The sequence below is a fragment of the Acetobacter sp. DsW_063 genome, from assembly GCF_002153745.1.
Classification (GTDB): domain Bacteria; phylum Pseudomonadota; class Alphaproteobacteria; order Acetobacterales; family Acetobacteraceae; genus Acetobacter.
In genome coordinates, this window is record NZ_JOPL01000014.1 from 1 (window position 1) to 57,671 (window position 57,671).

Consider the following 57,671-nt stretch of genomic DNA (forward strand, 5'->3'; position numbering starts at 1 on the left):
CTGCATTGCAGCAACGGCAGATCATCTCAAGACCTAACAGGCCCTAGCCTGACCAGCCGACCAACTACGGTCCGCAGGTCGTACATGAAGCCCTGCCATCCAGCGCGGCGCGCGGTCTCCGACAGCGGCTTTCGCGGTTGGAAGAGTTCGGGCGGCTGCAGGTCTGCTGACAGATAGTGGATTGAATATCGCTTCAGGTCGGCAGTCGCCAAAACGAGATAGAGCGGGAAGTAGATTGCCGCATCCATCCGATCCTTTTGCGGCCCCCACGCTGCTCCCAATATCATGCGCGGGAGCGTTTCTGCATCTGCCGATGTCATGGCCTTCACTTGCGCTAAGAAGCCACAGAAATCGCAAATCAGGTCCGCGCACTTGAAGTTCGGCGGAAGGCGTTTGAGTGTTTTCGGCCGCTTGCAGCGCGGACAGTCGCATTTCTTCGCGACGATCATCTCGCCGAACGCGCCAAGGTCTTGTTTGGCGGTTGCCACGATCAGTTCTTGAAATATTCGCGGACGAAATCGAGCCCTTTTCGGGTGATCTTGAATCCGCCGGGGACGTCTTGCGCATATCCCTGATAGATGAAATTGATTTTGACAGCCTTGTGCGACTTTAGGTTGCGCACAATCTGGGAGAACTTCGAGTCCTTCCGGCTCGCATTTGCCGTCGAATGGTCGTCGGAAAGCTTCACGTAGCTTGGTAGGGCCTCAATCAGATCGCTGGTGGAAATCTCGCCATTCGTCCGGACGGACATGATGAGTAACGCGTATTTCCAAAGGTCACCGCCAATGAACGTTTCGTCAGCCTCGCCATCCAGCGGGCGATTGAAGGACTTTGTTTGCGCGGCATAGCGCAACCGGTGCAGCATGAACCACGCGGTTTTCTGCGTGACCCCAATATCCTTGGCGAGCTGCGTGCTGGCGATGCCCTTCTTGTGGCTGGTGATAAGCCAAACGGCGAGCATCCATTCGCGCAAACCGATCTTGCTATCCTCAAAGATCGTGCCGACCTTAATCGAAAACCGCTTACGGCAGTCGCCGCACTTGTGGGTGCGGCGATCTGAAAAGTGATAAACCTTAGTGGAACCGCACTGAGGGCAGAACGCGCCATGCTTCCAGCGGATCACTGTGAAATGGTCGATGGCGGCCTGCTCATCGGGGATGGCCTTCATCATCTGGATGAGGCTGTTGAAGTGCTGCTTTGTGGGGGCACTGCGCTCCATTCGCCCTAGATGGCGGGGAAATCAGATTGGGTCAAGGAAGTATATAACCACCATAATTTATCCACAAACACATACAGAAAATTCAGACCGTGACACGCCTGCGCAAAACACCTCCGATTCCTCCGGACGAAAAAGCCCAAAGCGAACGGCAACGCCGTCCCAGCGTTTGCACCCTGACGGCTGTCATGCCCGGCGGAGACGCTCATGATGCCGCGGCGGGTTTCGCTTCGAGTCTCTCAGGATCGGCGGCTGCAGCAACTCGCTTTCCCGATGTTCGACAACAAAGGACTGAGCCATGACAGCCAGTAAGCCACTTCCATTCGCGAGAAGTTTCGCCCGCCCCGTCAGCGCGACGCATCCAGATTGCGCACGCGTGGGGGACGTGCCGCAGGATCGCACGATTCATCTGACCATCGTGCTCAAGCCTGCGACGCCGATCGACCCCACCGCCGCGCCGTTGAGTCGTGAGGAGTTTGCGACCCGACACGGAGCCAGCGCCGACGCCATCTCGCGCGTCGAAGCGTATGCCCGCGCGCACGGCATGACAGTCGATCTGGCGGACGCGGCCCAGCATGTTGTGCGGGTGTCTGGCACGGTGAAGCAGGCCTGCGCCGCTTTTCGGCCCGAGAAACTGGGACTGTACCGCTTCGCCGGGCGCGCCGAGCCCGCGATGGCGCGAGAAGGGTCTTTGACCCTCCCTCCGGAGCTAAGCGACGACGTGGTCGCCGTCATGGGCTTCGATGAACGCCCGGTCGCACGCGCGCATTTTCGGCGTCTGCTTGCATCGGGGGGCAACGCTACAACTCAGGGAGCCTCGGTGGTCAGCGCAGCGGCGCGATCCACATCGTCCTGGTCTCCCGTGGACGTTGCCAAGCATTATGGATTTCCGACAGACGTCACCGGCAGGGGGCAGACGATCGGCCTCATCGAACTGGGCGGCGGATATCAAGCCTCGCAGATGGCGGCCTATTTCAAAACTCTGGGCGTCAGTCGCACCGGAACGTTGACAGCAGTCAGCGTAGACCGCGCTTCCAACGCACCCGAAAATGACCCCAGCGGCGCGGACGGAGAAGTTCAGCTCGACATAGAAGTCGCGGGATCCGTCGCGCCCGGCGCCAACATCGCCGTCTATTTTGGCCCCAACCAGGGCAGCGGTTTCTTCGACGCACTGAACACCGCCGTGCATGACAAGGCCAACGCGCCAGGCGTCATTTCCATAAGTTGGGGCGGCCCGGAGAGCGGCTGGGAAGCTCAGGATATGGACGCGATGGACCAGACCATGCAGGCGGCAGGCGCCATGGGCGTGACTGTAACAGTCGCATCGGGCGACAACGGCGCGTCGGACGGCACGGACCAGACCTATATGGTCGATTTTCCGGCGTCCAGTCCGCACGCTCTGGGCTGTGGCGGCACTCGCCTGCCACGTTCGGGCGGCGAGGTCGTCTGGAACGACGGCGCGTCAGGCGGCGCGACCGGCGGCGGTTACTCGACGCATTTCACAAAACCCGACTGGCAGAGCGGCAATGACGAGTCCTATCGCGGCGTGCCGGATGTCGCGGGAAACGCCGACCCGGAGACGGGTTATCAGGTAACGGTGGACGGAACCTCGACAGTCATCGGCGGCACCAGCGCTGTAGCGCCCCTCTGGGCCGCGCTGATCGCCCTGGCCAACGAGAAAAATGGCCACCCCGCCGGTTTTGTGAACGCCCGACTTTACGCAACGCCCACAGCGTTCAATGACATCGTCTCCGGCGACAACAACGGCTATTCTGCGGCAAAAGGGTGGGACCCGGTCACTGGCCTTGGCAGCCCCAAGGGAGCGGCGATCATCGCAGCCGTGGCGCCAGCGACAACATAACGGTCCGCGCAGATGGCGTTCACACGTGTCATCACCAGTGGAGAGCGTTCGACGGCCATTCTCTACCGTCTTCGGCAATCGTGGCGCATAAAATCCGAACGACGCGCCCGTCTTGCTATGCCACGATGAAAAAAAGCCCGCAGTTTTGCGGGCCATGATCACCCCTCAAGGCGCCTAACAGGTCGCGTCCAACACACACAGACGCTCCGATGCGCCAAAGGCGCAAGATACCGCGTAAGCAGCATCTTGCGCCCTTGGCGTTTTTCAGAAGCAAAGCCCCTCGCTACGTCTGGTAAGGACGGCGAACGACATTTGCGCCTTGGCCAGACGCACCCGCTCCTCACCGGGAGCCGGGCCGCCTGCCAACGCTAGCCTTACTCCTGATCGGGGGCCGGTGCGGAGTTGAGCTGAATGTAACGCTCGATCCCGATCTGCTTGATCAGGTCGAACTGACGATCCAGATAGTCCTCGTGCTCTTCTTCGTTATCGAGAATCTTCAGCAACAGGTCACGAGAAACGTAATCACGGACGCTCTCGCAATATGCGATTCCATCGCGAAGATCGGCGAGCGCCTTCTCTTCGAGCTTCAGATCGCATTCGAGGATTTCCTTGACGTCCTGACCGATCAGGATCGTGTTCAGGCGCTGTACGTTCGGGAGGCCGCCGAGGTAGAGGATGCGCTCGATCAGCCAATCGGCGTGACGCATTTCTTCGATGGATTCCTCGTATTCCTTCTTGCCAAGAAGCGTGACGCCCCAGTGACGCAGGGTCCGGGCATGGAGGAAGTACTGGTTGATCGCTGTCAGTTCGTTGGTGAGCTGCAGGTTGAGGTATTCGACAACCTTCGGGTCTTTGATGGCCATAACGCGCTTCTTCCTGGTCCGTTCGAGTAAATCTGCGGGTCTATGTATCGCATGATATGATGACGCGCAATGAAAAAATCATGTTATATCAACGTGATAATGGATATAATAATCAGTTGCAAGCCAATTCGGACGCAATCGCAACATTGTCAGATCAGAATTGGCCGCCATGAACGCCTCGCCGCCGATCACGGCGCCTGCATAGGTTTTTCCTTTCTCGCTTGAAGATTATTCAACGAGATGAAGAGAGGCCGCATCCCTTGTGGCAACGGCGCGCCGTGCATATCGTTCGCGCCTCAGAACAATGAGGGCGGCTTGTCGTCGCCATACGGTTGAGAGTGAGACGCCACATGCCCCATCGCCCCCGCGCCCCGAGGCCCTTGACCCGCCGCGCCGGAGCCCTGCTCGGTCAGACGGCGCTCACCCTGTGTTTGCTTGTCTCCGCCGCGTTGACTGCCCGCGCGGAAACCGGCGCGGGCGCGTCCACCGGCGACGCCATAACGCATGCGGACGAGCATCCGGGCGAATGGCTGGGGCACGGACGAACGTGGTCTGAACAGCGTTACAGCCCACTCGATGCGATCAACGTCCACAATGTCGGCAGCTTGCATCTGGCGTGGCATCTCGATCTCGACACCAACCGGGGGCAGGAAGGGTCGCCGATCATCGAGGGCGGCGTGATGTACGAGACAACGGCCTGGAGCATGGTCAAGGCAGTCGACGCGGCGACGGGCAAACTGCTGTGGTCATACGATCCCAAGGTCGTACGCACGTTCGCCGACAAGGGATGTTGCGACGTGGTGAACCGCGGCCCCGCGCTCTGGAACGACAAGATTTATGTGGCGACGTACGACAACCGTCTTATCGCGCTGGACAAGCATGACGGACATGTCGTGTGGAGCGTCGATACGATCCCGCACGACGCCGACCTCGGCTCGCAACGCTCCTACACCATCACCGGCGCGCCGCTTGCCGCTAAAGGGCAGATCGTCATCGGCAATGGCGGAGCGGAACTGGGCGCGCGCGGATTTATCTCCGCCTTCAACGCCGAGACCGGCAAGCTGTCATGGCGTTTCTACACCGTGCCGAACGCACATAACGCACCGGACCACGCGGCCTCTGACGATGTATTGCGCAAGGTGGCGTATCCTACCTGGAGCAAGGGCGGCGCGTGGCTCACGCAGGGCGGCGGTGGCACCGCGTGGGACTCAATCGTCTATGACCCTGTCACGAATTTAATCTATATCGGCACCGGAAACGGCTCCCCATGGAGCTACCTCCTGCGATCGGAAGGCAAGGGCGACAACCTGTTTCTCTCCAGCATCATCGCCGTCAAACCCGATACAGGCGAATATGTGTGGCATTTTCAGGAAACGCCCAAAGATCAGTGGGACTATACCTCCGTCCAGCATATCATGACGCTGGACTTGCCGATCAACGGCGCCATGCGGCATGTGATCGCGCACGCGCCCAAAAACGGATTTTTCTATATTCTTGACGCCAAGACCGGCGAATTTCTGTCCGGAAAGAACTTTGTCTACGTCAACTGGGCAAAGGGGCTGGATCCCAAGACCGGGCGGCCTCTTTTTACCCCCGACGCGCTTTATTCCACGAAAGGGAACCTCTGGTACGGCTTCCCCGGCACAATGGGCGCACACGGCGTGCCGGAGATGGCGTACAGCCCGAGGACCGGATACGTCTATATCCCGGTTCAGCAGGCTCCAGATTTCTATCAGACAGCCCACACAATGGAAGTTCATCCGGACGCGTGGAATCTGGGCGAGGAAACCGACGCAAGCGACGCACGGGATTCTTATCAGTCGCTAGCGAAAATCACCAAAGATTTGCGCGGCTGGCTGGTGGCTTGGGACCCCGTGCGTCAGCGCGCGGCCTGGCGCACGCCAGAGGGAACCGATCCGATCAACGGCGGCCTTCTCGCGACGGCAGGCGATGTCGTGTTTCAGGGTTTGGCGAATGGGCAATTTCACGCCTTCGACGCCCGCAGCGGAAAGGATCTGTTTTCCTTCGACGCGCAAAGCGGCATTCTCGCCCCCCCTGTCAGCTACCTTGCAAATGGCAAGCAATATGTCGCCGTGGAGGTAGGCTGGGGCGGCGGTTACGGACTTTACCCAAGCGGTCTTGAGCGACGGAAGCTTGGCTCCGCCAATCACTCCCGCATCCTTGCGTTTACTCTGGACGGCACGGACAGCCTGCCGCCTGCACAGATTGTGCCTTTGCCGCCCCTATCCCCGCCCCACGACTATGACAGGAAGAGCGCACTCGCAGGCAGTCGACAGTTCGCGTTGTATTGCCAGTGGTGTCACGGAAATCTCGCCCAGTCGAACGGCGTTCTGCCGGATCTGCGCTACTCGTCAGCGATCGCCGACAAAAGCGCATTCGAATCCATCGTCGGCAAGGGCGCGCTCGAGGCCTTCGGCATGGACCGTTTCGACAAATCGCTGTCGCCCGAGGAAATCGAGACGATCCGCCAGTATCTGATCTGGCGTGCGCACCAGACGCTGGAAGAACAGGCCGCCAAGAGCCAGAAACCTGCTCACTAACGCATACCATGCGGACGCCAGCATAAATCAGCCGAGATGGTGGGGGAGACCAGCAGCCTCACGGCGGCGCCGCTGGCTCAAACGGACTCTCCGGTTTGTCCGGAGCAGGCCCCCCTGACGGCTTTATGCGGTACCAGATTGCATAAAGCGCAGGCAGGAACATCAGGATCAGTCCGGTGCCTGCTGCGGTACCGCCGATCAGAGTATAAGCCAACGATCCCCAGAATACGGATTCCGTCAACGGGATGAAGGCGAGCACGGCGGCCAATGCCGTCAGAATGACAGGACGCGCGCGCTGCACAGTCGCCTCGACCACCGAGTGGAATGGATCGAGCCCCGCCGCTTGATTCACCTTGATCTGCCCGAGCAGGATCAACGTATTGCGCATCAGGATTCCCGACAGACCGATCAGCCCGAGGATCGCGTTAAAACCGAAGGGCTGATGAAAGATCAGCAGAGTCGGCACTGTCCCGATCAAGCCCAGCGGCGCCGTGAGAAACACCATGAGCATACCTGAGATCGAGCGTGTCTCGAACACCAGAACAATCAGGGTCAGCAAAATCATAACCGGGAAAATCGGCGCCAGCGCTGCTTTCGCCTTTCCGGATTCCTCCGCATTGCCGCCGACCTCGATGCGATAACCGGGCGGCAACACCGCCCGCACCGGGGCCAGCGCCTGATTAATCGCCGCAGCGACCTGCGGTGGTTGCATGCCCTCGTCGATGTCGCTTTGCACCGTGATCGTCGGAACCCGATCCCGTCGCCGCAGGACTGGATCTTCCGCGTCGATCTCCACATGCCCAATCTGGCTGAGCGGAATCAGCTGGCCTGTCCGGTTACTGATGCTCATATCGCCCAGTCGCGCAGGATCAAGACGATCGCGCCCCGCGCTGCGAACCACAAGATCCACCGCCCGGATATCCTCACGCACCTGCGTCACAGGAGCGCCCAGCAACAGAAACTGGATTTGCTCCGACGCCTCCTGCGGCGACAGACCGATCAGTTGCAGGCGCGCCTGATCCAGCACGAAATGCACGGTCTGCGCACGTTCGCCCCAGTCGGTGTTCACCTGTCGCGTGTCAGGGTTGTGTCGCATGACGTCGCTCACCTGCGCAGCGATGCTACGCACTCGATCGGCGTCCGGCCCCATAACCCGGAACATGATCGGAAAATGCGTGTACGGACCGAAGACAAACTGCGTCACACGAATTCGCGCATCGGGAGCGATGCCCTGCGCCACCGCCTGTCTCATACGATCGCGCAGGTGATCGCGGGCCTCAGCGTTCGGCGTCAGGACCACAATTTTCGCGAAGGCCGGGTCTGGCAACTCCGGGTTATAGGCCAGGAAAAAACGGGGAGCACCCGCTCCGACATAGCTGGTGACGATCTTCGCTTCCGGCTGTTTTTTCAGCCACGCCTCCACACGAGCGGTAACCCGTGTGGTCGTCTCGATGCTTGTTCCCTCCGACATCTGCACCTCAGCCAGCAATTCTGGACGGTCCGAACTGGGAAAGAATTGTTGACGAACAGCGCCCATACCCAAGACAGACAGCACGAACAACGACAAAACGGTTCCAGCCACCAGAAACTTGCGACGGACGACCCACACCATAAGACGACGGAAGCGCTGATAATTCGGCGTGGCGTAGATATGTTCGTAAGCGCCGTCGATTTTTTTGATATCCGGCAACAGCTTCACGCCAAGATAAGGCGTGAACACCACGGCCACGAACCAGGAAGTCAGCAGCGCGTAACCGACGATCCAGAAAATATTCCCTGCATATTCTCCCGCGGTCGACCGGGCGAAGCCAACAGGCGTAAAACCGATGATCGTCACCAGAGTGCCCGCCAGCATCGGCGCCGCCGTATGACTCCATGCATAGGCGGCAGCTTTCGTTCGTTCGTAACCCTCCTCCAGCTTCACCACCATCATTTCAATCGCGATGATCGCGTCGTCGACAAGAAGCCCGAGTGAAATGATCAGCGCCCCTAGCGTAATTCGATCGAGAGCCCGACCTGTCACCAGCATGATCACCATGACGATCGACAGCGTCAGCGGCACAGCCGCCGCAACGACAATACCGACGCGCCACCCGAGACTGAGCAGACTCACGACCATCACCACAGCCAGCGCGACGAAGAATTTCAGCATGAACTCGCCGACTGCGGCGTGAATAATTCCGGCCTGATCGACAATCTTCGTCAAGGTGACTCCAGACGGCAGCCCTGCGCCAAGGGCCACTTCCGCGGCGGCCAGAGATTCGCCCAGCTTCAGCCCGTTCCAATGGTCTTGCATGACGACGTTCAGGATCAGCGTCTGCTCCCCGTTATGCCGGACAAGATAGGTTGGCGGGTCCTCATATCCACGCTCAACTGTCGCGATATCGGACATCTTGAATGTCCTGCCTTCTGCGGTAATCGGGATGTCTCGGATTTTCTGCAAATCGTCCAGCGCCCCGTCCAGACGCACGAAGACCTGCGGACCACGCGTATCGATCGAACCCGCAGGCGTCACAGCATTCTGGCGACGCAGCGCGGCGAATACATCCTGCGCGCCGATCCCCAGTGTCGTTAGTCTGGCGTTAGAGAAATTGACGAATATCCTCTCCGGACGCTCCCCGACGATGTCGACCTTGCGCACGCCGGGGACATGCAGAAGACGCTGCCGCACGGTTTCCGCCTGCCGAACCAGGAGATGTTCAGGCAGTCCGTGCCCATCCAGCGCATAGACCGCAAAATCGACATCTGAATATTCGTCATTGACGAACGGCCCCTGCACGCCCTGAGGCAGAAGCGGCATGGTGTCGTACAGCTTTTTGCGAATCTGATAGAATTGTTCCGGCACGGCGGCGGGCGGAATTTTATCCTTGAGCGTGACCATCATCAACGCCACGCCGGGACGCGCCAACGTCTCCACACGATCGTACCATTGCAGTTCCTGCACGCGCTTTTCAAGAGGATCCGCCACAAGATCCTGCATCTCCTTCGCAGTAGCGCCGGGCCAGACAGCCGTCACAGTCAGAGTCTTGACTGTAAAAGCCGGATCCTCCGCGCGACCAAGGCTGAAAAAGGCGAAAGCTCCCGATAACGCCAGCGCTACGATCAGGAACAGCGTGATTCCACGCTCGCGCACCGCGAGGGCGGAGAGGTTAAACCCGCTCATTGCATCGCGACTTTCGTCGAAGCGGTCTGAACATGTTCCCCAACATGCAGATAATGACCGCCTACAGCCACGATCAGCATACCCGGCCGAAGATCGGCCTCAGGAACGATCGTCGCCGTCTCATCCCCGATGCTGGCGAGTTTCACGGGATGAAAGCTGACCGTCGACGCGCCTCCGTCCACGCTCCAGACTCCGGGACCTTTCCCTTCGTCGTCAATCGCGCCTAGCGGCACGACGAAGGTAGCCGGAACATCGTTCGCATCAGGCAGGCGAACGCGCACCGTCGTTCCGAGTGGCGCTTCTGCGCCCGCGCCCTCCATGACGTAACGGGCCTCGAACGTGCGGGTGCGCGGGTCCGCTGCGTCGGACAGTTGCCGCAGACGCGCAATTACGCTGAGCCTGTTCCCGTACAGCTCCGCCTGCGCCGTCGAATGCAGAGCGGGACGCACACCTTCTGGCAGTTCGACCGACGCTTCACGCGGACCCGCATGCGCCAGCACGATAACCGTCTGACCTGCTGCGACGACATGGCCCGGCTCCGCCAGCGTCTGAACGACTACGCCATCCGCATCCGCACGAAGGAAAGCGTAATCATCCTGATTTCGCGCTATTTTTTCCTGAGCGATCGCCGCATCAAGCTGAGCGCGGGCGCTGTCGGCAGCCGCCTTGATCTGATCGTAGACCGAAGCCGAGACAGCGCCGGTCGCCACCAGACCGCGATAGCGATGTTCGTCGGCTGCAGTCTGATTCCAGCGCGCCTGCAGCGAGGCCACGCCGCCAACCTGCGTCGTCACTGCATGGACATAATCCGTTGGATCAAGACGCATCAGCGCCTGTCCTTTGGAAACAGTCTGTCCAGCGTCGACCAGTCTCTCGACAATCTTGCCGGAAACCCGGAACCCGAGATCGCTTTGCACGTGCGCCGCTACAACCCCAGTGTAGACATGCCCGCCGGGCGCCGTCGGGTCGATCCGCACGACCTCGACGATGCGCTCGGCCGTGCGGGGATCTGGCTCGTTTTTTTGTTTACAGGCCGACAGCCCGAATGCGGCGCAAAGACTGGCTGCAGCGAGAAGGGAAAGGCGTGTTCCAGCCATGATCTGGCTCCCACTGGGTTAGGGAGCCTAAATTGTACACGAGTGACCATATTGTCAATTGGTCACAACTCGGTTTTCTACCGCCTCAGGGGGCGAGACTTCGCAGAACGAGATTCGCCAGCACCGCCGCATCGCCCTCCAGCGTGTCCATGTGCTGCTCAAGCAGAAGAGGATGATAGATGGATTGCAGAACGAGCATTATGGCGTTGCAGGTCTCGTCGACCGGCGTTTTGCGCTCGAACTCGCCGCCATCGCGCCCTTCGTGAATCAGACGCTCCACCATGGCGCGCAACGCTTCATGAAAGAACTTCGAAGATGGCCATTCTTCCTCCACGGCCGAATATACGATGTCGTGCAGCCTCCGTTCGTGTGAGAACAGAAGGAGGGTACTGCGTGCAAGCGCCAGAAAGACCCGGCGCATCCGGTCCGAAGCCGCCTTCCCGTCGTCAACGATCACCTGCACGTCTTCGCGCATCCGGTCGTGCTGAAGCGCGCATATCGCCTCTCCGATCGCGCGTTTCGATTCGAAGAATTTGTAAATATACGCTTTCGAAAGACCGATTGCATCGGCCAGATCCGCGATCGTGGTCTTCTTGTACCCGTAATGCCCGAAGTGTTCGATGGCCGCCGCGATGATCTGATCCCGACGCTCGTGGTCCACCGGGCCGCGCTGTCCGTTTTGGGGCGTACGCATCCTGACTCCTGTGGCTGACGGTTCGCGCTTTGTAAGTAGGCCACGCGGGGCGAATTGACAACGAGTGACGATAATGTCTATTGGTCACTCGACTACAGCCGGACAGTCCATGTCCGACTCCCCTCGAAAGTCGAGCATCCATGATGATCACCCATCGCCCGGCGGAACAGGACGTCATCTCTTCGCCTGTTCGCAAGACTGTCGGCTGGTTAAGGCCCGGCATCGCATTGTCTCTGGCGCTCACGTCATCCGCCTGCGCTGTCGGGCCGGATTACAAAACGCCGAACCCCCATCTCGATACATTTCATAGCGCCGCAGCCGTGAACGCGCGCCGTGCCGCGCCGTCGTCGGCTCCGTCTCTGGACGCATGGTGGAACGGGTTTCACGACCCGGAACTTGTTCGCATTGAGCAGCGTGTATTGAGTCAAAATCTCGACCTCGCAGCCGCACTCGCCCGCGTCCGTCAGGCAAGCGGCGCGGCCGAGGCGGCGACGGCGCGCCTGTTGCCGACACTGGATTTCGCTCCCGAAGCGTCTGCAAACAGGATGTCGCATGAAAGCCTGATCGGACATGTGGTTCGAACAATTCCCGGTTCCCACCGCGACTATCGCACTTATGACGTCAGCGGCGCAGCAAGCTGGGAGATCGACCTGTTCGGCGGTCTGCGACGCGGGCAGGAAGCCGCGCGGGATGAAGAGCAGGCTGCGCAGGCGGAGCGCGTGGGTGAACGCGTCACGGTAGCGGCCGACGCGGCCGACGCCTATTTCCAGATCAGGGGCGATCAGGCGCGACTCGCCGTCGTTGAAAAACAGATCGCAGTAGACAGCCACCTTCTGGATCTGGTTCGCCAAAGACGCGCGAGCGGCGTTTCAAATGAGCGCGAACTCGCGCAGGCCGAAGCTTTGCTGCAATCCGCGCGTCAGAGCGCGCCGCTGATCCGTATCGCACTGGAAGCGCAGCTCAATCGCCTGGACGTGCTGATGGGCGCGCAGCCCGGCGCTTACGCAGCTGAATTGGACGCACGCGCCGACATTCCCGACATCCCCGCAATTAACGGCGCCACGCCCGCTGAGATGCTGCGCCGCAGGCCGGACATCCTCGCCGCGGAACGCCGTCTGGCGGCGTCGAGCGCGCGCATCGGCCAGGCGCTCGGCGATTATTATCCCAAGCTATCTCTATCCGGCGCGCTCGGCTTTCAAAGCCTCAATCCGCAAAGACTCTTCACTGCTCCGGGCTTTCAGGCGGCCGGGTCGGGCGCCATTCGTTGGCGGATATTCGATTTCGGCAAGATCGACGCCGAAGTTCAGCAGGCTCGTGGCGCCAACGCCGAAGCTCTGGCGCGTTACCGGTTGACGGTGCTTCACGCCGCCGAAGACGTAGAAAATGCCTTCACGACCCTCGTGCAGAGCGAGCAGCGGACAGAGGAGCTGCGCATCGAGGTTGTGTCCCTGACCCGCGCACGCGATCTTTCGGAGCAATCTTTTCAGGCGGGCGTCATTCCTTTGACCGATGTGCTCGACGCAGACCGGCAACTTCTTGATTCGCAGGATCAACTCGCCCTCAACCGAGCGAACGCTGCGCGCGCGGCGGTCAGTTCCTTCAGAGCGCTTGGCGGCGGGTGGCCTACGTAGGGATTCTCTGATTGCGGGATGGATTTCGTTAATTTCGGCGCTTATCGAAACCCGCGAGACCACAGCCTGAGCAGAGTAGGCTCCCACAGTCAGCCCTCATAAACACGCGGCGTCGACGTGGCGTGTCGCGGTTGAGCTTTCGAGACCTCTCCAAGACCACCAACATTGGACCGGTTCAACCATCTGTGACAGCCGCGGCCAACGACGGGCATCGACACCGACGATGCGCCATGCTTACTCTACGAAACAAACAATCGTTTGATTTTATCTCTCGAACGTCGGATACGAACATGGAACAGCAGGACAGGGACTCGATCGCGCACAATGTCACCTTGGCCGAATCCGCGGCGTCGCGTGGCCTGAAGTCGCGCGGCGCATGACCAGACGCGTCGACGCCACGCAATGACGCCGCCACATCGCCCCTGCTCCCTGACCGGCAGTGCAGCATCTCTCGCGAACTAACGCGACCTTTACTTCCAGCCTTACGAAACTGTTGCCCCTTACACGCCAAGGATCAGCGGACCATGCCCAGTTACACCGCCCCAGTCGCCGACATGATGTTTCTACTGCGCGACGTGCTCGATGCGCCCGGCGCGCTCGCCCAACTACCGGCGCATGCTGAGACGGACCTCGTCATGATCGAGAGTATTCTCGACGAAGCGGGCAAGTTCTGTGCGGAAAAGCTCCACCCACTCAACCGGAGCGGCGATGAGGAAGGGAGCCGTCTGGTCGACGGCGTCGTCCAGACGCCAAAGGGCTTCGCCGAGGCTTACGCGGCGTTTCGAGACGGCGGCTGGACCGGGCTCTCGGCGTCGCCGGAATTCGGCGGTCAGGGGCTGCCGCGCGCCGTGCAGATTCTGATCGATGAAATGCTGTCCGGAGCCAACCTCTCCTTCGGCCTGTTTCCCGGTCTGACGCGCGGCGCCTGCGAGGCCATCGAGGCCCATGCGGACGAGCATCTCAAATCCACCTATCTCCCGCGCATGATTTCCGGTGAGTGGACGGGCGCCATGGCCCTCACCGAAGGCAACGCCGGGTCCGATCTCGGCCTTCTGAAGGCCACGGCCGCGCCACGCGAAGACGGCTCTTATTTCGTGACCGGCTCAAAGATCTTCATTTCCTCGGGCGAGCACGACATGGCGGAGAACATCATCCACCTTGTCCTCGCGCGGCTGCCCGACGCCCCTCCAGGCACCAAGGGCATCAGTCTTTTTCTCTGCCCCAAATTTCTGGTGAACGAAGACGGATCTCTTGGCGCGCGCAACACGCTCTCGGTCGGCGCGCTTGAGCACAAGATGGGCATACACGCGCAGCCGACCTGCGTGATGAACTACGACGGTTGCCAGGGCTGGCTCGTGGGCCAGCCACATCGGGGGCTCGCCGCCATGTTCACCATGATGAACGCTGAGCGTCTGTTCGTCGGCGTGCAAGGACTCGGCGTGGCTGACGCCTCGTACCAGACAGCAGCAGCCTATGCGAAAGAGCGTCTTCAGGGCCGCGCTTCGGGCGGAGTGGGGACCGCGCCGATCATCGCCCATCCGGATGTTCGCCGGATGCTCCTGATCATGCTTTCGACCATCGAAGCCGGGCGGGCGCTGGTGCTCTTCACTGCGCTGGAGATGGACAAGGAAACCTCTCACCCCGATGCGGCCGCACGGGCTGAAGCGGCAGGGCTTGTCGCCCTGCTCACCCCGGTCATCAAGGCGGCGCTGACCGACTTCGGCTTCGAAGCCGCGGTTCTTGGGCAACAAGTGCTGGGCGGACACGGTTACATCCGCGAATGGGGGCAGGAGCAGCATGTCCGTGACGCCCGCATCACTCAGATCTACGAAGGCACGAACGGCATACAGGCGCAGGACCTGGTGGTCCGCAAACTCGACCTCGACGACGGCGCGCCGCTGCGACGCTTTCTTGGCCTGATCCGCGAAACTCTGGCGGCCACGGCGGATCGCAGCGAACTGGCGACAGAACACGATGCGCTTTCCGAGGCTCTGGGACACCTCGATGACGTCACCGCGCGTCTTGGCGGCGCGCTTTCGAAAGCCGACGAACGAAACGCGGCGGCCGTCGATTATCTGCGCCTTTTCTCGCTGGTGGCGTATGGCTGGCTTTGGCTGCGGATCGCAGACGCGGTGCTCCGGGTGGGCGACGTCACGACGACGGGTCGCCGGAAACTCGCCACCGCCCGTTTCTTTGCCACGCGTATGCTGCCGCAGAGCCAGTCGCTCGCCCGGCAGATCGCAGCGGGCGCCGCCCCGCTCATGGCGCCGGAGGCCGGTTGGTTCTGACCCTCGTGCATCATACACAAAATCCCCAATAACGCTCTATACTTTCGAAAACATGACGCACGCACCCCCTCCCACGCGTGCGAACAACGCATACGGCAGGATCATGACGCAGAATCATCACGCGGGGAGCCGAGGGGCGTTTCACGCGCAGGGAAAGAATGCCGCTCTTCCAGGTCACGATCGCCAAGTCTTAGCCGCCGCCTGACCAACAGAAAACGTCCAGTCACAGCCATTCAGGAAACCCCGTCATGAGCACTGAAGATCCTATCGTCATCGTCAGCGCCGCCCGCACGCCCATCGGCTGGTTTCAGGGCCAATTCAACGGCGTGAAGGCGACCGAACTGGGCGCGGCCGCGATCAAGGCGGCGCTGGAGCGTGCGGGGTTGCAGCCCTCTCAAATCGGAACCGTCATCATGGGCAACGTCCTGCCCGCCGGCCTCGGACAAAATCCGGCTCGACAGGCCGCCCACGTCGCCGGCGCCCCGTTCAGCACGGGCGCAGTCACGATCAACAAGCTTTGCGGCTCCGGGATGATGGCGATCGGCTTCGGGCATGACTCGCTCGTCGCCGGAACAAACGAACTGGTCGTGGCGGGCGGTCTCGAGTCCATGACCAACGCCCCCTACATCCTCCCCAAGGCGCGCGGCGGCTATCGTCTCGGCCATGGCGAGATTTTCGACCATATGTTCCTCGACGGGCTGGAAGACGCCTATGAGCCCGGCCAGCTCATGGGGCATTTCGCGGAAAAGACTGCGGAAGAAAACGGCTTCACCCGAGCGGCGCAGGACGATTACGCGATTGAAACCCTACGGCGCGCCCGCCACGCGGTCGAAAGCGGCGCGTTCGCAGCCGAGATCGCGCCCGTTACGGTCGCTTCCCGCAAAGGCGAGGTCGTCATCGACGCCGATGAGAACCCCCTGAAGGCGCAACCAGAGAAAATTCCCGGACTGCGGCCAGCATTCGGGATGAACGGCTCCATCACCGCCGCCAGTTCGTCGGGCATCGCAGATGGCGGGGCCGCCGTCGTGCTCGCGCGACGCAGTTCAGCCGAACGCCTCGGCCTGCCTGTTCAGGCGCTGATCCGTGGCTTCGCCATTCATTCCATGGCGCCCCGTGACTTCACGGTAGCGCCCGTTCCGGCGATGCGCACTCTGCTGGAGCGCGTCGGCTGGAGCGTGGGCGACGTCGATCTTTGGGAGGTCAATGAAGCCTTCGCCGTCACCGCCATGCTGGCTCGGCAGGAACTGGAGATTCCCGCAGAGCGTCTCAACGTGCACGGCGGAGCCTGCGCTCTGGGGCATCCGATCGGCGCCACGGGCGCACGCATCGTCACTACGCTGCTCCATGCACTCGAAGCGCGCGGCGAACGACGCGGCGTCGCATCGGCCTGTATCGGCGGCGGAGAGGCTATCGCCATCGCGGTCGAACTGCCCTGAACGGCCATCCGGTTCGCTTTGTGTCGTCCCGAGCCATTCAGATCCTGCTTCCGTCTGTCGGCTTCATGCAGGGAAAGCGCAACCGTCTTTCAGAGTGCGCCAAGGTTATTGACGGTGGAAGATGCGGTTTTTCAGCAGAAGAACGCATCAATCGCCCCGTAAGATATCTCCCAAAACTACAATTTAGTTAGATACATTTTCACTTTTCTTCCAAAAGCTATTCAAAAAACTCCTAACCTTACGTCCCGAAAAGGACCATTCAGGCAGTTAGACGCCAACGATTATTCTGATGATGCGAAGCCATAACGTCTTCTGCTGCTCGGCGGATCACTGAGTCTCCGGCGCCAGTGATTGAGAGCAAAGCGCAGCGCGGCGACCTGTCGGCATAAAGCAACGCCTCAACATGCCCTGCATGCCGGATCGGGAGAGAATGATAAATAAATGGAACCGATCAGTTTCTATTGTTTCCATTTATTTTGGGAAAACATGATCGTATCGTGAGTGCAACAGCGGGGAAGAAAACAACTGCTCCCGCCGAACCTGACCTCGAAAAGAGACGCTCTCATGAACGCAATCATCTCCCGCGACGCCCTTCTTCTCGCCGCTCGCCTCGCACTCTCTCTCCTGTTCATCATCATGGGCTGGGGCAAACTGTCGGACTACTCCGGCGCGGTCGCCTACATGGCGCAGACCGGCGCGCCTGTTCCGGCGGTCGCGGCGATCGTCGCAATACTGGCCGAGCTTGGGATCGGGCTGGCGCTCGTTCTGGGCGTGCTGGTCAGCCCTCTCGCCATTGCGCTTGCCCTCTACACGGTGGTGACCGGCTTCATCGGCCATCATTTCTGGACCATGGACGGAGCGCTTCGCTACGACATGATGATCCACTTCTACAAGAACATCAGCATCGCGGGCGGCCTTGTCGCTCTGGCTGTCGCGGGTCCGGGACGCTTCGCCCTCCGCCTGCCCACGCCCGCCGTGGCGGCGCGCTGAGCAACCGACATCCACCGAGGCGAGCCTGACCATGTGACGTCAGCTCGCCGCAGACCACCCTATCGTGGTTTGTGAGTAAACTGATCCGGCCTGATCGGAACAGAACAAAGCGCGCCACAGGAGCGCTTGCAGCACGTCTTTGGAAATAGTTCTGGAGGCGCCGTCGTTTGACCGCACGACGCCCCGCGCATTTCAGCCAGCGCGCTTATTCTCTGCGACGTAGCGGTTGGACGGGAAAGGCAGCCCAAGATTCTCGCGAAACGTGTCATGCTCGTATTCGACGCGCAGCAGACCGCGTTGCTGAAGCACCGGGACCACGAGATCGACGAATCGCTCGAGCTGACCGGGCAACGCCTCGAAGATAACGAACCCGTCCGCCCCCTCGTTCTCGAACCAGCGCTGAAGCGCATCTGCAACTTTTTCCGGTGACCCGACAAAATCCCCGCGTGGCGTACTGAGCTCTCGCGCGATCTGACGGACCGTCAGATTTCCCGCGCGCACCCGCTCCAGAATACGCTGCGACGCACTCTGGTTGCTGTCCTGACCAATATGCTCGACGTCGGGAAAGAGGCCATCGAGATCGTATTGACGGAAGTCATGATCGTTGAATGCGCGGGAGAGAAAGCCAAGACCTGTGTCGATCGACGTCAGAGCAGACAATTCCTGATAAAACACCTCGGCTTCTTCATCGGTGCGCCCGACGATCGGAGCGGCGCCCGGGAGGATGAAAGGAACGCCGTCGGGGCGGCTCAGGCGCTCGGCCCGCGCTTTCAGATCACGATAATAGGTCTGGGCCTCTTCAAGATTCTGCGGCCCACAGAAGACAACCTCCGCGTGGCGCGCCGCGAAATCTTTCCCATCCTCGGAAGCGCCTGCCTGAAAGATCACCGGCTGACCTTGCGGCGAACGTCCGATGTTCAGCGGCCCCCTCACCTGAAAGTAGGGACCGACGTGATCCAGGCGATGCAGCTTTGCCGCATCGACGAAGACGCCGCCCTGCTTGTCGCCAACCAGCGCGTCGTCCTCCCAGCTATCCCAAAGGCCCTGCACGACAGAAAGATGTTCGGCGGCGATGCGGTACCGTTCATGATGCGCCGGATGAACCGCCTTGCCGAAGTTCGCCGCCGTATCGCTCAACCATGACGTCACGACGTTCCACCCTGCGCGACCGGCGCTGATATGATCCAGCGACGCGAACTGGCGCGCGACATTGAATGGCTCTGTGTAGCTGACGCTCAACGTGCCGACGAGGCCAATATGCTCTGTCACTGCAGCGAGCGCCGAAAGGATGGTCAGCGGCTCGAAACGGTACAGATAATGAGGGCTGGATTTCTCATTAATCGATAGGGAATCAGCGACGAACAGAAAGTCAAATCTCCCTCTTTCCGCCAGTTGCGCCTGCGTCCGATAGAATGAGAGGCTGGTGCTCGCGCGGACATCCCTGTCGGGATGTCGCCAATCATCCCATGTGCGCCCAACGCCATGAAGGATGAGACCCAGTTTAATCTTGCGTTCTTGCGGCATCTTAGTGGTTCCGTCCTGTCAAGCTGCGTCGAGAGCGCTGGAGGGAGCCTTGCGCTGCGTTGTCCACCGGTTCTCCGGGACCGGTAGCCCCAGATGGCCGCGCAGCGTGTCCGTCTCGTATTCGACTCGAAAGAGACCGCGCTGCTGGAGGATGGGAACTACCCGCGTGCGAAAAAGATGAAAATCACGCGGCGAAGTCACACGTATGTTGAAACCGTCCGCCGCTTCATTGAGGAACCAGTTCTCGATCTGTCGGGCGACGGTTTCCGGAGAGCCCACGAACCCAAAGCGGGAAGCGCCATAACGCTCTGCGGCTTCGCGCAAGGACAGGCCGCCAGCCTTCACCCCACGAAGGATTCGTTCCGCTCGTCCTTTATAGCTGTTCAGCGTCAGGTTGCTGACGTCCGGGAATGGTCCGTCGAGCGGATATTGGCTGAAATCATGATAATTGAAGGCCCTGCCCAGCTCGACGAGTTTCTTTTCGATGCTCTGGTGTTCGTTGCGGCTCTCTCCGAGGGCGAGCGCTTCCTCATCCGTCTCGGCGAGGATCGGCGCTATGCCGGGCATTACGGTGATCGACGCAGGGTCCCTGCCCAATGCGGCCGCCCGGGACTTCAGATCACGGTAATACGCCTGAGCAGTCTCCAGATCGTCCACCCCGGCGAACGTGGCGTCGGCTATCTCCGCCCCAAGCCGTCTCCCGGCGTCGCTGTCCCCTGCCTGAAAAATTACCGGCTGGCCCTGAGGCGAACGAGCGAGCGCCAGAGGCCCATCGACGGAGAAGAATTCACCCCTGTGATTCAACGCATGCTGCTTCGATTTATCGAGAAATACGCCTGTGCTCTTGTCACGGGGAAAAGCGTCGTCCTCGTAGCTGTCCCACAATCCCTGCACGACATCGACGAATTCGCGCGCCCGCCGATAACGAACCGCATGATCCAGATGGGCCTGCTGGTTGTAATTGCGTGCGGCACCTTCCAGACCCGTCGTCACCACGTTCCAGCCTGCGCGCCCATGACTGATCTGATCGAGAGAGCCGAACAGGCGCGCTACGTTATACGGCTCCCAATACGTCGTGGTCAGCGTGCCGACCAGCCCGATCCGGGACGTCGACACCGCCAGCGCCGACAGCAGCGTCAACGGTTCAAGACGGTTCAGGAAATGCGGCGCAGTGTTCGGAGTAATGAACGGGCTGTCGACTATGAAAACCAGATCGAATTTCGCCGCCTCGGCCAGCCGGGCGTTTTCGATATACCAACCGATGTCTACGCTTGCATCGCCCGGAAGATCCGGGTCACGCCATTGGGTAAAATCCGTTCCCGCCCCTGCAAGGATAGCTCCAAGCTTGAGCTGTCGCCGGGTTGTCGCGGCCATCGTCGTCTCCCGTTTCTGGACAGAACCGGAGGGTGACGGGTTCGACGCTTTGGGAAAAACGAGAAATATTCAACGCAGCGATATGGCGACGCAAACCAGCCTCTCCTGCCGCCGCCGACGCTCTTAGTCGCGCAAGTGTCCCGTCGCAACCACACGCTATGCGTCCAGAGTTCCTTGAAAACGCGCCAAGGCAATCGCGCCGCGCCCGAAGCGCGTGCGGTAAACGCCGTCGCGGAGACGAGCGATCAGGGGGGCGACCCGATAAAAGGAAACCCTTCGCTCAGCTAAAAATACATGCAAGGAGACATGAGCGTGACTGCACACGGAGAGACCGTAATCGTGCAATAGCAGAAGGATTTTGAACGAAAGTTTTATCCGTTAGCGGTATCCGCAAGCAGAATGACAGCATCCTGCGTCGCAATGACAACCGCCTCATCCTGCCCGTCGATCCTTGCGGCGTCTCCAGCGGCAAAAAACTCCCGTCCCAGCGAAGCCGCGCCTTTCGCGACGATCATGTACAGCGTGCAGCTGGGGGCTGTCCGATAGAGAGCGCCCTCCCCGGCACGCAACGTCGCGCGCAGGAGACGAGACCTGGACCGCAACGTCACAGGAGCGCCGTCGATGACAGCCTCCGTCCCCTCCGGATCATCTTCTGGAAAACCGGATGCGATAATACGAAAACTTCCGTCTTCGATCGCAGGAAAATCCGGTCGCGTCTCCTGCGCCGGTTCGCCGCCTTCGTTATCGGCCAGAAACCAGAATTGAAGGCAAGACGCTCCGGCCGGCCCGGCGCGCCAGCCGAAGGACTGACACCCGCTTGCGGCGCTGATCGCGTGGAGCCCCCCGGCCGTGATCGTCTCGGATGGAAACAGCTCAGACGTCGCGCTCAGCGCGCCGTCGGCCACCCATGTCACGATGTCTACATTCTGCTCCGCTCCGAGGCGGAACTGCGCTCCCGATGCGATACGCATGGCGTTGACGACGCGCAGGCGGCCGTCATGGACATATGCGGCATCCTGAAAGGAGCCGAACGCAAAATGACAACGGAGATCGACTCCCGCTTCCTGGATTGTCCCAAGCATATCGACGCGGCGGATCGTGATCATATTTGTCGGATCTCCGCTCAGCCGTTAGACGTCGCGGGGCGCGACGCGACAGGGTAGGTCGTCTCCCAACCTCCGCCGAGAGCGCGGTAAAGCCGCGTCACGGAGCGGGACACCTCCGTGGTGGCGTCAACCAACTGTCCCTGAGAAGCAAGAAGCGCGTTTTGCATGGTCAGCACATTGAGAAAGTCGGACGAACCCGATTTGTACTGAGCCTGCGCAGTCTCCACCGCGATCTGATTTTCGTGAACGGCCTCCTGCAACCGATCGCGTTCAGACTGCGAGGCTGACAGATCGGCCATCGCGTCGTCGACTTCCTGCCAAGCCTTGAGCACAGTCCGCTGCAGGAAGATCGCCGCCTCTTTCTGCTGCGCCTTGCGCAGATGCAATTGCCCGGTCAGACGCCCCCCCTCGAACAACGGCAAGGTCGCGGTAGGGCCGAAACCATACTGACGGGAAGCCCATGACCCAAGGCCGCTGAACTGCAGGGCCTGAATATCGAGACTGCCTGACAGGGTGATGCGCGGGAAGAAATCCGCCACCGCGACGCCGACGGAAGCGGTCGCTGCGTGCAGACGATCCTCCGCCGCGCGGATATCTGGCCGCCGTTCGGCAAGCTGAGACGGCAGGCCGACCGGCACGCTCGCAGGCACAGGCGGAATCGCCGACGGCTTGCCCAGACGGGCGTTCAGAGCGCCCGGCGCCTGCGCGACGAGGAAACTCAGCGCATTCAGAAGATGCACCTCCTCCCTCTCCAGAGGGCCGCGCTGGGCTTCGAAGGTGTGAAGCTGCCCGGTCGAGTCCGCAATGTCGAGACGCGTGGCCGCGCCCTGCTGGAAGCGAAGCGTCGTCAGACGTACGCTGTCACGCGCAATCTGAATGTTGTGGTCGAGAATGCCGATGCGCGCCTGCACGCCCCGTAGGTCGATATAATCCTGCGCGGTCTCGGCCATCAGCGACACGAGCAGATCGCGGCGCATGTCTTCCGTCGCGTGCACCGCCGCCGTGGCTGCTTCGACCTGTCGGCGGACATGTCCCCAGAGATCGACCTCCCACGATGCGCTCATTCCATACTGCGGCAGGTTGAACGACGGGTTGCCGACGCTGCCCGGCAGCGCGGTCGGACCGAACCCCTGCTGGCCGCTGGCGATCGACCCCGCCTGCTCCCGCTCCATGGTCCCGAGCAAACCGAGGATGCCGTTTGTGCTGGCCCGCTCGCGGGCGTAGGAGGCGTTGGCCTCCATATGAGGCATCTGCGCAGCACTGGCGATCTTGCGTTCAGCGTTGCTCTCCATCAGGCGCAGGGACGCAGCCTGAAGATCGAGATTCGAGGCCGTAACGTCGTTCTCCAGAGCCGTCAGCGTCGGATCGTTGAACAGACGCCACCATTGCGGGTCGGCCATTGTCTCGACAGGACGACTTTCCGAAGGCGGCAGACTCTGGCGCCAGTTCGCAGCGCTCCTGATCGCTGGCTTGTGGTAATCCGGCCCCACCGTGCAGGCGGTCAACGCCGCAAGACAGAGCGTCGCCGCCAGCGCCAAGCGGGGTTGGCGCTGGCGCCCCTCGGCGGCGACCGACATGTTTGCATTGAGCATGTCAGCGCCAGACATAGCGGGCGTCATCAGCATGAGGACCGGATAGGCGCGAGCCCGTGTCGATGCTGACCTCCACCGACATGCCCACCCTGACTTTGGAAGCGAGAGGCTGTCCCGGATCGAAGGTCAGCTTCACCGGGACACGCTGCACCACCTTGGTAAAGTTGCCGGTTGCGTTGTCCGGCTGAATCGGCGCGAACGCGACGCCGGTCGCAGGCGCTACCGAGTCCACATGCGCTTTCAGCGATCGCCCCGGAAACGTGTCCACACGGATAGTGGCGGCCTGCCCGGTCTGCACTTTGGTGAGTTGCGTTTCCTGGAAATTGGCGAGCACGTAGGCGGCCTGCGTCGGCACGATAGCGAGGATCGCTGTGCCGGGATGCACATAAGCGCCCACACGCACGCCGCGTTCGCCAACGACGCCGGAGACTGGCGCCGGGATTGTACAGTAGGACAGGTTCAGTTCGGCCTGTTTTTCGTCGGCCTGCGCCTGCATGACCTGCCCCTGCGCCTCAACCAGCCGCGCTTTAAGGACATCGACCTGGCGGATAGCGGCGTCCGTCGCGGCCTGATCCCGCGCAATGGCGGCCTCCGCTTCCTTGTCTTTCGCCTCGCTGGACTGCTTCTGCTCGATGGTGCCTGCTCCACCAGAAGACAGGGTGCGATACCGCTGCATGTTTTGCTGAGCGAACAGTTGGTCGGCCCGGTCCGCCTCTACGGCCGCACGAGTTCCGGCGATGACAGAATCCTGCCGCGTCAGCTCCGCCTCCAGATTTCGCGCAGCGCCCTGTGCAGCAAGAAGACGGCCCTTTGCGGCGTCGAGAGCGGCGCGGTAATCGTCGTCTTCGATATGGGCGAGTTCTTCGCCAGCGCGTACGGCTTCGTTATCTTCGGCCAGAACGCGGTCGATACGCCCCGACACTTTGGGCGCGACCGCCGTGAAATCGGCAGTGACATACGCGTCGTTCGTGTATTGACTCACGCCGTCGCCCAAAACAAGTCGGCTGCCGCCCCAGGCCGCGATCGCGAGCACGGCTGCGGCGCAGCCAGCGTATAGCAGTGGTTTTCTGTAAATCATTATATTCACATCCGCGAAATTCAGTGGGCGGGAGCCGTCGCCGCCGGAGCGCGAGGCGGATAGACACGACGAGGCAGGAGAACGTTCAGGACCGCGTAGCCGAGACAGACCCAGATCAGACCAAAATAGATATCGGCAAGCCCGAGAACGACAGATTGCTCGTGGACGTATGTGTGGAAGACTTCGAGTGCGTTGTGCGCGACATGGCCCGCGTCGGGCGACGTGCCGGCCAACTGTTGCTGGATCGGGTCGCCCAGCCCCTGAAGTGTTGTTCCGTTCGCGCCGTGGCGATCGAGCAACATCACGGAGTGATACTGCTCGCGACGGCGGGTCACGGCGGCGAAGATGGCGAAAGCCACAGCGTTCGCCAGCCCTTTAAGCATGTTGACCATGCCGGAGATGAACGGACCGTCCGCGGGGCCTAGCGCAAGCGTCGCCAGCATCAGCGTCGGGATGACCGTCATCGGCTGTCCGAATACCTGCAGGATCTGGATGACGTAGAAATTGTCGCGAACCCAGTCAGGCGTCAGCCATGTGCCGAACCACGCTGCCGCCGCCAGACACGCCATTCCCCCTGCCAGCACGTAGCGGCAGTCGACACGGCGGCTGTTGCAGATGGCGGCGATCAACGGAAGCATGATCAGTTGCGGCAACGCCACCACGAGAGCGACCGGAGCCGTCTGGATCGGACGGTAACCGCGAATCTCTTCCAGATATGTTGCCGGGAGCTCAGACAGCAACCCGCAGATTGCCAGAATACCGACCAGAGAAATCAACGACGCCTGAATGTTGCGTGAGCGCCAGTATTGAATCTTGAAATACGGGCTCGGGTGGAACGCCTCGTTGATAAGGAAGACGACGAACGCCGCTCCTCCCCAGAACGCAAGATGCGTAATGGTCGTCGAACGGAACCAGTCCAGGCGGTCCCCCTGATAAAGGACAATCACCAGCGAACAGATAGCGGGCAAACCGACCATCAGACCAAACCAGTTGAATTTCTCGAACCGCTCCATATGCAATGGATCGCGCGGAAGGCCGTACGCAATCATTGCGACCGCCAACGCCGCAAGCGGGATGATCTCCCAGTAAAGCCAATGCCATCCGGCATGCTCAAACCAGAACGCTTCCAGCGGCAGACCGAGATTGGGGCCGAAGGTCGCGCTCATCGCGTACCCGCCAATGCCGAAAACACGAATTTCTGGCGGTAGATATTTGAGCATGACGGTCATCAGCACAGGCGGCAGACACCCTGCGGCCATGCCCTGAAACGCGCGCAGCACACACAGCGACGTCACATCCGGCATGAATGGCGCCGGGATGGCGAGCAGCGCCATCATCGCCGTCATGAAAATCGAGAAACGGTAGATCGAGAACGTCATGTAGAACCACGGCGTGAACGCCATGGCCGCGATATTGAACGCCTCGTAGATCGTGATCAGCCAGGTGCCGTCGTCGTGACTGATGTGCATCGCCCCGAGAATGTCGGCAAGACCATTCTCCGTCACATGTTCGTTGAAGCCCGCGACATGCACAGCCAGCAGCATCCCGACGCATCCAATGATCGTCCGGACGCCGAAAGGCGGAATATACGATGGCATGGGCGGCGACGCATGAATGACCGGCGCCGCCGATGGGACGACAGACGGCTGGGATGCCGACGCCCCATCGGGCGAGGCTGGGTGGCTGGCTTCGCCGCCATGTGTGTCGCGAGCTTCCGAAATCATGGCCCGCATCATCAACGCAATCGAATGCAGAAAAACCTCCATTCCGATTAAGTCTGGATTTCATTTTTCGGAATGGTTTTCGGTGGCCTGTGACTCATCTGGAAGAGTAGTATGGGCGGATGCGAGGATATGACCTTGATCTGCTGCGTTTTCTGCAAATTCTGATCGAAGAGGAAAGCGTCTCCGGCGCAGCCCGAAGAATGCATGTGAGCGAGCCGGCGATGAGCCGCCACCTGTCCAAGCTTCGCAGAGTGTTCGGCGACCCGATCCTTGTTCCGTCCGGGCGCCAGTTGACCGCATCCGCCTTCGCCCTGGGCATTCTCGACCGTGTTCAGGAGGTGGTGCGAGCGGCGGACGGTCTGATCGAGACGCGCGCCCTGTCCAACCTGCGCAACATGACGCCGAAATTCACCATCCGCGCCAATGACGTCGTCACTGCGGCGGTGGCGCTGCCCTTGCTGCGCAAACTTCGGGAAGAATGTCCGAATTGCGAACTGGTCTTCGCGCCGGAAATTGACGAACCGCCCAGCGATGCGCTGCGTAACGAAGGCATTGACCTCTACCTTGGCGCCACCGACATGCTGAGTCCGGAAATCAGGCGGCAGACCATCTTTTATGACCGGATGCGCGCGCTGGTTCGACAGGACCACCCTATTTTCGACGAGGGCATAACGCCGCAGAGCCTGACTCATTACGACCACATCAGCGTATCGCGGCGAGGCCGGGCTCACGGGCCTCTCGACTGGGCGCTACGCGATCATTTCGGCCTGACCCGACGCGTCGTTTTGGTTGTCCCAAACTACAAGGCGATGATCGACAGCATGTGCGACACGGATTTCATCCTGCTGCTTCCGGGCATGGCGCTGGATCGCGTTCCGCTTACTGCGCTGGGCCTTCGAGTCTTCGACTTTCCCTTTGTTCTGTCGAAGGTGGAGGCGTTTCAGGCGTGGCACCCCCGGCGCGACAATGATCCGGTGCATCAGTGGCTCAGGGAGAGCCTGTTCGGCGTATGTCGCAAGCTGGTTATCGGAAGGACCTGAACAAGGGGTAGGGGTAGCGGTTCTTGTCTGTGCTCTTTTAGAAATCTTTACGACGAGAGCGGGTAGTCTCAGGTAGGTGATTCAAACGGAACCGGCTCCTGCGCGCTCACATTGCTGCGCAACCATTTGAATGCAGTTCCAAACGCAACGTGCGTCCAATACATCTCATGCTGGCCCCGGACATAGTCCCTCGCGCCACATTTGATCGCGCCTGGAACATTTCTATCTCGAATTCTCTGTCAAGGCCCGGATCGCGTCTGGCCGGGTGCAACCGGCGACGCCTTCCCTACCGTCCCGAGTTCGTTACCACAGCATATCTCCCGGCAAGGATAGATCTCCGTCGTGAGGTCTCCTTGCAACGAAAGAGAGCGCCGCCATCGACTTTCATAGTTGCCCTCGCTCAGACCGGAGGTCCGATTCAGATGGCGCCGATCTACTCAGGACGCCGCCAGAGAACGGCGACGAAGTGGCATGGTCATGCAATGCACGCTGCCTCCGCCTTGCGAGAACTGGTTCAACTCCGGATCGACCACCGTTAACCCTTCCGCACGCAGCATCTCGTTCACGCGCTTTGAATGACGCGGACTTACGACGCGTTCGCGCCCCAAGGCCAGCACATTGCAGCCCATGTCACGCATGACTTCCTTGTACGTGACTGGCAGAAGCCGTATCCCTTGCGCACGGAGCCAGTCCAGGTCCTCGTCGGCCAGAACATCGACTGCGCACAGGGCCAGATTTTCCGCCACCATGGCGAAAATCACGTCGAGATGCAGGAAGTGCTTTGGAAAACGTATGACGCGGGTCGTCCACCCGGCTTCCTCGAACCACCCGAGGAATTCGGCCGCTCCTGCTTCGTCGGTACGGCATCCGGTGACGCCGACAACAACAAGACCCGGACGAATGATATGGATGTCGCCGCCTTCAATGTGCCCTTTGGCGCATGAGCGCCAGACCGCGTCGTCACCATAGAAGCTGCGGATCTCCGCCTCCTCGCCGACACGCTCATCACGCATCAGCTTCGTGACGACAGTGCCAAATGGCGTGGTCTGTGAACTGTCTCGTGTATAGACCTGATAAGGCATGCCCTGCTGCGGCGTAAGAAAATGGCAGGTGACGTCATTCGCGCCCAACGCATGCACCAGTTCGTCGAACTGCCCTTGCAACGCCTGCCGATCAAGGCGACCGTTCCGCTCCAGCGTCTCGATCGCAATGTCGTTGCTCGGAATCCAGGAGTAATAATCAGGCCGACAGAGCAGCACGTCCGACAGATCGCCTGTCTCGCTGTCGATGAACCATTTGTTCGCCGTCACCCGGTTCGTCCTCCCGTAAGGTCTGTGGAATCACTTGTGTCTCGTTGGTCGACGCTATCACGGATCGCCGGGGCGTCTCGCCTTCTTTCTGCTCAATTTCACTTTTGCAAATACAAAACCATTCGGCAAAATATCCAATTCCAAATACAATTTTGGAAATAAAATACTTTTCTCTTGACGGAACGTCTTGCAATTTGATTGGATTGTGAAACGATCAACCAACGCAACAACGGACAGGTTATTGCCCCGCAGTCAGGCCGTCAGATCCCGTCGACCGACGCCCCGCCACCCCTCAAGCGGTTTTGCTGGCCGGGTCGCCGAAGTGGATCTACGGCTCCTGCGCGTATTCGCGAGCGTCGCCGCGCATGGAGGCTTCGCCGCAGCCGAAGTGGCGCTGGGTAAAAGTAAATCGGCAGTCAGCATTGACATCTCCTCTTTGGAAAAGCGGTTGAATCTGGTGCTGTGCCAGCGCGGTCGCAGCGGTTTCGCACTCACCCCCGCCGGGGCCATCGTGCTGGACGCAACACAGAAGCTATTCGCCGATCTGGACGCATTTCAGAAACGCGTGAATGACGCCAGCGGAACACTCACCGGTCGTTTCAGTCTTTATTTACCCGACACCATCCAGATTCACAGTGACACGGCGTTGCTCCCCGCCATCGAACGTTTCGCGACGCGCTACGCCGCCGTCCATCTGGACGTGCATTCCGCCTCGCCCCGTGAGGTCGAATTCGCCGTACGCAGCGGCGCCGCGACGGCGGGTATCACACTCTACCCGCAACAGCGTCCCGAAATGCAGACGACCGCGCTCTTCCAGGAGGCCTCGTTCCTTTACTGCGGACGAGGTCATCCGTTCTTTTCCGCTACCGATGGCGCAATTACCCGAGCAATGCTGGCTTCCGCACGCATGATCGCTGTGTCTGAAGCGGCCTCGTCCCCGCGCTGGGACGATCTGCGCGATGAAATGAATTACTCCGCCACGGCGGAAAATATCGATTCCCGCGCGCTTCTTATTCTCTCGGGCGTTTATATCGGCTTCCTCCCCGAACTTTTCGCAGCCCCTATGGAAGCTGAAGGACGCCTGCGGCGGATCCCGTTCGACGGCCTCTCGGTGACCCACGGGTTTTATCTTCTGACCCGGCCGTCTCCGGAGACACAGGTCATGATCGACGCATTCCGCGCGATTCTCGACGAGGTACGCCCTTGAGACGCACAGGCCTGCCGGGCGTCCTCATCGCCGGGCTCGTAACAATGTTCGCCACGATCTCCGCCCGAGCCGAGGCGCCTCCTTCGTTCGCCGCCAATGGAACGCTGACGGCCTGCACCAACCCGACCCTGCCGCCGATGACCTTCGTGAACGGCGCGGAGGCCAGTGCGCTGGCTGGCTTCGACATCGACCTGGTCCGTGAGATCGCTGGCGTCTGGAATCTGCGGCCGGACATCGTGCAGATGGATTTCGAAGGGATGTTTCCCAGTCTCTCCGCCGGACGCTGCGGCATGGTCATAAGCGGCGTCATGCGACAGGCGACGCGGGAGCGGAATTTCGACGCGATCCCTTATTACGAGTCCGCGATGGTCGTCATCGCCCGCGCGGGAACGCCGAAGATATCGTCCTTCTCCGAGCTTTCCGGACAGACAGTCGCCATTGAAACCGGGACAAGCTACGGCCGACTGATCGAAATCGAGAACGCCGCTCTGGCGGCGCAGGGAAAGCCGCCCGTCCGGGTGCAGCTTTATCCGAGCGAGGATCAGGTCATCCAGCAGGTCCTGCTCGGCCGCGCGCACGCCGCGCTGAGTCAGGACGTGGAGGTGCTTTACCGCAGGCGGCAACTCGGCGGGAAAGTGACCACGATTTTCAAGCCGGATATTCCTGACTTCCATGATTTCGCGATCTATATTCGCAAGGATTCCGTGGATAAGGCGCGTCTGGAGCAAGCCGTAGACGAGCTGCGTCGGCGCGGGACGCTGACTGCGCTCGCGCACAAATGGAATATCGACGACACGTTGGAGGAGGCCGCTGCGACGCGCGGAGCTCCGTCCCGCTTCGACGTTCAGACGTTCCTTTCGGCCCTTGTCTCCCGCGCTTTTTTCAAGGGCGCAGCGATGACGCTGATCATGGCGCTGCTGTCGCACGTGACGGCGATCGCGATCTCTATTCCCATCGCTCTGGCGCTCAACGGGCGCCGCTCGCTGATCCAACCAGTACTGAGCGCCTATGTCGCAGTCTTCCGGGGGGCGCCGACGCTGCTCCAGCTCCTCTTCATCTGGAACGCATTGCCGCAGTTCCTTCCGATCTTCAGGGAGAGCTGGTTCACGCCGTTCCTCGCCGCGTGGATTTCGCTTTCGATCAACGAATCCGCCTATCAGGTTGAGATCAATCGCGCCGCTCTGCGCGCCGTCGATCGTGGGCAGTCGCTCGCCGCCGAAGCACTGGGCATGAAGAAATCCCATGTCTACTGGCACATCGTCTTTCCGCAGGCGCTACGGATCGCGCTGCCGCCGACCATCAATGATTTCATCAGCCTCTTGAAGACGACCTCCCTCGCCTCCGTCATATCGCTGCAGGAACTTCTTGCGGTGACGCAGATTCAGGTGGCACGCACGTTTCAGTTCACGGAGTATTACTCCGCAGCTCTCGTGTGGTACCTCGGGATCGTTTTTTTCTTCCTTTATGTGCAAAAGCGAATTGAACGCCGCTTCACATGGGCCGATCGGGACAAGGCTGCGGCCCATGACGCTTAATCGCCTTCCTGACCCGGAAAAGCGGCTCTCAATCCGCGATCTCAGCAAGCTTTACAAGGAATTTGTGGCGCTTGATCACATCAGCCTTGACATCGAGCGGGGTGAGAAGATCGTGGTTTTGGGTCCGTCGGGCTCAGGAAAGTCCACTTTCATCCGCTGCCTCAACAGAATCGAACCGCATGACAGCGGCGTGCTGATGATCGATGGAAAAATCATCGACCAAAAAACAGACCTGACCGAACTTCGCGGAAGGGTCGGTATGGTTTTTCAAAACTACAACCTTTTTCCTCATCTTACCGTGCTGGAGAACTGCGCCGTCGCCCCGCGCCTGGTCCGTAGAATTCCACGCGGAAAGGCTGAGGACACGGCCCGACGCGTTCTTGCGCAGGTCGGGATCGCGGAACAGGCGTCGAAATACCCAATTCAGTTGTCCGGCGGACAGCAGCAGCGCGTGGCGATCGCACGCGCGCTGTGCATGGACCCCGAGATCATTCTGTTCGACGAACCCACGGCGGCGCTCGACCCGGAAGCGATCTCCGGCGTGGTGTTGATCATCAACGATCTTGCCGCGCAGGGAATCACAACCGTCTGCGTTACGCACGAGATGGGGTTCGCACGTCGGATCTCTGACCGGATCGTCTTCATGGACAAGGGACGCGTGCAGGAGATCACCCCGCCAGAAGAATTCTTCACCGCGCCCCGCAGCGCCCGCGCCCGCGCCTTTCTGAACGAGATGATCCGCTTCTGAAGTCCTTCGAGCGTCGCCTCTCCGAGCTGTCCTGATCATGCGGACGGAAGGCGATAGCATTTTTTGATCGTCCGTCACAAACCACCATGACGGGCGGCAATGATCTCCGAACAGACGCACCAAACCGCGAGCCCAGAACGCAGAATCATGGGAAAATGTCGCCGCCGCGGGCTGCGTGCGTCGCTGATGTCCCGTTGCGTCCTGGCGTGGCCGTCGTCCACCGGAGAGTGCAGGACACATGGGGTCCTCCGCTCGTGACAGCCAACCAGAACGAAGAAAGTTATACGCTATCAAAAGTGACCTTTCGAATATTGATAACGAATACGAAAGATACTTGTTTTGTATTTGCAACATAACATGAGCCCGAAAAATCGGGAACCATAACAAGGAGCGCGCAGTGGCGGTTTACTCTGTTTCTCGCGGAAACACGCGTCCGGTTTCGCTTCGCCCGATGGCTCTGGCCGCGCTCTTCCTGTCGGGCGTCAGCCCCGCTGCCGTCGCCGCCACGGTTCCCAAGAAATCCGTTGCTAGCGCTACGAAAACCCATGCCTCGTCTCACAGCGATCCGGAGGCGATCACCGTAACCAGCTCGCTGGCGCGTCGCTTTCGCACCGCAGCCAACACCGTCAACGTGCTGAGCGGGCGGCAGATCGAACAGCTCCACATCGTCAGTCCCAAGGAAATAGCCGCGTTTGTTCCGGGCGTCACCGCCGTCAACGCCACGTCCGGCACGACGCCGATCTTTTCAATCCGGGGTATCGGGCTTGACGATTATATCGGCACGAACATGGGAGGAATCGGCATTTATCAGGACGGCGTGTTCGCGCCCTATCCTGTTTTTTACAATGGCCAGATGTTCGACGTGCAGAACGTGAGCGTAGAGAAAGGCCCGCAGGGATTCGAATACGGACGCAGCACGACCGGTGGATCCATCAATGTGGAATCCATCAAGCCATCCGACCATTTCGGTGGATATCTGGAATGGGGCTACAGCAGCTACAATACGAACACCGCACGCGGCGCCATTAACACGCCGATCACCGACCGCATCTTCAACCGGTTCTCGTTCAGCTACATCAAGGGCGACGGATGGCAGCATGACATCAAGACCGGCGCCCTATACGGCGGGCAGGATATTCTCGGCCTGCGCAATTTGACGCGGTTCGATATCGATGACCGCTCGTCGCTCATGCTGAACATCCACTATACGCGCGACAAGGGCACGCCGACCTCGCCGCAGAACGTGACTGGCGATGCAGTCAACGGCCTGCCCAACGGAACGATCGGCCTTGGACCCAACCCCGCCGCCAACGCCGTCAACGTGGGCGACACTCCTGTGCGGCGTAATGAAAATGGCGGTGGCGTCGGCCTCAACTATACGCGGCAGTTCGACTTCGGCACATTCACTTCCGCGACCGGAATCGATTTCTATCGCCGCGACGATTACGACAACTATGACGGCGAGGCCGTCCATATAGGCGACTACCGCTGGAACGACACGTACATCGCACAGTCGCACGACATGCACATGCGTATGAATCTGGCCCACAGGCTCGACCTGACTGTCGGCGTGTATGAATCCTTCGACAAGATTAATGGAGCCTATACCAGCTTCCGTTCGTTCCTGCTCGACACCCCAAACGGCAATCTTACCGATCACTTTGTGCAGCAGAATCTGTCCACCGGGCTTTACGTCAACACCGTCACCCATATCGTCAAGGGGCTGGATTTTATCGCAGCGGGCCGTGTGTCTTATGATGAACGCGGCTTCCACGGCGGCACAGTGGACGATGGCGGCGCATTGACAGGGACGCCCGGCGCGAGCCTGACCCACCGTAACTCCACGTATGACTACGAGCGTCTGACCGGAAAGGTGGGGCTGCGCTACACGATTGTGCCGGGAACGATCGTCTATGGCTCGATTTCCAACGGTTACAAGCCCGGCGCATATTTCGCGGCGCCTGTCAGCGCAGCCAGCGCTCTGGACTATGTGCGTCCCGAAAATCTGATCGCCTATGAGATCGGCGCCAAGACCAGCCTGCTTCACGACAAGATTCAACTGGAAGGGGCGTTGTTCGATTACGAGTATCACAACCGGCAGACCCTGTTCGTGGCCGAGATGCCAGGAGGGATCACGTCACTGAGTCTTGGACCTATCTCACGCTCCCGCACCCGTGGCGGCGAGTTGTCCGGGACGCTGCACAACGTCGTACCCAATCTCGATCTGCACGGCTCTTTCGCCTATCTTGATGGTCAGGTTACCTCTCCAGTCACCAACATCTCCGGCCTCCCTCTGCTAACCAACGTCTCCGCACACTCTTCCCTGCCATTCGCCCCTCGTTTCTCATGGAGCGCCTATGCTCGTTACGGCATCGACGTGTCGGCGAAATATCGCGTGACGTTGCAGGTCAGCTACACGTGGAAAGACAAGATGCTGGTGGCGCTGGGCGACCCTAACGGCGTCACCGACAAGATCAGCTCCATGGGAATGCGCATGGAAGTCGGTCCGAAAACCGGCAAATGGACCGCCGCAGTCTATGTCGACAACATGCTCAACAAGCATGGCGTCAACTACGATTTCACCGGCAGCGACAACAGCCGGGCTCAGTATATCCAGACGCCCCGCTGGGTCGGTTTCGATCTGCGTTACAATTTCTAAAATCGCATCTCTGTGCTTCCTTTACTGATACGGACTCACCCCCCTGTCGGTCACGAACGTCATTCTCCAATTGGACGCGGCAGTCCGACCAGACGAAGGCGTCAAGGCGTCTTCATCCGGCGCCAGTCGACGGGAAACGTGAGACGCCGTTTTCTTGTAAATTTTCATTTTCCAGGCACTGTCGCTTCGCTATTTTGAACTCTAATCCCGTAAGGACATCATGCGACTTGACCTGTTTCGGACGCTCTGGGGAGACTGGCGTGGATGGCGCGACATCCTTCCCGAAACTCATTCTGCAGGTTTTACGGGCGTAGAGGCGCGAACTCCGGAAACGCTTCCCGAAGCAAGCGAGAAAGCGCGGATTCTTGCAGACAACGGAATGCAGTATATTGCCATCGCCTTGACCGGCGGCGGCGTGATTCCTCGGCAGTCCGCGACATTCAACGATCATCTTGACGATCTGCGCGCCGCTCTGGACCGCGTCGCTCCAATGCGTCCGCTGTTCGTCAACGTGCTGGGCGGCAATGATCGGTGGAATGCCGGGCTTCAGGCGGATTTTATCAACAAGGCCCACGAAATTGGTATCGAGCGAGGCGTTCGGTGCGTTTTCGAAACGCATCGCTCGCGCATTCTTGCCTCGCCGTGGATCACGCTGGACGTCCTGCCGCATTGTCCCGACGCGTTATTCACCGTTGACATCAGTCATTGGGTCGTCGTCTGCGAACGGCTTCTTGACGACCCGACAGACGATCTTTCCCTGTTCGTGGAACGCGTGCACCATATTCAGGCCCGGATCGGTTACGCACAGGGGCCTCAAGTCCCGCACCCCGCCGCCCCGGAGTATGGGAAAGAACGGAGATTTCATCAGGATTTCTGGGAGTCTGTATGGCTTTCCCAGAATCGACGAGGTTATGAGACCACGACGATGACGCCTGAGTTCGGGCCGGACGGGTATCTGCACACCCTTCCCTTCACGGACGCGCCAGTCGCAAACCTGTGGGAACTCAATCGCTGGATGGCGGACGAGGAGCGTCGCCATTTCAACCACTGGAGTATGGAAAGGCGCTGATCATGAAGAAGACAAACGTCCGGGCTGCGATCCGGAGCGTCACCGTGCCGCCCCTTCTCGCAGCTCTTGTCGCGAGCGCCCACGCCGCAGCGGCGCCCTCTCCCGAAACAGCTTTCGTCAACGGCTATGTCTACACAGTGGACGCAAAAAATAGCGTCGCCGAAGGCGTCTCGGTTCGGGACGGAAAGATCATTACTGTCGGAAACAACGCGACGGTTCGCGCCAGCGTAGGTCCGCATGCCAAAGTCATAGACCTGCATGGTCGGATGCTTATGCCGGGGCTGGTGGACGGGCATATGCACCCGCTCGACGGCGGACTTCTGCTGCTCTTCTGCTCCCTGCAATATCGTGCGCTGACGGAGGCTGAACTGGTCACGCGCGTCACGGCCTGTCGCAACGATCCATCGATACCGCGGCCCGGCGGATGGCTCATCGTCAACGCGTGGTTTCAGGAAGCCATGCTACCCAAGGGAACGGTCCTGACCCGCGCGACGCTCGACAGGATCGACCCGGTGCATCCGATCGTCCTCCATTCTTCCTTCGGCCATTCCGCGCTCCTGAACACCGCCGCGCTGAAAGCGGCCGGGATCGACGCCACGACCAAGGCTCCGGAAGGCGGGGAGATCCATCATGACGCCTCCGGCCAACCGACCGGCCTGCTCGAAGACAGCGCCATGGACTATGTGGTCAAGGCCGAACCGCCGCCAGACGAAGCCGCCTATCTTCAAGCCGCGCAGGCGGCGCTTGCCGCCCTGCGAGCGCAGGGCGTCACAAGCTTTCTCGACGCAATGGCTCGGGAACAGGATTTCCACGCATTTACGGCCGCTCAGAAGAAGGGCGTCCTCACTGCACGCGCGCATCTCGCACCCCTGATCACTCCCACTATGGGGTCAGACGCAAAAGGGGCGACCGATTACGCGATCCGCATGCGGCAATTGTACGATCAGGGACCGATCGTACAATCGCCGAGCGTCACCATCCGAAACGTCAAGCTGTTCATGGACGGAGTGATTTCCGCGCCGGCGCTGACCGGAATCGTCTCGGAGCCCTACCGCGTCAACAAGGGCACGGCGGCGCGACCGGACTGGGAGCCCGGAACGTCGTTCGGTCCAACCCCTTATTTTCCGCACGCAGTGCTGACACCACTGCTTGAGGAACTGGTTAAGGCTGGCTTCGATCCGCATATGCACGCGGATGGCGACGGAGCAGTCCATATCGCGCTCCACGCCGTCGAGCAGGTCCGATCTGCATTGCCGGGCTCTGATTTCCGGCCGGCTCTGGCGCATGACGAAATGGTCATCGCATCGGACCTCCCCCGTTTCGCGCAGCTTGAGGCGATTCCGGTCCTGTCCTTCCAGTGGGAGAAGCGCGCTCCCGATACGACCGGCGCCACAGAAGACGCGCTTGGCCCGATCCGCGTCGCCGCGATGGAGCCTGCGTACGCGCTGGAGAAAGCCGGCGCCCGCATCGCGTATGGCTCCGATTGGCCGGTTGATCTGCTCAATGAGTGGTTTGCTTTGAAAGTTGGCGTCACTCGCGAAAACGATCCGGAAGCCGGGGCGCAATATCGTGGCCCGCTTGGCTCGCAGCCGCCTCTTTCTCGCGCGTCCGCACTGCGCGCGATCACGATGAATTCTTCCTACGAGCTGCGGCAAGAGAATACGACTGGTTCGATCGAACCAGGAAAACTCGCCGACCTGATCGTCCTTGATCGTAACGTGATGACGATCCCCGCTCAGGAGATCTCCCATACGAAAGTGCTGCTGACGATGGTCGGAGGCGATATCGTCTGGAGCACCGGGGAAGTCGCACCGGTCACGCACGGCCCGGGACTGCGCACGAGTGGAGCAGGCTCCGGAGCGCTATAAATTTTCGTACGATGGTCCGCGTCAAATCTGTTTTTCGATCCCTTGGCCTCATCCCATCGTCGCTCCTGCGTTCGGAACGCCTGTAGCTCACGCTAAACGCCCCCGACAAAGACAGTCCGACTTTTGCTACAAAAACAAGAAAGATTCAGACCATGACGGATACGAAGTCGTTTACATCAATCCCTGAGGTCGACATTGCTGGCCTCTACTCCCCCGATCTCGAAAAGCGTAAGGCCGTGGCCCGCGAGTTGGGCGACGCTGCACGCGATATCGGCTTCCTTTATATCTCCGGGCACCGGATCGACCCCACGCTCATCGACGGCGTAAGGGCTGCTGCGCGGGATCTCTTCGCCCTGCCGATGGAACGCAAGATGGCGTATTACATCGGGCGCTCAGCCACCCACAAAGGCTATGTCCCCGAAGGCGAAGAAGTATACGGAACAGGCCGCCCGGATCATAAGGAAGCCTTCGATATCGGCTACGAGGTTCCTGCTGACAACCCGCTGGTGCTGGCCGGGACCCCTCTACTTGGCCCCAACGACTGGCCGGACGTTCCCGGCTTCAGGGAGCGCGCCGAAACCTATTACCGAGCGGTGTTCGAGCTTGGACGGACTTTGTTTCAGGGATTCGCTCTGGCCCTGGGGCTCCCTGAAAACACGTTTGATGACATGGCCAAATATCCACCGTCCAAACTGCGCATGATCCATTACCCATTCGACGCGGAAGCCCAGGACGCGCCAGGCATCGGCGCCCATACGGATTACGAATGCTTCACCATCCTCCTTGCGGACGCACCGGGACTGGAGGTCATGAACGAGCGGGGCGAATGGATCGACGCGCCGCCGCGACCCGGAACATTCGTCGTCAATATCGGTGACATGCTTGAAGTGATGACAGCGGGCGCGTTCGTCGCCACGGCGCATCGCGTCCGCAAGGTCGGAGAGGAACGCTATTCTTTTCCGCTTTTCTACGCGTGCGATTACCACACTGCAATCAAACCGCTTCCCGCGTTCGCAGAGGAAGACAGTGGTTATGAGGCCTTGAAGATCGGCGATCACATGTGGTCGCAGGCGCTGCAGACCTACCAGTATCTTGTAAGGAAAGTTGAACGTGGCGAACTGGCTCTTCCTTCGGGCTCAAGGGGAACCGCGACATTCGGCCGATTAAAAAAGTGATATACTTGTAGAAATGTCCAATATTTGTCTTGAGCAGGGAAATTGGCCGAAATTTTGGCCGATGGAAATATGAGACTTGTAGCCAAAGAACGCGATGACAGGGGCTGTTATGGGCGTGATTCCGTCCCACCGCCGCTCCGCCTTCGTGAACTTCAGCGTCCAGCGCGTATGCCAAGCCTGATGTGACGGTTGTTCTGCCTTCTCAGGGGGATACGATCTGCGCAGAGACCCGCTTTTCACCGTTGGTATCACGGCGCCTTGGAACCACCATCGATGTGGCATCCGGGTCTTGCGCCGATCTCGAGAGACAGCCCGCTTTCCGCAGGCTCGCATCGAAGCGATCAAATAAACGCCCGGTCGCACCGGCCTATGCCGCGCGCCCGAAGCCGCCGGATCGTTTCCTCATCTGGAGCAAAGCCCGCAAGTCGGCGGCGTTCTGGATTCAGAAACGTCTCTGATGTTCAGTTTCGTATAGAGGCCGACGGGCCACTGTTCACTGACCGGGCACACTCCCGAAGCAAAACGTGCTATCCGAACCCGCATGGCGATCATGATCCTTCCCGGACTGTCCCTGGCCGAGTCCGAGCTGGAGGTCAGCTACATCCTTGCATCAGGCCCCGGCGGGCAGAACGTCAACAAGGTGGCGACGGCGGCTCAGTTGCGCTTTGACGCCGCCCTCTCTCCGTCCCTGCCGGAACGAGTGCGCGTCCGTCTGCTGGAAATTGCAGGAAGTCGCGTCACGCGTAACGGCGTGATCGTCATCACTGCGCGGCGCTTTCGCACACAGCAACGCAACCGCGAGGACGCGATCGAACGATTGGCCGAGATGATCCGTGAGGCCGCGCACAGGCCCACGTTCCGCGTGGCCACCAGACCGGGTCGCGCCGCCCGGCAGCGCAGACTGGACGGCAAGGCTCATCGGGCTGGCATCAAACGCAACCGGAGCGTGCGTAGCGACGATTAGCCGTCAGGGCGTGAGACGCTCTTTGCGTGCATCACGATACGTTCGACTTCATCCCGGCGTCTGTTTTTATGGTTTATGCGACTGTGCTGCGTCGGCAGACGATTAAGCCATCATGGTCACGTCCGCGATCGTAACGTTGGACCAGTTGCCACCCTCAAGCAGAGGTCCCTTCCATTCGCACTACCGATGGTCGGACCGTTCTCAAACATGCATGCAGATCAAATATTCAGGGTGTTATAGCTCCCGATCTATCTGGTGATTATTTTTCTCTGATTCTTCAAACGGATATAGCTCACAAACGCACCTAACCTAGCGTAACGAAGCAATCATACGCAAAATTCTCTGACATTTTATGGTTCGATCTCGAGACATTTTATGTTGCGAATCCGCATCGTGTATGATTTACATATATTATGAACACGTAATCACATGAGATGCCGCGCTACAGGCCTCCAGAGCACAAGGTCGATAGATGACTCGTCTCATCGGTTTAAAATCAGTCCTCCTTTGCGGTATCGCCCTCGTCACCCCTACATTTACCTATGCTGCCTCAAGCGCCACGGCGACGAAGCATATCGCACACAAACACATCTCGCCCGTTCCGCCCGCATCGACCTCCATTCCTGCAGCTGGAGGTCGCCCGCACATCGTCGCCCGCTCGCAGCGAAGCGCCGTCCGCGCCAACGCGTCTCCTGAACAAATCGACGTCGCAGGGCGTACTATCGGCACTTCGGTCCTGTCCCCGTCTACGCCAGTACACAGCACCACTCAGGTGACGGTGGTCTCTGGCGCGCAATTGCTCAGCACCGGTCAGACCAACGTGATGAGCGCTCTGGCGCAGGCCTCGGCTGCAATCACGGCTCCGCCACAACCGGGCGTCGGCAACAACGCCTTCGTACAGACCATGCAGCTTCGCGGTCAGTCCGCTGACGACACGTTGATTCTGGTCAACGGGCACCGTCGGCACCTCGGCGCCAACTTCAACGCGAACGCCGGCCCCAACTGGGGCACCGAACCCGCCGACATATCGCTGATTCCCATTTCCGCGATCGATCATATCGAAGTCATAACCGAGGGCGCATCCGCCTTGTACGGCGCAGAGGCGATCGCTGGCGCAGTCAATATCGTCCTGAAGAACCGAGATCATGGTGGATCGGTCAACTTCCAGAATAGCGGCTTCTACGCTGGCGACGGGCAGGCCGTGAACGGATACGCCGACTACGGCATGAAGCTGGGAAGACAGGGCGGGTATCTCGATCTTGCCGCCCAGGTGACGCATCAACAACCCAGCAACCGAAGCGGGGATTTCGTCGGGCAACTTTACCCCGCAGGCGATTCACGCAACGAGACGGCAAGTCGTGACGTCAATCGCATGCTCGGCGTTCCAAAGTCTACGATGGAAACGCTTAGCGAAAACATGGAAATCCCTCTCGCGCACAACGTGAATCTCTACAGTACCAGTACGTTCGGCCACCGTCGCGTCAATGTCGCAGAGACCTACCGCAGCGCCGCCAACAGCCTGACCAACAGCACGCTCTGGCCAAATGGCGCCATCCCCTACATCGCGATGGACCAGTACGACTTTGAGACCGACAATGGAATCAAGGCTCATGCGCTGGGTTTTTCATGGGACGCCTACGTCAATTATGGACGTGACGATCAGGCATATTCCACGATTCACAGCAATAACGTCTCCCTCGGCGACAGCAGCCCGCGAAATTTTTACGACGGAAAGGCCATTACGTCCGAATTATCAGCCGGTGTACGCGGCTCCCGCGAATTCCGGACGTCATGGTTGCCGAAGCCGATCGGTTTGCGGTTCGGCGGCGAATACCGTCGCGATACATTCCAGATGACCGAGGGCGAGCGGGACTCCTGGTACGGCCTTGGCGCGACCGATCATGGCGGAAACATACCCGCAGCGGCGACAAACCGCAGTCGTGACATTTACGAAGGCAACGTCAATCTCGATTTTTTTGTCACGAAGAACTGGGAATGGACAATTGGCGGTCGAGCCACCAGCTACTCCCATCTGGCGACAGTCGAAACCGGCAGTATCGGCACACGCTATAATTTCAATCGCAACTGGGCGATCCGCGCCAGCGTCAACACTGGATATCGTCCGCCAACTCTCGGCCAGACCTATTATTTCTACAACGCGCCCTTCGCCACCTACTCCGTAGATCAGTTACCGAACAGCAGCGCAGCAGCGCAAGCTCTTGGCGCTGGCAAGATCAAAGGCGAGTACTCCCGCAGCTACAGCGTTGGCCTGGATGCAACGCCGTTGGAGAACTGGCATTTCACGGGGAACCTTTACTACATCGCGATCAATGATCGCCTCGCCAGCACGACCACGCTCGGCGGAACTGAAGTTGCGGATATCCTCGCATCTTCCGGACTGCAGAACGTCACATACGCCTCATACTACACAAACCCGCTAAACACGCAGACTTACGGTGGGGACATCAGCACCGATTATACCTTGCACACGCAGCGGGCGGGCACGTTCAAATTCGCCTTCACTTTCAATTATTCTGACAACGAGGTTAGAAGCTACAACAAGACCCCGGCGGTGCTCGCGCAGTACGGTCTCAGCAGCTACAATAAATACGCCGAACAAATGCTGTTGCATTCGGCCCCGAAAAACCGGGAAAGCCTGTCGCTGAACTGGAATCGCGGGCGATGGGGCGTCTTCGTGCAGGAGCAGCGTTATGGTTCGACGCTGTTTTTGGCGAGCCCGACAGCAGCCGGCGTCACGCAACGCCCGGCTTTCCTGACCAACCTTGAGGTGTCCTACAAGATTCTACCGCAGTGGAGCCTGGCGATCGGCGCCAACAATCTTGGGAACAAATATCCGACCCGCATCCCGAAATCCATCTCGGGACCGTTGTTCGGCGCTTACAAGTACTCTTATTACTCGCCTTATGGTTTCAATGGCGGCATGTATTACGTCAGGACGAATTTCTCGTTCTGACCGTCCTCACATATCGCGAGGTGCCTGCATTGCCGTCTTCATTCACGTCCGGAGCGGACGCATCACGTCGGCTCCGTTTCACGATCTACGCATTGACGATCATCATGTGCGTCATATGCTATGGGGATCGCGCGGCCCTTTCGGTCGCCATGCCTCGCGTCGCGAAGGAATTCGGCCTTTCCCCCAGCGAAACTGGCTGGGTGCTATCGAGTTTTTTATGGTCGTATTTCTTTCTGAACTTACCCAGCGCCATAACGCTTGATCGGATCGGCACGCGTCTTGTAGGCGCCGCCGCCGTGACATTGTGGTCTCTCGCCATGATTTTCGGCAGCGTGGCGACAACGGTTCCCGCCTTTATCGCGACACGCATTTTGCTTGGGGTCGGGGAATCTCCGACTTTCGCCCTTGGCAATAAGGTCATGCGGTATTGGGCGCGTCCCGGCGAACGGGGGCTGATGATGACGGCCTTCATCTGCGGCATTCCTATTGGCCTCGCGACCGGAGCAATCGCCAGCGCGTGGTTGGTGGAAACATTCGGTTGGCGGTCAACATTTTCAATCCTTGGCGCACTCGGCCTTATGTGGTCATTGGCATGGCTCTGGATATATCCCTCCAAATCCGCATTGCAGATGAGTGATGCGCGAGATGCGTTCGCGTTAATTTCAATTCCTACCCTGTTTCGATCTCGCGATTTCTGGGGCATAGTAATTCCGCAATGTTGCGGAAATTACGCCAATTTTCTTCTAATGTCATGGCTACCGACAATTCTGCGCGACACGTTCCATCTGTCTCTCATGCAGTCGGGATTATACACGGCCTACAGTTACCTCGGCGCCACCATGCTGTCTCTGGCGCTTGGCAAGCTCGGCGAACGTTCGGTCCGGAATGCCGAAACGACAGCCGGAACTCGGCGCCATGCCGTAAGTTTTTTTCTGGCCATGGCCTCCATGCTGGGTGCATTCCCGCTCTGTCACTCTCCTTTTGCGGCCATCGCTTTGCTGATTGTCGCCATCGCCTGTGTGACAGCGGGCACCGGGGCCAACATGGCGCTTTTGGCCGATCTCCTCGTGGAACGCGGCAGTCTTGGTTCGGTGACCGGTCTGACCTTGACATTCAGCAATGGACTTGGGATCGCAGCGCCAGTCCTCACGGGTTATCTTCTTCAGGCCACAGGTAACTTTCATGCCGTTTTCTATATTGCTGCTTTCATCATTCTTGTCGGTTCAGTTGCGGTGTTTCTGATGCCGCGTCGCCATATTCACGCGCACCGGACCATTACGTCATGATCCGCATCAGCTGTGCGGGAGCAGGCGCCCTGTTACTCGACGCCGCGCACGGCGCATTCAACGATAGCGTGCAGGAACGAATCTGGGCGGTCGCACGACGCATGGCCGCTCTGCCGGAAATTCTTCAGGCCGTGCCGGGCGTGAATAACCTCCTTATCGTCTTCGACGCTGTTCAATATGATCCGGCTACACTCGAACATAGCCTGCGAGCGGTTTGGAAAGACACGTTGGTCGACGCCTCACCGGCTCGCGAAATCGTGCTGCCCGTGACCTACGGTGGAACGTTCGGAGAGGATATACCGGTCGTAGCGCGTTTTGCAGGCTTGACTGAGGAAGAAGTCATTGCGGCTCACGTCTCGGGCGAATACCGCGTAGCCGCGATCGGAGCGATGCCGGGCTTTGCATACCTGACGGGTCTCGACCCACGCCTCGCAATACCCAGACGAGCGTCGCCGCGCGTCAGTGTCGAGCAAGGCGCGGTTTCCATCGGCGGCGGGCAGGCTGGCGTCATGCCATGCACGTCGCCGACAGGGTGGCATATTCTCGGCAAAACCGAGGAAATTCTCTTCGACGCGCATCGTCCCGAACCCTGCCTGTTTCGACTGGGTGATCGCGTAAAGTTCAGGAGAGTCGGATGATCGAAGTCCTGACGGGCTCTCCGCTCAACGCCATCCAGGATCTCGGCCGCCCCCGAACGATGACGCTCGGCGTGTCCCGGGGAGGCGCCATGGACTCCGCAGCCTTGAAGCTGGGCAATCTGCTGCTCGGCAACGATATCGATGCAGCAGGAATCGAAATCGTCTTCTTTCCGTTCAAAATTCGCTTTCATGCCGATCAGGCATTCGCGGTAACAGGCGCCCGCGGGGTCGCTCGTCTCGATGACGAGCCTTTGCCTCCCGATTGGGCTGCAAAGGCTCGGGCGGGGCAGATCCTGACTCTGCACGCTCCGGCCAACGGCGCGCGAAGTTATGTGACATTTGCCGGGGGGCTTGATGTTCCGGTTGTTCTGGGATCCCGATCGACGGACATGAAGGGGGGGTTTGGAGGATATCAGGGGCGAGCGTTGGAAGCCGGGACACGGCTGGCCGCGTTTCCCTCTGACGCAAAGGACATGCCATCCAGTGGGTATGGGCTGGCGCATCCGTGCGACCTCCCTGAGAACGTGGCTGAGGTTCGCTGCCTGCCTGCCGCCGAATTCGATGCGTTCACTGATGATTCACGGGCGCTGTTCTTTGAACAACTATGGACGGTCACACGGACAGCAAACCGCCTTGGCTATCGGCTGGAGAGCGAGACGCCATTGAGCCTGCGCTCCCCGCTGGAGTTGTTGTCGCACGGAATCGTCCCCGGAACGGTTCAGGTCCCGTCCGCCGGAATGCCCATTGTCCAGATGGCTGACGCCAACACCTGCGGCGGTTACCCCAAGATCGCAAATGTGATCGAACCCGACCTGCGCCTTCTGGCCCAGACCCAGACTGGTCGGCAGATACGTTTTATCCGCGTCGAACTGGATGAAGCCGTTGCAGCCGTTCGGGCGGACGCCATCCGAATGCATGAACTTGGTCTCGCGTTGCAATCTGCACGCGCGACGCTCCTCGCCCGATAACGCGTTTCACGAAGGACTTTGCGGGATGCCCGATCTGACTGTCGACCTGAACGCCGATCTTGGTGAAAGCTTCGGCCACTACACAATCGGAAGCGATTCCGACATGCTGGACATCGTAACGTCCGCCAACGTCGCCTGTGGGTTCCACGGCGGCGACCCCGAAGTGATGGCCGCCACGTTCGCCATGGCGCGCGAAAAGGGCGTCGCGGTCGGCGCCCACCCCGGTTTTCCAGATCTGTGGGGCTTCGGACGACGTGTCATGCCGTTCAGCCCGAGCGAAATTGAACGCATCATCGCCTATCAACTTGGCGCCGCTCAGGCTCTGGCGACTTATGCCGGACACAAAATTACCTATCTGAAAACGCATGGGGCCCTCGGTAATTTGACCGAACGGGACGAATCCGTCGCAACAGCAGTCGCCAACGCAGTTCGTAGCGTGGATCCGACGTTGCCGATCATGGCCATCGCGCTGAGCCATCTGGAGCGGATCGGGCGAGAACGCGGTATGACCGTATTCTCGGAAATTTTTGCGGACCGCGCGTACACGGAAGATGGCCATCTGGTTTCACGCAAGGAAGCTGACGCTGTTCTTCACGATGCTGATTTCGCTGCGGAGCGCGCGGTCCGCATGATTTCCAGCGGCGCCATCGAAACCCGCTCCGGCGCGATGCTGTCAGCGCAGATCGACACGATTTGCGTGCATGGCGATAACGCTCATTCTGTCGATGTGGCCCGAAAAGTGCGCGCCCACCTTGAAGAGGCGGGAATATCCGTAAAAGCAAGAACATAAGTGGAAGATACGACGTCGATGACGATCGATTTAAATCGCGCCGAAGCCCTGATGGAGCGCATGCAAAAGCTTGGAGTGGCGGAACTGGAAGTCGGACACGCCGGAGAGCGTTACCGCATCGTTCGTCAGGCGGTCGCATCAGGCGTTGCTCCCGTCGCCTCCCAGACTGGACACATGTCTTCGCCTGTTTCTACAAAAACGTCAGCGGGCGGACCCTCGACCCATATCGTGTCATCGTCCATGCATGGCGTCTTCTACCGGGCCGCAGGACCAGGGCAGCCCCCTTTCGTTGACGTTGGCGCAGCAGTGCAAGAAGGGCAGACGCTCTACATTCTCGAAGTCATGAAAACTCTTTCTCGGGTCGGGGCCGAGTTCCCGTGCAAGATCGTCGAAATTATAGCCGAAGACGGACAGGCCGTAGAACCCGGCGCCCCACTGTTTGCAGTGGAGACCGTTGATGCCTGATATCAGGACGGTCCTCATCGCCAACCGGGGCGAGATCGCGTTGCGTATCGTGCGCGCATGCAAGCTTCTTGGACTGCGCACAGTGGGCGTCTATTCCGAGGCCGACGCCGGATTGGCGCATTTGAGACTGGTTGATCACGCCATCTGCATCGGCCCGGCGGCAGCTACGCATAGTTATCTCGACGGCGAGCGCATACTTCGCGCAGCGACCTTGACGGGAGCGGACGCCATTCATCCTGGTTATGGCTTCCTTTCGGAAAATCCGGATTTTGCCGAAGCCGTCGAACGGGCAGGACTGATCCTGATTGGTCCGGCCTCATCCGTCATGCGCCTTATGGGCGACAAGATCAGCGCCCGGCGCGCCATGAAGGCCAACGGCGTGCCTTGTCTGCCCGGCTCGGATGCAGCGCTACCCCTCGATCCCGACGAGATCCGAACCATATGCGATACGATCGGATATCCGCTCATCGTGAAGGCGGCTGGCGGCGGTGGCGGAAGGGGCATGCGCGTCGTCATGAAAGCTGATGAATTACTCGACGCCGTTGAGAGCGCTCGCAAAGAAGCCGGCTTCGCATTTGGAAATGCTGACGTTTATGTAGAGCGGTTTTTGCGCGAACCGCGTCATGTGGAAATCCAGATTCTCGCGGACGCTCACGGAAATGCTGTATGGCTGGGCGCCCGTGACTGCTCGGTGCAGAGGCGTCATCAGAAGTTGATTGAAGAAGCGCCTCCGCCCGGCATTCCTGAGTATCGGATTTCAGATCTTGGCTTGGCGTGCGCGGACGCTGCCGCCCGCATCGGATACACGGGCGCGGGCACGTTCGAATTTCTTTATGAAGATGGGAATTTCAACTTTATCGAAATGAATACGCGTCTACAGGTCGAACATCCTGTGACGGAGATGACGTCCGGCGTAGACATCGTGCGTGAGCAAATCATGATCGCGACCGGCGCGCCCCTGTCGTTCACACAGGCCGTCGTCAGAACAAACGGCCACGCGCTAGAGTGTCGTATCAACGCGGAAGATCCGGAAAGTTTCGCGCCTGCGCCGGGGACCATAAAAAAATGGCGTGCACCAGGCGGCCCCGGCGTCCGGGTGGATACCCACATTTACGACGGATACGCCATCCCGCCGCATTATGATTCTCTTATCGCGAAGCTCATAGTCCATGGTTCCGACCGGAACGATGCGATCCGCCGAATGTCGACGGCGCTTGAAGAGTTGCAAATCGACGGCGTCCCGACGACTGCATCGCGGCAGGTGCGTCTTCTGGATGATCCGGATTTTCGGGCTGGCATTTTCACCGTTCACACCCTCGACCGACGTCGCACGGGGAAGCTGTCATGAGGCAACAGGAAGACAAGACCGGGGATCCGATCGCAGGTGATTTTCTTGAAAACCTCGTCGCAGCCATGCGCCGTCATGGCGCAGGCGTGTTCGAATTTGAAAACGAAGACACGTTCCTGTCTGTCGTGCTGGAGGCCAAAAGCCCTGATATTTCGTTGAATACGTCGCCTGACACGGACGATGCTCGTTCAGAGGCCGAATCCGATATTTTTGTAAAAAGTCCGGAGCTTGGACTCTTCGCAAGCGCAGGAAAGAGTATCGGGGATTCCGTCATTCGAAACGATGTGATCGGCTTCGTGTGTGTCGGACCATTGCGGCTTGCGATCCGGGCGCCGACGGATGGACTCATCACCGAGGAGCTTGCGCGCGACAGTACGCCAATAGGGTATCAGGAAGCAGTTTTCCGCATCCGACCTGTGATCACATCATGACAGGTCGGACATCAAGATTAGAGAGACGACACGGATCTCGACGCCTGTTCATAAAACCCATTGAGAATACGCAACGCTTTCGCCACTTCTGCGATGACCGTACCGCCGACCCGACGATCATCCGGGATCAGTTCCAGCAGGCAAACGTTTCTAAGACGGGCGTACTCTGCACAGTACCCGGCGCCCGCAGCCGACGTCCGAACAAAAACCTCCTTGCCCTGCTTACGTCGTTCGATCAGCCCGCGCGCGTCGAGCTTTTTCATGGCGTAATTCAGATAATGTCGTTCGGAAATATTCAGCGCGAACATCAGGTCTGGAATACTCTTCTCCTTCGCACGATGGTTGACGTGATGCAGGATCAGCGTCTCGATCGCCGACAGTTCCGGCAAACCCGCCGCCGCCATGCAGCGGACGATCCAATGCTGAAAAGCATTATTGGCGACCGTCAGAGAAAATTCGAATTCGCTCAGGTCCTCGCTCCCAGGCGTCGCAAGATGCGAGGACGAGACAATGAACGGCCGCCTCTCCGGCTCTCGGGCGTCCGCGCCTCCGTCCATTTCGGCAGGCTCCCTTTTTCCTCGCCCCCGTAAAGCCATCGCTTACCCCCCTCCAGCTTCCTGTGCGCCGTAGCACGTGCCCCGAGCGAGCTTAACATCTTTCAGGACATCGACGAACATCATGACCGACAGGACCGCCATTCGCCTCGCCGTCGATATCGGCGGCACATTCACTGACGTAGTGCTCGACACTCCAGAAGGGCGCTATACGCGCAAGGTGCTGACGACGCCGTCCGCTCCGGAGGAAGGCGTGATGAACGGCGCCGCGTTGGCGTTGCAAGACGCCCGAACCAATCTGTCGGACGTCGACGAATTCGTTCACGGCACAACCCTTGCGACAAACGCGATCATCGAAAGACGTGGCGCCAAAACAGCTCTCATCGGCACGGAGGGATTTCGTGACGTAATCGAAATCGGCACGGAGAGTCGCTTTAACCAATATGATCTGATGCTTCGAAAGCCTGCGCCGCTCGTACCCCGCGCCCTGCGCTTCACCGCGCCGGAGCGCATGGACGCCCGCGGACAGATCAGAAAACCTCTTGATGAGAGGGAATTGCTAAAAATCGCTGACGAGCTTCGAAAGGTCGGGATCGAAAGCGTGGCCGTCGCTTTTCTCCACTCTTACGCCAACCACTCGCACGAAACACGTGCACGCGATATCCTCTCGACAGCTCTTCCTCATGTCACCATATCGATTTCCAGCGAAGTTTGCCCGGAAGTTCGTGAGTACGAGCGCACCTCCACCACGGTCGCCAATGCTTATGTGCAACCTTTGATGGCGGGCTATCTGGGCCGTCTGCGCAACGGCTTGTCCCGCGACGGTTTTAAAGGCGCGCTCTATCTCGTCACGTCGAGCGGGGCGCTGACCTCCCTTGAGACCGCCAGCCAGTTTCCCGTGCGTCTGGTCGAGTCCGGCCCGGCAGGCGGCGCGATCTTTGCCGCGCAATGCGCGCAGAAGATGAACGACACTCACGTGCTGTCCTTCGATATGGGCGGCACGACGGCCAAGGTCTGCCTTGTCGAACATTTTCGCCCCACCTCGTCGCGCACCTTTGAGGTTGATCGCACGACGCGCTTTATGAAGGGGTCTGGCCTGCCGTTGCGTATTCCCGTCATTGAAATGGTTGAAATCGGGGCGGGCGGCGGCTCCATCGCGCATCTCGACGCGATGAAGCGGGTGACGGTCGGACCGGAAAGCGCATCTTCAGTTCCCGGACCCGCCTGCTATGGCCTCGGCGGCACGCGGCCCGCCGTCACAGACGCCGATATCGCGCTTGGCCTGCTGCGCCCGGAAGGCTTCGCGGGAGGCAGCATGACGTTGCGCCCCGAACTCGCGAAGCAGGCGCTGCTCTCGGATATTGGCGAGCCGCTTGGCCTGACGGCGGAAATGGCGGCCCACGCGGTTTACGAGATGGTGTGCGAAAACATGGCCAGCGCCGCGCGCGTTCACGCCGTGGAGCGAGGCGTCGCCATCGCGGAACACACGATGATCGCCTTCGGCGGCGCAGCCCCCCTCCACGCCGCTCGGGTGGCGGAGAAGCTGGGCGTGCGTCGCCTCGTGATCCCGTCCAACGCAGGCGTTGGTTCAGCTGTCGGCTTTCTCGCCGCGCCTCTGGCCTTTGAGATCGTCCGCTCGTACCCGATGCGCATTGACGATAACTTCGATGTTGCGGCCATTTCCGCATTGCTTGGCGACATGGCGAACTCCATCATGGCTGTGTTGGCGCAGGACTCTCGCCGGGACGTCCTTCGCGTCGAACGTAACGCCTTCATGCGCTACGTCGGACAGGGTCATGAGATCACTGTGCGCCTGCCGGACGGTGACGATGGATTGTCCGATGTCGCAGCCCTCCGCGCAGCCTTCGAACAGGATTATGCGCGCCAGTTCTCTCGCGCCATTCCGGGGGCCGCAGTCGAAGTTATGAACTGGTCCGTCACGATTTCCGCGCCTGTGGCGACGCCGGAGCCTTACGCGTCCACACCGCCACTTCGACAGACGCAACCCGACGAACGCCGCGACTTCTTCTCCGGCGACATCGACGCGGTCGTCGATCTGCCGGTCCATTATCGCAAGACCATGCGCCCCGGCGACGCCCTGAGCGGCCCTGCATTGATCCGCGAGGACGAAACAACAACCTACGTGTCCGCCCGATATGACGCGCATATCGACGGCAGCGGCAACATTGTCCTGACCATGAAAGAATCTGCGGCATGACGACGAACGCCTCCCACACCGGCGCGCCGGCAGATGCGCAACAGGAGATCCGGTTCCAGATCATGTGGAATCGCCTGATTTCCGTCGTAGGGGAACAGGCGCGCATCCTGATCCGCACCGCCTTCAGCCCGATCGTGCGCGAGTGCGAGGACATTTCCGCCGGTGTCTTCGATACGCAGGGCCGCATGGTGGCGCAGGCCGTCACCGGCACGCCGGGCCATGTGAATTCCATGGCGGAATCAGTCAGCCATTTTCTGCGTCACTTTCCTGTTGAGACGATGAAGGAAGGCGACGCGTACATCACCAACGATCCGTGGATGGGCACCGGGCATCTGAACGACTTCGTCATCACCACGCCCACCTTTTATCGCGGAAAGTTGGTGGCGCTGTTTTCCTGCACTGGTCATTTGATGGACATTGGCGGTCTGGGCAATGGCCCCGACGCCACCGACGTGTTCATGGAAGGTCTGTCGATCCCCATGCTCAAGCTGGTCGATCAGGGCACGGTGAACGAGACGTTGATGGCCATGATCCGCGCCAACACACGCCTGCCAGTGGACACGGAAGGCGACACCTATTCTCTGGTCGCCTGCAACGAAGCTGGCTCCGTCGCCCTGCGCGACATGATGGATGAGTTCGGCATCGACACGATTGAACCTCTGGCGAACTACATCATCGATCGGTCCCGTCAGGCCGTCCTCGAAAAAATCGCCTCGCTTCCGAAAGGGTGCTGGTCATACGCCATGACGGTGGATGGGTACGACGCCCCGCTCGAACTGAAGGCGACACTGACCGTCGCCAACGACGGAGTAACTGTCTCCTACGACGGTTCTCCCCCGGCCGTCACACGCGGGATCAACGTGCCGCTGGCCTACACGAAGGCGTACACGGTGTTTGGCCTCGCCTGCGCCATCTCGCCGGACGTACCGAACAACGCCGGTTCGCTCGCGCCCTATCACGTGGACGCGCCTTCGGGGTCAGTTCTGAACGCGCTCCGTCCCGCCCCGGTCTCATCCCGGCACATCATCGGGCAGATGCTGCCCGACATGGTGTTTGGCTGCCTGCGCACGCCCTTGCCGGATCGCGTCCCCGCCGAAGGCACCTCCTGTCTGTGGAACATCGCCGTGCGAGGCGTCTGGTCTCCTGATGGCTATGCGAAACCCAGAGCCTTCGCTCTGGCGATCACCACCAATGGCGGCACCGGCGCGCGGCCCGGTCTGGACGGCTTATCAGCTACGGCGTTTCCGTCCGGCGTCCACGGCACTCCGGTGGAGATCGCCGAAAACCAGTGCCCTCTCATTTTCTGGAAGAAGGAGCTGCGTGAAGGGAGCGGCGGCGCGGGCCAAACCCGTGGAGGTGACGGGCAGATTATGGAGATCGGCACGACGAATGACGCATCGTTCGAACTGCTGGCGGCGTTTGATCGCGTAAAGCACCCGCCGCGCGGCGCGCTGGGCGGAAGCGACGGCGCCGCCGGTATCGTACAAACATCAAAGGGGCGATCACTGGCGTCGAAGGGGCTACATGTCATCGCATCGGATGAGCGGCTGCATTTGCTGACGCCCGGCGGCGGCGGCCTCGGCGCGCCCTGAACGCAACACCCTGTAGTTCTGTAGATCTGGACACCAATTTATATGCCGACGTGTTTCATCACCCAGCCCATCGCTGAAAAGGCGGTAGATTTTCTGCGCAATCAGGGAGTCGAGATTCGCTTCGCCTCCAGCATGACGATGGACGCCGTCATAGCGGAAGTCGGCTCGTCCGAAGCCGTCATCACGCGCGATCTGGGATTCAGCGCGGAAGCTCTGTCCGCAGCTCCGGCGTTACGCGTCGTCGCCTGTCATGGCTCCGGCACCAACCGGATCGCCGTAGACGCCGCCAAGGCCCGCAACGTAACGGTCACGCGCGCGCCCGGCACCAACAGCCGGTCAGTCGCGGAACTGACAATCGGGCTCATGCTCGCCGTGGCCCGCCGTGTCGGCGAGGCTGACCGAGCCGTACGCGCAAACGACTGGGCGTTTCGCTACCGCGCTGGCGGCATAGAGCTGTATGGGAAGACTCTGGGTCTGGTCGGGTTCGGCGCCATCGCCCGTGAAGTCGCACGGATCGCCGCCAACGGCTTCGGCATGAAAGTGCTGGCATGGTCGCCGAGTGTGCCTGCGGGGGTCTTCGCGGAGCATGTCGTGACGCCCGTGTCGGACATTCCCACCCTGCTGGGCGCGTCAGACGTCATCTCCCTGCATCGTCCCGCCGAACGGCCGGGCGATGCCTCCCCGGTCATCACGGAAGAGACGATCGGCTCCCTGCGTCCCGGATCGATCCTGCTGAACAGCAGCCGTGGCGCAGCGGTGGACCATCAGGCTTTGCTGTCAGCGATCACATCGGGGCGGTTGGCCGGAGCCGGGCTTGACGTCTTGCAGCAGGAGCCGCCAAGGTCTGACGACCCTCTTCTTCAGTGCGAGCGGATCGTGTTCTCCCCGCATATCGGCGCGGCGACGGAGGAAGCCCTTCTGCGGACCGCCATGATGTGCGCCCATCAGGTTATCGACGTGTTCTCCGGGCGCATCCCGCCGCACGCGTTGTGATGGCGCTTTTTGGACTTAGCCTTCCCGTCATGTCAGCCCCTCTCCTTCTGCAGATATCTCTTTCCTCACACAGGAGCATGAGCCCCGCAGGTCCTCGGGAACTATCGTCATGACGAGCCCCACTGTTCCCGGGCCGGGCCTTTACGGTCTCGCTCGGGTCTCGGCCATGACAGCCGTCGCGCTCGGCCTGCTTCTCGCAGTTCTCGATTACTCGGTGGCGAACGTGGCGTTGCCCACGATCGGTCACGATCTGCATGTCGCGCCATCCGACTCAATCTGGGTGGTCAATGCTTACCAGTTCGCATCCCTCGTCGCGCTGCTGCCATTCGCCGCCCTCGGGTCACGTGTGGGATTCGCACGCATGTGTCGCATCGGCACCGCCATCTTTATTGTCGCGTCGGTTCTGTGCGCGCTGTCGCACACTCTCGTTGAAATTTCCCTAGCGCGCGTTCTGCAGGGACTGGGCAGCGCCTGCATTCTAAGCGTCAATCTGGCGCTTGTCCGGTTCATTTACCCACCGGCGGAGTTGGGCAAGGGCATCGGCCTCAACGGTCTGGTGATCGGAGTGGGCGTGGCGCTCGGTCCAAGCATCGGCGCCGCAGTTTTGAGCGTAACGAGCTGGCCCTGGATATTCTGGTTGAACGTGCCCCTTGGAGGCGCGGCATTGGCTCTGGCGTCCTTCACTCTTCCCCAAACCCCGCGTTCCTCTGCACCCTATGATGCGCCGCACGCTCTGCTGTCTGTTCTCGCCCTTGGGGGCATCGCGTTGGGGCTGGACGAATTCGCCCATGGCCATCTGGGCCTTACGGGATTCGGACCGCTCCTGCTCGGGGCGCTTGCGATCGGCGTATTGTGGAGCAGACAGCATGACCGCCCGGACCCAATCTTTCCGGCTGATCTCCTAAAGCATGGCCCATTTCGCACGGCCTTTCTGGTCGGCGTGATGGGGTTTCTGACCTCCAACCTGTTCATGATTTCGATCCCGTTCACTCTGGAGGCCGTTTTTGCAAAGAGTGCGTCTCTGACAGGCCTGCTGATCACCGCATGGCCGATCGGCGTCACGATCGCTTCGCCCGTCTCGGGCAGGTTGGCGGACAGACTGCCCGTGGGACTTGTCTCCTCTCTCGGCCTATTGCTGACGGGCGTCGGATTCTTTGCTCTGTGCTGCCTGCCGCCGACGGCTCCGAATCTGGTGATCGCCGCCGCGATTCTGATCGCAGGAATAGGCTTCGGGGTATTCCAGCCGCCCAACAATCGCGCGATGATGGCCTCCGCAAGGGCGGGCCGCGAAGGCGGGGCCAGCGGGATGGTCTCTCTTTCACGTCTGAGCGGGCAAACACTGGGAGCTACATCCGTCGCCTGCCTGTTCATGTATCTACCGTCACGGGCGTCGATGCTCTGCCTGGCGTTGGCTTCATCGTGCGCCCTGATCACAGCGACGGTCAGTGGCAGCCGCCTGCTGAAGCGTGACCCGAAGAGGTCGCTTCCCTGAGCATTGCCTCGTTGGGACGCTTGCACAACGAACCGGGCGGACAGTTTCGATGCTGAAGCCAAAGCCGTTTTCGGTAGGTATCTGCTAAATGCAGTCTTCTATATTTAAGCTTGCCTAAGTAAATGTTGCGTCACAGCAGAGTGGCGTGACAGCGCTAGCGTCAGTTACGGCATATCGCACCGCAGACGCTTAACCGGCTACATAGTTACGAAACTGGAACCATCCATATTCATTGACGAGAAATGGCGGTAATCAGCGTGCCGGAGATTTTCTCGCCCAAAGGACGTCCCCGATGCCCGGACAGGGAACGAGGACTGGAAAGTTTCTTCTAGAGCTAATTCGCCTCCCCAAGGCCCACCAAACCTGGTGAGCTTTGCAATAGACCGGTAAATCAGACCGACATCATTGCGTGCGCGGGATGATGACAGAATCCGATGACTTCTTGTCCGTATTGAGAATCGTCCCCCCAGACTGCGTCGAATATGTGCCTGCCGCCGACTGGTTTGGTGTCTTTGGTGGGTGGAACGCAGAAACCGGCCCAAATATCCCACCAGCAGAACTCTTCATAGTCCCTTCAGGCTGGCGTGCGCATCCGCGCGTTATAATCGAACAGACGCCGTCCGTGCCGATCACTTCATCGTCGTCTCCAGTATAGTGCACGTCCGACACCCGATCATGGTCCAGGCGAATGACTGCGGAACACGTGGTGCCGCCGCCGCCGCCCAGTTGCGCGATGGTCGTAGCAATATCGCCAATGGGAATCAGGGTCGAACCGCCGTAACTCGCTTGTGCGTGCGTTCCTGTATAAACATAAATTTGAGTCGTATCGTTGAGTTGCTTCGTGGAGGCCGGGATTCCCGCACAAGCCTGAAGATCGTAGGATGTCATCCCGATCATTGTGATCTGCGCCTTGTGCGCGGCCCGTGAATCGAAGTACCCACATCCCCCCAGACCAAGGGACAAAGAAGACATCGCAAGAAGGTTGAGAAGGCTTTGACGATTCATTGGTTCGGTCAGTCTCCGCATGACGATTCAGCACGCACGCGTCAAAGCGCGCTTTCGCGTCAACCGTAGTTCGCTCTTTCACGTTTGCGCAAGTCGCAAAAGGCTATTGCCTTTGCTGTACCGGAAAAAGAAACGCCTCAAATTCAAGTCGAAAAATTTCGTAAAGATTTTTATAATATCATATTGTATCTTCCGACTACACTCCCGCTCTGGCAAGACAAGAGACACTCTACTTCGCCATTGCCATTCCAATGCGCAGTCTGCATTATAAAAATATGCGCACTGTGCGCGTAGACCTTGAATTCAGATATGCAAAGATCAGAGTTCTGTACACAAACGCCCCTCTTTTCTTCGTCTCCAAACTCACTCGGCTGGATGGCGATGCGGGCTCACGGAGAACCCATTACTCATGCCTCAGCAGTTAAACCGTCTGGCGCTGTTCAGTTCCGCCATGATCATCTTCGCGCTCGGAGGCTGTGGAGGGCCAGGACAACCGCCCGCGCCGCCTCTGCCCGCGCTGGAAAAAGTGACGGCCCTGGCAAGCGCCGACGCCGATTTTGTGCAGAAGCTGAACGATATGGATCTCACAGAGATCGCGTTGGCCAAAATTGCAGCGACTCATGCCGCCCGTAACGACATCGCGGCGTTGAGCGTCACTCTTCTGAAAGATCACACCGCGAATCAGGCGGCGCTAGCGAAAATAGCCACCCAACACGGCCTTACGCTGGCCACGGCCCCTTCGAACGAGGGACAGCGAATCATCCTCCAGATGAGTGGTGTGCATGGCGCGGCGTTCGATCGCGACTACGTCAATTACATCAAGAAAAGCTACAGAACACTCAAGCCTGCGCTTCAGGAGAGAGTCAAAAACTCACAAGATGCAGACGTCGTTGGCCTCGCCAAAGATACCGAGAGCATGTTCTACGAACATGAGTCTTCGCTCTGACGTAATTTTTCCTGTAAATGACGCGGAAAACATTTGAATTTAACATATGTTTTCCGCTGCGTATTGTTCGTTATTGAAAAGATGGCTTTGGAGGTTTCCCTTAGTTCCGCAGCGGAAAGGCGTGACGGGCGCCTCGCCCCAGACCGCCGTGTGTCTACCTTGATCCGTATTTGAAAGAAATACGGATCAAGGTAGACG

General features: G+C 59.9%; 43 protein-coding genes. 28 read left to right on the forward strand and 15 right to left on the reverse strand.

Translation table 11 applies throughout. The features are described 5' to 3' along the window. Window positions 1-26: 26 nt before the first annotated feature. Both HK28_RS03505 and HK28_RS14110 read right to left on the reverse strand, forming a co-directional pair. Entirely contained in the window at window positions 27-488 is a 462-nt protein-coding gene (locus HK28_RS03505; protein WP_198945779.1) for a DpnI domain-containing protein, read from the reverse strand. A gap of 2 nt (window positions 489-490) precedes the next feature. After that, complete coding sequence (locus HK28_RS14110; protein ID WP_198945780.1) at window positions 491-1,219, reverse strand: transposase; 729 nt, start codon at window positions 1,217-1,219, stop codon at window positions 491-493. Between the two features lie 295 nt (window positions 1,220-1,514). Between HK28_RS14110 and HK28_RS03515 the strand changes: the two genes are divergently transcribed. Then, entirely contained in the window at window positions 1,515-3,077 is a 1,563-nt protein-coding gene (locus HK28_RS03515; RefSeq protein WP_086643239.1) for a protease pro-enzyme activation domain-containing protein, read from the forward strand. 374 nt (window positions 3,078-3,451) lie between these two features. Here HK28_RS03515 and bfr read toward each other — a convergent pair whose 3' ends face one another. Further along, window positions 3,452-3,940 (reverse strand): bacterioferritin, encoded by a 489-nt coding sequence (bfr, locus tag HK28_RS03520; protein ID WP_086643240.1) that lies wholly within the window; start codon window positions 3,938-3,940, stop codon window positions 3,452-3,454. A gap of 350 nt (window positions 3,941-4,290) precedes the next feature. Here bfr and HK28_RS03525 point away from each other — a divergent pair, with 350 nt between their 5' ends. Beyond that, the gene (locus tag HK28_RS03525) at window positions 4,291-6,501 is read left to right on the forward strand and encodes a PQQ-dependent dehydrogenase, methanol/ethanol family (protein ID WP_086643241.1); all 2,211 of its coding nucleotides are present in this window, start codon (window positions 4,291-4,293) and stop codon (window positions 6,499-6,501) included. Between the two features lie 58 nt (window positions 6,502-6,559). Here HK28_RS03525 and HK28_RS03530 read toward each other — a convergent pair whose 3' ends face one another. The 3 genes from HK28_RS03530 to HK28_RS03540 all read right to left on the reverse strand — a co-directional run bounded on the left by HK28_RS03530 (window position 6,560) and on the right by HK28_RS03540 (window position 11,455). After that, window positions 6,560-9,664 (reverse strand): efflux RND transporter permease subunit, encoded by a 3,105-nt coding sequence (locus HK28_RS03530; RefSeq protein WP_086643242.1) that lies wholly within the window; start codon window positions 9,662-9,664, stop codon window positions 6,560-6,562. Next, the gene (locus HK28_RS03535) at window positions 9,661-10,761 is read right to left on the reverse strand and encodes an efflux RND transporter periplasmic adaptor subunit (RefSeq protein WP_086643243.1); all 1,101 of its coding nucleotides are present in this window, start codon (window positions 10,759-10,761) and stop codon (window positions 9,661-9,663) included. Before HK28_RS03535 ends, HK28_RS03530 begins: the two co-directional genes overlap by 4 nt. 85 nt (window positions 10,762-10,846) lie before the next feature. Continuing rightward, window positions 10,847-11,455: a TetR/AcrR family transcriptional regulator gene (locus HK28_RS03540; RefSeq protein ID WP_086643244.1), complete on the reverse strand. Its 609-nt coding sequence runs from the start codon at window positions 11,453-11,455 to the stop codon at window positions 10,847-10,849. Between the two features lie 140 nt (window positions 11,456-11,595). Here HK28_RS03540 and HK28_RS03545 point away from each other — a divergent pair, with 140 nt between their 5' ends. The 4 genes from HK28_RS03545 to HK28_RS03560 all read left to right on the forward strand — a co-directional run bounded on the left by HK28_RS03545 (window position 11,596) and on the right by HK28_RS03560 (window position 17,800). Next, window positions 11,596-13,086, forward strand: a complete 1,491-nt coding sequence (locus tag HK28_RS03545) for an efflux transporter outer membrane subunit (protein ID WP_233140326.1) — start codon at window positions 11,596-11,598, stop codon at window positions 13,084-13,086. A 524-nt stretch (window positions 13,087-13,610) separates the two neighbouring features. Next, window positions 13,611-15,374, forward strand: coding sequence for an acyl-CoA dehydrogenase C-terminal domain-containing protein (locus HK28_RS03550; RefSeq protein ID WP_086643245.1), 1,764 nt, complete (start codon window positions 13,611-13,613; stop codon window positions 15,372-15,374). A 248-nt stretch (window positions 15,375-15,622) separates the two neighbouring features. Beyond that, window positions 15,623-16,810, forward strand: coding sequence for an acetyl-CoA C-acyltransferase (locus HK28_RS03555; protein ID WP_086643246.1), 1,188 nt, complete (start codon window positions 15,623-15,625; stop codon window positions 16,808-16,810). 564 nt (window positions 16,811-17,374) lie between these two features. Then, window positions 17,375-17,800 carry a DoxX family protein gene (locus HK28_RS03560; protein WP_086643247.1) on the forward strand — a complete coding sequence of 142 codons (426 nt, stop codon included), beginning with the start codon at window positions 17,375-17,377 and terminating at the stop codon, window positions 17,798-17,800. Window positions 17,801-17,992: 192 nt separating this feature from the next. On the opposite strand, the gene HK28_RS03565 is transcribed toward HK28_RS03560, so the two are convergent. The 6 genes from HK28_RS03565 to HK28_RS03590 all read right to left on the reverse strand — a co-directional run bounded on the left by HK28_RS03565 (window position 17,993) and on the right by HK28_RS03590 (window position 26,072). After that, window positions 17,993-19,324 (reverse strand): LLM class flavin-dependent oxidoreductase, encoded by a 1,332-nt coding sequence (locus HK28_RS03565; protein ID WP_086643248.1) that lies wholly within the window; start codon window positions 19,322-19,324, stop codon window positions 17,993-17,995. 18 nt (window positions 19,325-19,342) lie between these two features. After that, window positions 19,343-20,698 carry an LLM class flavin-dependent oxidoreductase gene (locus HK28_RS03570; RefSeq protein ID WP_086643249.1) on the reverse strand — a complete coding sequence of 452 codons (1,356 nt, stop codon included), beginning with the start codon at window positions 20,696-20,698 and terminating at the stop codon, window positions 19,343-19,345. A 371-nt stretch (window positions 20,699-21,069) separates the two neighbouring features. Continuing rightward, entirely contained in the window at window positions 21,070-21,804 is a 735-nt protein-coding gene (locus HK28_RS03575; protein WP_086643250.1) for a hypothetical protein, read from the reverse strand. 17 nt (window positions 21,805-21,821) lie between these two features. Beyond that, complete coding sequence (locus HK28_RS03580) at window positions 21,822-23,411, reverse strand: efflux transporter outer membrane subunit (RefSeq protein ID WP_369823585.1); 1,590 nt, start codon at window positions 23,409-23,411, stop codon at window positions 21,822-21,824. After that, on the reverse strand, window positions 23,398-24,474 hold the full coding sequence (locus HK28_RS03585; protein ID WP_086643251.1) for an HlyD family secretion protein: 1,077 nt from the start codon (window positions 24,472-24,474) through the stop codon (window positions 23,398-23,400). The genes HK28_RS03580 and HK28_RS03585 overlap by 14 nt, the downstream gene beginning before the upstream one ends. 20 nt (window positions 24,475-24,494) lie before the next feature. Then, window positions 24,495-26,072 carry an MFS transporter gene (locus HK28_RS03590; RefSeq protein ID WP_233140331.1) on the reverse strand — a complete coding sequence of 526 codons (1,578 nt, stop codon included), beginning with the start codon at window positions 26,070-26,072 and terminating at the stop codon, window positions 24,495-24,497. Window positions 26,073-26,317: 245 nt separating this feature from the next. On the opposite strand from HK28_RS03590, the gene HK28_RS03595 reads away from it, so the two are divergent. Further along, window positions 26,318-27,238 (forward strand): LysR family transcriptional regulator, encoded by a 921-nt coding sequence (locus tag HK28_RS03595; protein WP_086643252.1) that lies wholly within the window; start codon window positions 26,318-26,320, stop codon window positions 27,236-27,238. A 437-nt stretch (window positions 27,239-27,675) separates the two neighbouring features. On the opposite strand, the gene HK28_RS03600 is transcribed toward HK28_RS03595, so the two are convergent. Further along, complete coding sequence (locus HK28_RS03600; RefSeq protein WP_086643253.1) at window positions 27,676-28,548, reverse strand: dimethylarginine dimethylaminohydrolase family protein; 873 nt, start codon at window positions 28,546-28,548, stop codon at window positions 27,676-27,678. Between the two features lie 322 nt (window positions 28,549-28,870). On the opposite strand from HK28_RS03600, the gene HK28_RS03605 reads away from it, so the two are divergent. From HK28_RS03605 to HK28_RS03680, 16 genes are all read left to right on the forward strand, one after another. After that, window positions 28,871-29,755 (forward strand): LysR family transcriptional regulator, encoded by an 885-nt coding sequence (locus tag HK28_RS03605; RefSeq protein ID WP_233140327.1) that lies wholly within the window; start codon window positions 28,871-28,873, stop codon window positions 29,753-29,755. Continuing rightward, window positions 29,752-31,290: an ABC transporter substrate-binding protein/permease gene (locus HK28_RS03610; RefSeq protein ID WP_369823587.1), complete on the forward strand. Its 1,539-nt coding sequence runs from the start codon at window positions 29,752-29,754 to the stop codon at window positions 31,288-31,290. Before HK28_RS03605 ends, HK28_RS03610 begins: the two co-directional genes overlap by 4 nt. Then, window positions 31,280-32,038: an amino acid ABC transporter ATP-binding protein gene (locus tag HK28_RS03615; RefSeq protein WP_086643255.1), complete on the forward strand. Its 759-nt coding sequence runs from the start codon at window positions 31,280-31,282 to the stop codon at window positions 32,036-32,038. Before HK28_RS03610 ends, HK28_RS03615 begins: the two co-directional genes overlap by 11 nt. Window positions 32,039-32,489: 451 nt before the next feature. Continuing rightward, the gene (locus HK28_RS03620; protein ID WP_086643282.1) at window positions 32,490-34,697 is read left to right on the forward strand and encodes a TonB-dependent receptor; all 2,208 of its coding nucleotides are present in this window, start codon (window positions 32,490-32,492) and stop codon (window positions 34,695-34,697) included. Window positions 34,698-34,917: 220 nt separating this feature from the next. After that, the gene (locus HK28_RS03625; protein WP_086643256.1) at window positions 34,918-35,766 is read left to right on the forward strand and encodes a sugar phosphate isomerase/epimerase; all 849 of its coding nucleotides are present in this window, start codon (window positions 34,918-34,920) and stop codon (window positions 35,764-35,766) included. Window positions 35,767-35,768: 2 nt separating this feature from the next. After that, the gene (locus tag HK28_RS03630) at window positions 35,769-37,634 is read left to right on the forward strand and encodes an amidohydrolase (RefSeq protein WP_086643257.1); all 1,866 of its coding nucleotides are present in this window, start codon (window positions 35,769-35,771) and stop codon (window positions 37,632-37,634) included. Between the two features lie 152 nt (window positions 37,635-37,786). Then, on the forward strand, window positions 37,787-38,809 hold the full coding sequence (locus HK28_RS03635; protein WP_086643258.1) for an isopenicillin N synthase family oxygenase: 1,023 nt from the start codon (window positions 37,787-37,789) through the stop codon (window positions 38,807-38,809). A gap of 541 nt (window positions 38,810-39,350) precedes the next feature. Then, window positions 39,351-39,773 (forward strand): alternative ribosome rescue aminoacyl-tRNA hydrolase ArfB, encoded by a 423-nt coding sequence (gene arfB / locus HK28_RS03640; RefSeq protein WP_086643259.1) that lies wholly within the window; start codon window positions 39,351-39,353, stop codon window positions 39,771-39,773. Window positions 39,774-40,245: 472 nt separating this feature from the next. Next, window positions 40,246-42,747: a TonB-dependent siderophore receptor gene (locus HK28_RS03645; RefSeq protein WP_233140328.1), complete on the forward strand. Its 2,502-nt coding sequence runs from the start codon at window positions 40,246-40,248 to the stop codon at window positions 42,745-42,747. A gap of 20 nt (window positions 42,748-42,767) precedes the next feature. Next, complete coding sequence (locus HK28_RS03650; RefSeq protein WP_369823588.1) at window positions 42,768-44,033, forward strand: MFS transporter; 1,266 nt, start codon at window positions 42,768-42,770, stop codon at window positions 44,031-44,033. Beyond that, on the forward strand, window positions 44,030-44,671 hold the full coding sequence (gene pxpB, locus HK28_RS03655) for a 5-oxoprolinase subunit PxpB (protein ID WP_086643260.1): 642 nt from the start codon (window positions 44,030-44,032) through the stop codon (window positions 44,669-44,671). The genes HK28_RS03650 and pxpB overlap by 4 nt, the downstream gene beginning before the upstream one ends. Further along, the gene (locus tag HK28_RS03660) at window positions 44,668-45,639 is read left to right on the forward strand and encodes a biotin-dependent carboxyltransferase family protein (protein WP_086643261.1); all 972 of its coding nucleotides are present in this window, start codon (window positions 44,668-44,670) and stop codon (window positions 45,637-45,639) included. Before pxpB ends, HK28_RS03660 begins: the two co-directional genes overlap by 4 nt. A gap of 25 nt (window positions 45,640-45,664) precedes the next feature. Beyond that, window positions 45,665-46,429, forward strand: coding sequence for a LamB/YcsF family protein (locus tag HK28_RS03665; protein ID WP_086643262.1), 765 nt, complete (start codon window positions 45,665-45,667; stop codon window positions 46,427-46,429). Between the two features lie 18 nt (window positions 46,430-46,447). After that, the gene (locus tag HK28_RS03670; RefSeq protein WP_086643285.1) at window positions 46,448-46,894 is read left to right on the forward strand and encodes a biotin/lipoyl-containing protein; all 447 of its coding nucleotides are present in this window, start codon (window positions 46,448-46,450) and stop codon (window positions 46,892-46,894) included. Further along, window positions 46,887-48,242 (forward strand): acetyl-CoA carboxylase biotin carboxylase subunit, encoded by a 1,356-nt coding sequence (accC, locus tag HK28_RS03675; RefSeq protein ID WP_086643263.1) that lies wholly within the window; start codon window positions 46,887-46,889, stop codon window positions 48,240-48,242. Before HK28_RS03670 ends, accC begins: the two co-directional genes overlap by 8 nt. Continuing rightward, on the forward strand, window positions 48,239-48,673 hold the full coding sequence (locus HK28_RS03680) for a hypothetical protein (RefSeq protein WP_086643264.1): 435 nt from the start codon (window positions 48,239-48,241) through the stop codon (window positions 48,671-48,673). Before accC ends, HK28_RS03680 begins: the two co-directional genes overlap by 4 nt. A 17-nt stretch (window positions 48,674-48,690) precedes the next feature. On the opposite strand, the gene HK28_RS03685 is transcribed toward HK28_RS03680, so the two are convergent. Next, window positions 48,691-49,230: a winged helix DNA-binding protein gene (locus HK28_RS03685; protein ID WP_233140330.1), complete on the reverse strand. Its 540-nt coding sequence runs from the start codon at window positions 49,228-49,230 to the stop codon at window positions 48,691-48,693. A gap of 121 nt (window positions 49,231-49,351) precedes the next feature. Between HK28_RS03685 and HK28_RS03690 the strand changes: the two genes are divergently transcribed. The 4 genes from HK28_RS03690 to HK28_RS03705 all read left to right on the forward strand — a co-directional run bounded on the left by HK28_RS03690 (window position 49,352) and on the right by HK28_RS03705 (window position 55,522). Next, window positions 49,352-51,445, forward strand: a complete 2,094-nt coding sequence (locus HK28_RS03690) for a hydantoinase/oxoprolinase family protein (RefSeq protein ID WP_086643266.1) — start codon at window positions 49,352-49,354, stop codon at window positions 51,443-51,445. Then, complete coding sequence (locus HK28_RS03695) at window positions 51,442-53,037, forward strand: hydantoinase B/oxoprolinase family protein (protein ID WP_086643267.1); 1,596 nt, start codon at window positions 51,442-51,444, stop codon at window positions 53,035-53,037. The genes HK28_RS03690 and HK28_RS03695 overlap by 4 nt, the downstream gene beginning before the upstream one ends. A 42-nt stretch (window positions 53,038-53,079) precedes the next feature. Further along, a complete protein-coding gene (locus tag HK28_RS03700) occupies window positions 53,080-54,030 on the forward strand; it encodes a hydroxyacid dehydrogenase (RefSeq protein WP_086643268.1) in 951 nt (316 codons plus the stop codon). A 109-nt stretch (window positions 54,031-54,139) separates the two neighbouring features. Next, window positions 54,140-55,522: an MFS transporter gene (locus HK28_RS03705; protein WP_086643269.1), complete on the forward strand. Its 1,383-nt coding sequence runs from the start codon at window positions 54,140-54,142 to the stop codon at window positions 55,520-55,522. Window positions 55,523-55,924: 402 nt separating this feature from the next. Here the strand turns inward: HK28_RS03705 and HK28_RS03710 are convergent, their stop codons facing one another. Beyond that, entirely contained in the window at window positions 55,925-56,419 is a 495-nt protein-coding gene (locus tag HK28_RS03710) for a hypothetical protein (RefSeq protein WP_086643286.1), read from the reverse strand. Between the two features lie 517 nt (window positions 56,420-56,936). Here HK28_RS03710 and HK28_RS03715 point away from each other — a divergent pair. Continuing rightward, the gene (locus tag HK28_RS03715) at window positions 56,937-57,473 is read left to right on the forward strand and encodes a DUF4142 domain-containing protein (RefSeq protein WP_086643270.1); all 537 of its coding nucleotides are present in this window, start codon (window positions 56,937-56,939) and stop codon (window positions 57,471-57,473) included. Window positions 57,474-57,671: the final 198 nt, after the last annotated feature.

What these genes read in the sequence shown, in the direction of transcription:
- HK28_RS03665 (WP_086643262.1), top strand. Translation starts at nt 45,665, where the DNA reads ATGCCCGATCTGACTGTCGACCTGAACGCCGATCTTGGTGAAAGCTTC.
- HK28_RS03595 (WP_086643252.1), top strand. Translation starts at nt 26,318, where the DNA reads ATGCGAGGATATGACCTTGATCTGCTGCGTTTTCTGCAAATTCTGATC.
- HK28_RS03555 (WP_086643246.1), top strand. Translation starts at nt 15,623, where the DNA reads ATGAGCACTGAAGATCCTATCGTCATCGTCAGCGCCGCCCGCACGCCC.
- HK28_RS03575 (WP_086643250.1), bottom strand. Translation starts at nt 21,804, where the DNA reads ATGATCACGATCCGCCGCGTCGATATGCTTGGGACAATCCAGGAAGCG.
- HK28_RS03535 (WP_086643243.1), bottom strand. Translation starts at nt 10,761, where the DNA reads ATGGCTGGAACACGCCTTTCCCTTCTCGCTGCAGCCAGTCTTTGCGCC.
- HK28_RS03670 (WP_086643285.1), top strand. Translation starts at nt 46,448, where the DNA reads ATGACGATCGATTTAAATCGCGCCGAAGCCCTGATGGAGCGCATGCAA.
- HK28_RS03625 (WP_086643256.1), top strand. Translation starts at nt 34,918, where the DNA reads ATGCGACTTGACCTGTTTCGGACGCTCTGGGGAGACTGGCGTGGATGG.
- HK28_RS03615 (WP_086643255.1), top strand. Translation starts at nt 31,280, where the DNA reads ATGACGCTTAATCGCCTTCCTGACCCGGAAAAGCGGCTCTCAATCCGC.
- HK28_RS03685 (WP_233140330.1), bottom strand. Translation starts at nt 49,230, where the DNA reads ATGGACGGAGGCGCGGACGCCCGAGAGCCGGAGAGGCGGCCGTTCATT.
- HK28_RS03550 (WP_086643245.1), top strand. Translation starts at nt 13,611, where the DNA reads ATGCCCAGTTACACCGCCCCAGTCGCCGACATGATGTTTCTACTGCGC.
- HK28_RS03645 (WP_233140328.1), top strand. Translation starts at nt 40,246, where the DNA reads ATGACTCGTCTCATCGGTTTAAAATCAGTCCTCCTTTGCGGTATCGCC.
- HK28_RS03635 (WP_086643258.1), top strand. Translation starts at nt 37,787, where the DNA reads ATGACGGATACGAAGTCGTTTACATCAATCCCTGAGGTCGACATTGCT.
- HK28_RS03590 (WP_233140331.1), bottom strand. Translation starts at nt 26,072, where the DNA reads ATGCCATCGTATATTCCGCCTTTCGGCGTCCGGACGATCATTGGATGC.
- HK28_RS03515 (WP_086643239.1), top strand. Translation starts at nt 1,515, where the DNA reads ATGACAGCCAGTAAGCCACTTCCATTCGCGAGAAGTTTCGCCCGCCCC.
- HK28_RS03700 (WP_086643268.1), top strand. Translation starts at nt 53,080, where the DNA reads ATGCCGACGTGTTTCATCACCCAGCCCATCGCTGAAAAGGCGGTAGAT.
- HK28_RS03715 (WP_086643270.1), top strand. Translation starts at nt 56,937, where the DNA reads ATGCCTCAGCAGTTAAACCGTCTGGCGCTGTTCAGTTCCGCCATGATC.
- HK28_RS03565 (WP_086643248.1), bottom strand. Translation starts at nt 19,324, where the DNA reads ATGCCGCAAGAACGCAAGATTAAACTGGGTCTCATCCTTCATGGCGTT.
- HK28_RS03680 (WP_086643264.1), top strand. Translation starts at nt 48,239, where the DNA reads ATGAGGCAACAGGAAGACAAGACCGGGGATCCGATCGCAGGTGATTTT.
- HK28_RS03585 (WP_086643251.1), bottom strand. Translation starts at nt 24,474, where the DNA reads ATGATTTACAGAAAACCACTGCTATACGCTGGCTGCGCCGCAGCCGTG.
- HK28_RS03580 (WP_369823585.1), bottom strand. Translation starts at nt 23,411, where the DNA reads ATGTCTGGCGCTGACATGCTCAATGCAAACATGTCGGTCGCCGCCGAG.
- HK28_RS03660 (WP_086643261.1), top strand. Translation starts at nt 44,668, where the DNA reads ATGATCGAAGTCCTGACGGGCTCTCCGCTCAACGCCATCCAGGATCTC.
- pxpB (WP_086643260.1), top strand. Translation starts at nt 44,030, where the DNA reads ATGATCCGCATCAGCTGTGCGGGAGCAGGCGCCCTGTTACTCGACGCC.
- HK28_RS03705 (WP_086643269.1), top strand. Translation starts at nt 54,140, where the DNA reads ATGACGAGCCCCACTGTTCCCGGGCCGGGCCTTTACGGTCTCGCTCGG.
- bfr (WP_086643240.1), bottom strand. Translation starts at nt 3,940, where the DNA reads ATGGCCATCAAAGACCCGAAGGTTGTCGAATACCTCAACCTGCAGCTC.
- HK28_RS03690 (WP_086643266.1), top strand. Translation starts at nt 49,352, where the DNA reads ATGACCGACAGGACCGCCATTCGCCTCGCCGTCGATATCGGCGGCACA.
- HK28_RS03710 (WP_086643286.1), bottom strand. Translation starts at nt 56,419, where the DNA reads ATGATCGGGATGACATCCTACGATCTTCAGGCTTGTGCGGGAATCCCG.
- arfB (WP_086643259.1), top strand. Translation starts at nt 39,351, where the DNA reads ATGGCGATCATGATCCTTCCCGGACTGTCCCTGGCCGAGTCCGAGCTG.
- HK28_RS03620 (WP_086643282.1), top strand. Translation starts at nt 32,490, where the DNA reads ATGGCTCTGGCCGCGCTCTTCCTGTCGGGCGTCAGCCCCGCTGCCGTC.
- HK28_RS03530 (WP_086643242.1), bottom strand. Translation starts at nt 9,664, where the DNA reads ATGAGCGGGTTTAACCTCTCCGCCCTCGCGGTGCGCGAGCGTGGAATC.
- HK28_RS03570 (WP_086643249.1), bottom strand. Translation starts at nt 20,698, where the DNA reads ATGGCCGCGACAACCCGGCGACAGCTCAAGCTTGGAGCTATCCTTGCA.
- HK28_RS03545 (WP_233140326.1), top strand. Translation starts at nt 11,596, where the DNA reads ATGATGATCACCCATCGCCCGGCGGAACAGGACGTCATCTCTTCGCCT.
- HK28_RS03630 (WP_086643257.1), top strand. Translation starts at nt 35,769, where the DNA reads ATGAAGAAGACAAACGTCCGGGCTGCGATCCGGAGCGTCACCGTGCCG.
- HK28_RS03695 (WP_086643267.1), top strand. Translation starts at nt 51,442, where the DNA reads ATGACGACGAACGCCTCCCACACCGGCGCGCCGGCAGATGCGCAACAG.
- HK28_RS03560 (WP_086643247.1), top strand. Translation starts at nt 17,375, where the DNA reads ATGAACGCAATCATCTCCCGCGACGCCCTTCTTCTCGCCGCTCGCCTC.
- HK28_RS03525 (WP_086643241.1), top strand. Translation starts at nt 4,291, where the DNA reads ATGCCCCATCGCCCCCGCGCCCCGAGGCCCTTGACCCGCCGCGCCGGA.
- HK28_RS03540 (WP_086643244.1), bottom strand. Translation starts at nt 11,455, where the DNA reads ATGCGTACGCCCCAAAACGGACAGCGCGGCCCGGTGGACCACGAGCGT.
- accC (WP_086643263.1), top strand. Translation starts at nt 46,887, where the DNA reads ATGCCTGATATCAGGACGGTCCTCATCGCCAACCGGGGCGAGATCGCG.
- HK28_RS14110 (WP_198945780.1), bottom strand. Translation starts at nt 1,219, where the DNA reads ATGGAGCGCAGTGCCCCCACAAAGCAGCACTTCAACAGCCTCATCCAG.